This is a genomic window from Streptomyces olivaceus (genome assembly GCF_000721235.1).
GTDB lineage: Bacteria > Actinomycetota > Actinomycetes > Streptomycetales > Streptomycetaceae > Streptomyces > Streptomyces olivaceus.
Map to the genome: position 1 here is coordinate 1 of NZ_JOFH01000054.1, position 56006 is coordinate 56006.

General features: G+C 72.3%; 51 protein-coding genes and 2 pseudogenes (1 of these 53 running past the window's edge). 21 read left to right on the top strand and 32 right to left on the bottom strand.

The genetic code is table 11. The annotated features are described in order from the left end of the window. Positions 1-240: 240 nt before the first annotated feature. Positions 241-612: an ATP-binding protein gene (locus IG94_RS0135405; protein WP_052411021.1), complete on the top strand. Its 372-nt coding sequence runs from the start codon at positions 241-243 to the stop codon at positions 610-612. An 8-nt stretch (positions 613-620) separates the two neighbouring features. Here the strand turns inward: IG94_RS0135405 and IG94_RS0135410 are convergent, their stop codons facing one another. Both IG94_RS0135410 and IG94_RS0135415 read right to left on the bottom strand, forming a co-directional pair. After that, on the bottom strand, positions 621-1130 hold the full coding sequence (locus IG94_RS0135410; RefSeq protein WP_224219859.1) for a hypothetical protein: 510 nt from the start codon (positions 1128-1130) through the stop codon (positions 621-623). 172 nt (positions 1131-1302) lie between these two features. Further along, entirely contained in the window at positions 1303-2904 is a 1602-nt protein-coding gene (locus IG94_RS0135415) for an MDR family MFS transporter (protein ID WP_031047227.1), read from the bottom strand. Positions 2905-3116: 212 nt separating this feature from the next. On the opposite strand from IG94_RS0135415, the gene IG94_RS0135420 reads away from it, so the two are divergent. Further along, positions 3117-3704 (top strand): TetR/AcrR family transcriptional regulator, encoded by a 588-nt coding sequence (locus IG94_RS0135420; protein WP_031047230.1) that lies wholly within the window; start codon positions 3117-3119, stop codon positions 3702-3704. Positions 3705-3722: 18 nt separating this feature from the next. On the opposite strand, the gene IG94_RS0135425 is transcribed toward IG94_RS0135420, so the two are convergent. Continuing rightward, positions 3723-4391: a M23 family metallopeptidase gene (locus IG94_RS0135425; RefSeq protein WP_031047233.1), complete on the bottom strand. Its 669-nt coding sequence runs from the start codon at positions 4389-4391 to the stop codon at positions 3723-3725. Positions 4392-5018: 627 nt separating this feature from the next. Between IG94_RS0135425 and IG94_RS0135430 the strand changes: the two genes are divergently transcribed. Further along, a complete protein-coding gene (locus tag IG94_RS0135430; protein ID WP_031047235.1) occupies positions 5019-7988 on the top strand; it encodes an NACHT domain-containing protein in 2970 nt (989 codons plus the stop codon). 61 nt (positions 7989-8049) lie between these two features. Here IG94_RS0135430 and IG94_RS0135435 read toward each other — a convergent pair whose 3' ends face one another. Continuing rightward, a complete protein-coding gene (locus IG94_RS0135435) occupies positions 8050-10575 on the bottom strand; it encodes an ATP-dependent Clp protease ATP-binding subunit (RefSeq protein ID WP_031047238.1) in 2526 nt (841 codons plus the stop codon). A gap of 430 nt (positions 10576-11005) precedes the next feature. Here IG94_RS0135435 and IG94_RS0135440 point away from each other — a divergent pair, with 430 nt between their 5' ends. Beyond that, positions 11006-11671 (top strand): SCO3374 family protein, encoded by a 666-nt coding sequence (locus tag IG94_RS0135440; protein WP_043485537.1) that lies wholly within the window; start codon positions 11006-11008, stop codon positions 11669-11671. Between the two features lie 14 nt (positions 11672-11685). On the opposite strand, the gene IG94_RS0135445 is transcribed toward IG94_RS0135440, so the two are convergent. From IG94_RS0135445 to IG94_RS0135490, 10 genes are all read right to left on the bottom strand, one after another. Then, positions 11686-12021, bottom strand: coding sequence for a histone-like nucleoid-structuring protein Lsr2 (locus IG94_RS0135445; RefSeq protein WP_031047244.1), 336 nt, complete (start codon positions 12019-12021; stop codon positions 11686-11688). A 303-nt stretch (positions 12022-12324) separates the two neighbouring features. Continuing rightward, a complete protein-coding gene (locus IG94_RS0135450) occupies positions 12325-12834 on the bottom strand; it encodes an amino-acid N-acetyltransferase (RefSeq protein WP_031047246.1) in 510 nt (169 codons plus the stop codon). A gap of 9 nt (positions 12835-12843) precedes the next feature. Beyond that, the gene (locus IG94_RS0135455) at positions 12844-13266 is read right to left on the bottom strand and encodes a BlaI/MecI/CopY family transcriptional regulator (RefSeq protein WP_078535871.1); all 423 of its coding nucleotides are present in this window, start codon (positions 13264-13266) and stop codon (positions 12844-12846) included. A 115-nt stretch (positions 13267-13381) separates the two neighbouring features. Next, a complete protein-coding gene (locus IG94_RS0135460; RefSeq protein ID WP_031047252.1) occupies positions 13382-13561 on the bottom strand; it encodes a hypothetical protein in 180 nt (59 codons plus the stop codon). A gap of 23 nt (positions 13562-13584) precedes the next feature. After that, positions 13585-14247, bottom strand: a complete 663-nt coding sequence (locus tag IG94_RS0135465) for a hypothetical protein (RefSeq protein WP_031047254.1) — start codon at positions 14245-14247, stop codon at positions 13585-13587. A gap of 229 nt (positions 14248-14476) precedes the next feature. Next, positions 14477-15274, bottom strand: coding sequence for a type III pantothenate kinase (locus IG94_RS0135470; RefSeq protein ID WP_031047256.1), 798 nt, complete (start codon positions 15272-15274; stop codon positions 14477-14479). 5 nt (positions 15275-15279) lie between these two features. Further along, positions 15280-16311, bottom strand: a complete 1032-nt coding sequence (gene nadC / locus IG94_RS0135475) for a carboxylating nicotinate-nucleotide diphosphorylase (RefSeq protein WP_031047258.1) — start codon at positions 16309-16311, stop codon at positions 15280-15282. 5 nt (positions 16312-16316) lie between these two features. After that, positions 16317-18131, bottom strand: a complete 1815-nt coding sequence (locus IG94_RS0135480) for an L-aspartate oxidase (RefSeq protein ID WP_031047261.1) — start codon at positions 18129-18131, stop codon at positions 16317-16319. Then, positions 18128-19138 (bottom strand): pantoate--beta-alanine ligase, encoded by a 1011-nt coding sequence (gene panC / locus IG94_RS0135485; RefSeq protein WP_031047264.1) that lies wholly within the window; start codon positions 19136-19138, stop codon positions 18128-18130. The genes IG94_RS0135480 and panC overlap by 4 nt, the downstream gene beginning before the upstream one ends. Next, positions 19135-20412: a Rossmann-like and DUF2520 domain-containing protein gene (locus tag IG94_RS0135490; protein ID WP_031047269.1), complete on the bottom strand. Its 1278-nt coding sequence runs from the start codon at positions 20410-20412 to the stop codon at positions 19135-19137. Before IG94_RS0135490 ends, panC begins: the two co-directional genes overlap by 4 nt. A 152-nt stretch (positions 20413-20564) precedes the next feature. Between IG94_RS0135490 and IG94_RS0135495 the strand changes: the two genes are divergently transcribed. Together IG94_RS0135495 and IG94_RS0135500 are read left to right on the top strand one after the other, a co-directional pair. Beyond that, on the top strand, positions 20565-21911 hold the full coding sequence (locus IG94_RS0135495) for a threonine aldolase family protein (protein WP_372459482.1): 1347 nt from the start codon (positions 20565-20567) through the stop codon (positions 21909-21911). A 116-nt stretch (positions 21912-22027) separates the two neighbouring features. Further along, complete coding sequence (locus IG94_RS0135500) at positions 22028-23134, top strand: DUF5937 family protein (protein WP_031047274.1); 1107 nt, start codon at positions 22028-22030, stop codon at positions 23132-23134. A gap of 38 nt (positions 23135-23172) precedes the next feature. Here IG94_RS0135500 and IG94_RS39180 read toward each other — a convergent pair. From IG94_RS39180 to IG94_RS0135515, 3 genes and pseudogenes are all read right to left on the bottom strand, one after another. After that, a pseudogene (locus IG94_RS39180) lies at positions 23173-23804 on the bottom strand (AAA family ATPase). A 40-nt stretch (positions 23805-23844) separates the two neighbouring features. Further along, the gene (locus tag IG94_RS0135510; protein WP_031047277.1) at positions 23845-24522 is read right to left on the bottom strand and encodes a response regulator; all 678 of its coding nucleotides are present in this window, start codon (positions 24520-24522) and stop codon (positions 23845-23847) included. 191 nt (positions 24523-24713) lie between these two features. Further along, positions 24714-25919: a sensor histidine kinase gene (locus tag IG94_RS0135515; RefSeq protein WP_031047280.1), complete on the bottom strand. Its 1206-nt coding sequence runs from the start codon at positions 25917-25919 to the stop codon at positions 24714-24716. 328 nt (positions 25920-26247) lie between these two features. Between IG94_RS0135515 and IG94_RS0135520 the strand changes: the two genes are divergently transcribed. After that, positions 26248-27252 carry an SAM-dependent methyltransferase gene (locus tag IG94_RS0135520; RefSeq protein ID WP_224326486.1) on the top strand — a complete coding sequence of 335 codons (1005 nt, stop codon included), beginning with the start codon at positions 26248-26250 and terminating at the stop codon, positions 27250-27252. Here the strand turns inward: IG94_RS0135520 and IG94_RS0135525 are convergent. Beyond that, positions 27217-28368, bottom strand: a complete 1152-nt coding sequence (locus IG94_RS0135525; protein WP_031047285.1) for an NADH-quinone oxidoreductase subunit D — start codon at positions 28366-28368, stop codon at positions 27217-27219. The two genes, IG94_RS0135520 and IG94_RS0135525, sit on opposite strands and share 36 nt — an antisense overlap. 31 nt (positions 28369-28399) lie before the next feature. Here IG94_RS0135525 and IG94_RS0135530 point away from each other — a divergent pair, with 31 nt between their 5' ends. Continuing rightward, positions 28400-28921, top strand: coding sequence for a PH domain-containing protein (locus tag IG94_RS0135530; protein WP_031047287.1), 522 nt, complete (start codon positions 28400-28402; stop codon positions 28919-28921). Continuing rightward, on the top strand, positions 28918-30303 hold the full coding sequence (locus IG94_RS0135535; protein ID WP_031047290.1) for a PH domain-containing protein: 1386 nt from the start codon (positions 28918-28920) through the stop codon (positions 30301-30303). Before IG94_RS0135530 ends, IG94_RS0135535 begins: the two co-directional genes overlap by 4 nt. Before the next feature lie 19 nt (positions 30304-30322). Here IG94_RS0135535 and IG94_RS0135540 read toward each other — a convergent pair whose 3' ends face one another. Further along, the gene (locus IG94_RS0135540; RefSeq protein ID WP_078892547.1) at positions 30323-31756 is read right to left on the bottom strand and encodes a hypothetical protein; all 1434 of its coding nucleotides are present in this window, start codon (positions 31754-31756) and stop codon (positions 30323-30325) included. Positions 31757-32203: 447 nt separating this feature from the next. Here IG94_RS0135540 and IG94_RS0135545 point away from each other — a divergent pair, with 447 nt between their 5' ends. From IG94_RS0135545 to IG94_RS0135570, 6 genes are all read left to right on the top strand, one after another. Continuing rightward, entirely contained in the window at positions 32204-34027 is a 1824-nt protein-coding gene (locus tag IG94_RS0135545) for a phosphatidylglycerol lysyltransferase domain-containing protein (RefSeq protein ID WP_031047296.1), read from the top strand. Between the two features lie 325 nt (positions 34028-34352). Next, the gene (gene folP / locus IG94_RS0135550) at positions 34353-35081 is read left to right on the top strand and encodes a dihydropteroate synthase (RefSeq protein WP_248783107.1); all 729 of its coding nucleotides are present in this window, start codon (positions 34353-34355) and stop codon (positions 35079-35081) included. Next, on the top strand, positions 35078-35590 hold the full coding sequence (locus IG94_RS0135555) for a nuclear transport factor 2 family protein (protein ID WP_031047301.1): 513 nt from the start codon (positions 35078-35080) through the stop codon (positions 35588-35590). The genes folP and IG94_RS0135555 overlap by 4 nt, the downstream gene beginning before the upstream one ends. A 227-nt stretch (positions 35591-35817) precedes the next feature. Beyond that, the gene (folB, locus tag IG94_RS0135560) at positions 35818-36177 is read left to right on the top strand and encodes a dihydroneopterin aldolase (RefSeq protein ID WP_031047303.1); all 360 of its coding nucleotides are present in this window, start codon (positions 35818-35820) and stop codon (positions 36175-36177) included. Then, entirely contained in the window at positions 36174-36785 is a 612-nt protein-coding gene (folK, locus tag IG94_RS0135565) for a 2-amino-4-hydroxy-6-hydroxymethyldihydropteridine diphosphokinase (RefSeq protein ID WP_031047305.1), read from the top strand. Before folB ends, folK begins: the two co-directional genes overlap by 4 nt. A gap of 73 nt (positions 36786-36858) precedes the next feature. Continuing rightward, positions 36859-37347: a DUF3180 domain-containing protein gene (locus tag IG94_RS0135570; protein ID WP_031047308.1), complete on the top strand. Its 489-nt coding sequence runs from the start codon at positions 36859-36861 to the stop codon at positions 37345-37347. A 45-nt stretch (positions 37348-37392) separates the two neighbouring features. Here the strand turns inward: IG94_RS0135570 and folE are convergent, their stop codons facing one another. The 6 genes from folE to dacB form a co-directional block, all read right to left on the bottom strand. Continuing rightward, on the bottom strand, positions 37393-37998 hold the full coding sequence (folE, locus tag IG94_RS0135575; RefSeq protein ID WP_031047311.1) for a GTP cyclohydrolase I FolE: 606 nt from the start codon (positions 37996-37998) through the stop codon (positions 37393-37395). 123 nt (positions 37999-38121) lie between these two features. Continuing rightward, entirely contained in the window at positions 38122-40161 is a 2040-nt protein-coding gene (ftsH, locus tag IG94_RS0135580) for an ATP-dependent zinc metalloprotease FtsH (protein WP_031047314.1), read from the bottom strand. Positions 40162-40355: 194 nt separating this feature from the next. Beyond that, entirely contained in the window at positions 40356-40916 is a 561-nt protein-coding gene (gene hpt / locus IG94_RS0135585) for a hypoxanthine phosphoribosyltransferase (RefSeq protein WP_031047317.1), read from the bottom strand. A 72-nt stretch (positions 40917-40988) separates the two neighbouring features. Further along, positions 40989-42062, bottom strand: coding sequence for a tRNA lysidine(34) synthetase TilS (tilS, locus tag IG94_RS0135590; protein ID WP_031047320.1), 1074 nt, complete (start codon positions 42060-42062; stop codon positions 40989-40991). 191 nt (positions 42063-42253) lie between these two features. Further along, positions 42254-43381, bottom strand: a complete 1128-nt coding sequence (locus tag IG94_RS0135595; RefSeq protein ID WP_031047323.1) for a zinc-dependent metalloprotease — start codon at positions 43379-43381, stop codon at positions 42254-42256. A gap of 201 nt (positions 43382-43582) precedes the next feature. After that, positions 43583-45298, bottom strand: coding sequence for a D-alanyl-D-alanine carboxypeptidase/D-alanyl-D-alanine endopeptidase (dacB, locus tag IG94_RS0135600; RefSeq protein WP_224326484.1), 1716 nt, complete (start codon positions 45296-45298; stop codon positions 43583-43585). A gap of 79 nt (positions 45299-45377) precedes the next feature. On the opposite strand from dacB, the gene IG94_RS0135605 reads away from it, so the two are divergent. Together IG94_RS0135605 and IG94_RS0135610 are read left to right on the top strand one after the other, a co-directional pair. Then, complete coding sequence (locus tag IG94_RS0135605) at positions 45378-45869, top strand: inorganic diphosphatase (protein ID WP_007452023.1); 492 nt, start codon at positions 45378-45380, stop codon at positions 45867-45869. Positions 45870-45984: 115 nt separating this feature from the next. Next, the gene (locus IG94_RS0135610) at positions 45985-47691 is read left to right on the top strand and encodes a threonine/serine exporter family protein (RefSeq protein WP_031047328.1); all 1707 of its coding nucleotides are present in this window, start codon (positions 45985-45987) and stop codon (positions 47689-47691) included. 15 nt (positions 47692-47706) lie between these two features. Here the strand turns inward: IG94_RS0135610 and IG94_RS0135615 are convergent, their stop codons facing one another. Further along, positions 47707-48630 carry a DedA family protein gene (locus IG94_RS0135615; RefSeq protein WP_031047331.1) on the bottom strand — a complete coding sequence of 308 codons (924 nt, stop codon included), beginning with the start codon at positions 48628-48630 and terminating at the stop codon, positions 47707-47709. A 132-nt stretch (positions 48631-48762) separates the two neighbouring features. Here IG94_RS0135615 and IG94_RS0135620 point away from each other — a divergent pair, with 132 nt between their 5' ends. Continuing rightward, positions 48763-49128, top strand: a complete 366-nt coding sequence (locus tag IG94_RS0135620; protein WP_031047333.1) for a YbjQ family protein — start codon at positions 48763-48765, stop codon at positions 49126-49128. Between the two features lie 21 nt (positions 49129-49149). On the opposite strand, the gene IG94_RS0135625 is transcribed toward IG94_RS0135620, so the two are convergent. Continuing rightward, positions 49150-49911 (bottom strand): MerR family transcriptional regulator, encoded by a 762-nt coding sequence (locus IG94_RS0135625; protein WP_031047336.1) that lies wholly within the window; start codon positions 49909-49911, stop codon positions 49150-49152. Between the two features lie 116 nt (positions 49912-50027). Here IG94_RS0135625 and gad point away from each other — a divergent pair. Further along, a pseudogene (gene gad / locus IG94_RS39185) lies at positions 50028-51454 on the top strand (glutamate decarboxylase). 15 nt (positions 51455-51469) lie between these two features. Here the strand turns inward: gad and IG94_RS41125 are convergent. Both IG94_RS41125 and IG94_RS0135635 read right to left on the bottom strand, forming a co-directional pair. Further along, entirely contained in the window at positions 51470-51691 is a 222-nt protein-coding gene (locus tag IG94_RS41125) for a DUF397 domain-containing protein (protein WP_078892548.1), read from the bottom strand. Then, positions 51642-52478 carry a helix-turn-helix domain-containing protein gene (locus tag IG94_RS0135635; RefSeq protein WP_052411019.1) on the bottom strand — a complete coding sequence of 279 codons (837 nt, stop codon included), beginning with the start codon at positions 52476-52478 and terminating at the stop codon, positions 51642-51644. The genes IG94_RS41125 and IG94_RS0135635 overlap by 50 nt, the downstream gene beginning before the upstream one ends. A gap of 115 nt (positions 52479-52593) precedes the next feature. Between IG94_RS0135635 and IG94_RS0135640 the strand changes: the two genes are divergently transcribed. Beyond that, a complete protein-coding gene (locus tag IG94_RS0135640; RefSeq protein ID WP_031047343.1) occupies positions 52594-52893 on the top strand; it encodes a hypothetical protein in 300 nt (99 codons plus the stop codon). Here the strand turns inward: IG94_RS0135640 and IG94_RS0135645 are convergent. Beyond that, entirely contained in the window at positions 52890-53765 is an 876-nt protein-coding gene (locus tag IG94_RS0135645; RefSeq protein WP_031047344.1) for an alpha/beta fold hydrolase, read from the bottom strand. The genes IG94_RS0135640 and IG94_RS0135645 overlap by 4 nt on opposite strands. Before the next feature lie 83 nt (positions 53766-53848). Here IG94_RS0135645 and IG94_RS0135650 point away from each other — a divergent pair, with 83 nt between their 5' ends. Further along, the gene (locus IG94_RS0135650; RefSeq protein WP_031047345.1) at positions 53849-54328 is read left to right on the top strand and encodes a MarR family winged helix-turn-helix transcriptional regulator; all 480 of its coding nucleotides are present in this window, start codon (positions 53849-53851) and stop codon (positions 54326-54328) included. A gap of 25 nt (positions 54329-54353) precedes the next feature. Here IG94_RS0135650 and IG94_RS0135655 read toward each other — a convergent pair whose 3' ends face one another. Continuing rightward, positions 54354-55082 carry an ABC transporter permease gene (locus tag IG94_RS0135655; RefSeq protein ID WP_107060796.1) on the bottom strand — a complete coding sequence of 243 codons (729 nt, stop codon included), beginning with the start codon at positions 55080-55082 and terminating at the stop codon, positions 54354-54356. A gap of 38 nt (positions 55083-55120) precedes the next feature. Then, positions 55121-56006 carry the 3' portion of a daunorubicin resistance protein DrrA family ABC transporter ATP-binding protein gene (locus tag IG94_RS0135660; RefSeq protein ID WP_031047348.1) on the bottom strand. Its footprint extends 56 nt past the window's final position, so 886 of the gene's 942 nt are visible here — the last part of the coding sequence; the start codon falls outside the window, past its right edge — the gene reads right to left on this strand; the stop codon is at positions 55121-55123.

The window sequence follows — 56006 nt, forward strand, 5'->3', positions numbered from 1 at the left end:
GGCCTCGCGCTGGCGGCGCAGCTCCCAGCCGTAGTAGTCGAGCGGGGAAGCGGTCGGGTCGAGGGACTGGATGTTGGCCACTGCGGCACCTCACTCCGGGGACTACGGACGGCAACGCCGGACGGCGTTCGTTTCTCTGCGTAGTCGAGCGTACGCAGCGTGTTCCAGGATTGTGGCGTGAATCACGTAACTGGTCCGCAGGCGGCGGACGTCGAGAGCCAGTACCACGCCGAGTTCGCCATGGGCCCGCACTCGGCCCGCCACCTGCGCCGCGTGCTGCGGCTCTGCCTGGGCCGCTCGGGCCTGTCCCACGTGGCCGACGCCGCCGAGCTGGCGCTCACGGAGCTGGTCGCCAACGTCGTACGGCACGTGCCCGGCCGGCGTTGCCGCGTCTGCTTCCTGCTCCAGGCGGACGGCGTGCGGGTGGAGGTCGCCGACGGGTGCCCGCGGTTGCCGGTCGCGGCGGAGGCCGACGCGCTGGGCGAGGGCGGGCGGGGACTGGTGATCGTCGCCGCCGTGGCCGACCGGTGGGGTGTGACGCCGTACGCCGACGGGCGGGGCAAGACGGTGTGGTTCGAGTGCGGCGGCACGGCGGAGCCGCCGGGTTCGTGACCGGGCCCTCAGCCGGCCGCGTGCCGGGTGGCGACGGCGCGTACCTCCTGGGCGGCGCCCGCCGGTTCGAGCAGCATGGTGCCGGTCTCGCGGCCCTCGTGGTGGACGCGCAGGCGCGGGCCGTCGACGAGGACGCGCAGCTCCGGCCAGGGGTGGCGCCACAGCAGGGCGGAGCGCTCCCACAGTTGCAGGCCGCGGCTGGTCACGACGAGCTGGTACTGCGGGCCCTCGTGCGCGGCGGGCGGGGTGTGCTCGCGGTACGGGGGCCGGACGGTGTAGGTGCCGAGGACCTTCTCCCCGGGCTCCAGGACCTCGCGGCGCACCGCGCGGCGGCGGGCGATCCGTACGCCGGCCCAGCCCGCGAGCCCCGCCGTGAGCACGGCGGGCCCGGCCACCGCCCACCACGGCAGCGCGGCCTCCACGCCCGCCGCGACGACCGCGGCCACCGGGAGGAAGGCCGTCCCGGCGGCACCGACCAGCTCCGGCTTCCCGAGAGGTCTTCCGCCGTCTCCGTCCACGTCCGCCCCCACTCGTAGTGTGCTGCCCCCGTGTCCCGGCGATCAGCCTATCCGGGGTGCGGATCCTCGCCCCGGGCTCCCGGAGGGGCACGACGTCGCAGGAAGCGGGGATGCCCCCGGGCGGTGGCAGGAACCACCCGGAGGCATCCGAGCAACGCTCGCCGGACCGGCGTCAGACCGTCTCCGCCACCGGCGCCTTCGCCGCGGCCGTGTCGTCGTCGCCGTCGGCCGGGGCGTCGGACGTCTGCGGGCCCGCGCCCTTCAGCGGGACCTCCTTGACGAAGACCGCCGCGACCAGCGCGAGGACCGCCACGGCGGCGCCCAGCAGGAACGCCCCGTGGGTGCCGGAGGACACCGCGTGCTGATAGGCCTCGCGGGCCGCCTCCGGCAGCTTGGCCAGGCTGGCCGCGTCCAGCTGGGCCGACTGCTCCGTCACCTTGGAGCCCAGCGCCCCGGCCCGCTCGGTCATCTCGTGCTGGACGCGGCTGTTGAAGAGCGCGCCCATGATCGCGACGCCGAAGGAGGAGCCGAGGGTGCGGAAGAGGGTGGTGGAGGAGGACGCGACGCCCATGTCCTTCATCTCGACGCTGTTCTGCGCGACCAGCATGGTGATCTGCATCAGGCAGCCCATGCCGAGTCCGACCACGGCCATGTAGACGCCGGAGGTGAAGCGGGTGGTGTCGGTGTCCATGGTCGACAGCAGGAACAGGCCGACCGTCATCAGCGCGCCGCCCGCCACCGGGAAGATCTTGTAACGGCCGGTGTTGGTGGTGATGCGCCCCGCCACCATGGACGTGACGAGCATCGCGCTCAGCATCGGCAGGAGCAGCAGCCCGGAGTTGGTGGCGGACGCGCCCTGCACCGACTGCTGGTACAGCGGCAGGAAGAGGGTGGCGCCGAACATCACGAAGCCGGTGACGAAGCCGATGCCGGACATCAGCGTGAAGTTGCGGCTGCGGAAGATGTGCAGCGGCACGATCGGCTCGGCGGCCCTGGTCTGCCAGAACACGAACCCGACCAGCGCGGCGACGCCGATGCCGATCAGCTCCATGATCCGCGCGGAGCTCCACGCGTACTCGGTGCCGCCCCAGGTGGTGACGAGCACGATCGCCGTGATGCCGACGGTCAGCAGCGCGGCGCCCAGGTAGTCGATGCGTGCCTGGCTGCGCTTCTTCGGCAGGTGCAGTACGGCGCTGATGGCGACCAGCGCGACCGCGCCGAGCGGCAGGTTGATGTAGAAGGACCAGCGCCAGCCCCAGTGGTCGGTGATGGTGCCGCCGACCAGCGGTCCGCCGATCATGGCCAGCGCCATGACGCCGGCCATCATGCCCTGGTACTTGCCGCGCTCGCGGGGCGGTATCAGGTCGCCGATGATCGCCATGACGCCGACCATCAGACCGCCGGCGCCCAGGCCCTGGACGGCGCGGAAGCCGATGAGCTGGCCCATGTCCTGGGCCATGCCGCTGAGCGCCGAGCCGACCAGGAAGATAACGATCGACGCCATGAACGTGCCCTTGCGCCCGTACAGGTCGCCGAGCTTGCCCCACAGCGGGGTCGAGGCCGCGGTCGCCAGGGTGTAGGCGGTGACGACCCAGGAGAGGTGCTCCAGGCCGCCCAGTTCGCCCACGATCGTCGGCATCGCGGTGCCGATGATCATGTTGTCGAGCATCGCGAGCATCATCGCGATCATGAGGGCGAGCAGGACGACCCGCACGCTCCTCGGCTGCTTGCCGCCACCGGCTTCGCCGGTCGCCGCCTCCACTGTGTCCGCCATCGCTCCCACTCCCCCAGCCACCGCTGCGAGCCGTGCCACTTCCGTGGTCCACTTACTTGCCGCCCGGCAAGTTGCCTACACTGGGGAAGGTAGAGGCGTAACTAGCCGGGCGTCAAGTAAGTTTTTCGGAAAGTGCGCGGGGGCAGGAGTGCGCGAGGGCAGGGGGTGCGTAGGAAGATGGGCGGCACGATGAACAGCACCGGGCGGCAGCGATGAACGGCACCAGGCAGCAGCGACGCCGCGGGGACACCCGTCAGCGCATCCAGGACGTGGCGCTCGCGCTCTTCGCGGAGCAGGGGTACGAGAAGACCTCGCTGCGCGAGATCGCCGAGAGCCTGGACGTGACCAAGGCCGCGCTGTACTACCACTTCAAGACCAAGGAAGAGATCCTCGTCAGCATCTTCCAGGACCTGTCACGGCCGCTGGAGGACCTGATCGCGTGGGGCCGGGACCAGCCGCACTCCCTGGAGACGAAGCAGGAGATCATCCGCGGCTACAGCGCGGCGCTGGCCGGCGCGGCACCGCTGTTCCGCTTCATGCAGGAGAACCAGGCGACGGTGCGCGACCTGCGCATCGGCAACATGTTCAAGTCCCGCATGTTCGACCTGCGCGACATCCTCATCGACCCCGAGGCCGACATGGTCGACCAGGTCCGCTGCCTGACCGCGCTGTTCACGCTGCACGCCGGGATGTTCGTGCTGCGGGACCTCGAAGGCGACCCCGAGGAACAGCGTGCTGCCGTTCTCGAGGTCGCCACCGATCTGGTCACCCAGGCACACCGGGGAACCGCGGGCGCGTAGCGCCTGTACTCCGGACCGTCAGACGGTCACGCCCTTGTCGCGCAGGAAGGCGACCGGGTCGACGGCCGAGCCGTAGTTGGCCGTCGTGCGGATCTCGAAGTGCAGGTGCGGGCCGCTGGAGTTACCGGTGTTGCCCGACTTGGCGATGGACTGGCCGGTCTTCACGACCTGCCCGGCCTTCACGTTGATCTTGGACAGGTGCGCGTACTGGGAGTACGTGCCGTTGCCGTGCTTGACCACGATCGCGTTGCCGTAGGCGGGGCCGTCACCGGCACCGTTGCCGCCGGCCTTGACGACGGTGCCGCCGTGCGCGGCGACGACGTTGGTGCCGATCGGCACGGCGAAGTCCTGGCCGCTGTGCTTGCTGGCCCACATGCCGCCGTTCTGGGCGAAGCTGGCGCTCAGCTTGTACTTCTTGACCGGGTCCACCCAGGAGGCGGCCTTCTTCTTGGCGGTGGTGTGCTTCGTGCTCGCGTCGGCCTTCTCCGCCTTGGCGGCCTTGGCCTGCGCCGCGGCCTGGGCCTCGACGGCGCTCGCGGCGGTGGAGCTGTCAGCCGCCGCCGTGGTGCCGGTGGCGGCCGCGACCCCGGCTCCCAGTGCGGCCGAGGCACCGAGACCGGCGGCCATCACCGCGGCGCGGGTGCGGAGGGTCGTACGGGAAGGACGGGTCGTGACACGCGGAAACATTCGAACCTCATGGGGACGGGAACAGAGGATTGCCCCTGCGGCGGGACGCACAAGGCGCTCACCGGGCGGGCTCCACCTTGGTAACGCGGCGACCCCAAACCGCACAAAGGTGTGACCTACGACCCCATCTAGTACTTGAGTGTGAAACTTACCCATGTCCGACAGTGCCGTCATTGCGGACACGGCCAGACCAGAGGCGCGGGATTCGGGTGTCACCGCAGCGGAGCGTGTCCGGTTTGCCCACTCTTGCGACCACGACTATTCCCCGTAGTACCCCCCGGATGCCCTGTGCCCCATGTCACCGGCGGCCATGATCGAAGACCCGGTGAATGTGACGGGGGCTACTCCCGAAAGGGGGTCGTTCCGGTTAACCCACCCACTGCACAAGGGCGTTCACCTGGGCTCGGAGCATGGCCGACGTCACAGCACCCGCCCGGCTCGGCGAGATCGCCGTCGAGGGCCACGAGGCCGTGGGGCTCGGGCCGGAGCGCTCGGCCGGCCGGGACGGACGGCACGGGCGTCGTCGAGGCGCCCACCGGGTGGCAACCTGCGAGCCAGTTGTCCTGAGCGGCCCTGCCCGACGCCCGATAGGCTCCCGTGGACGACGACCGTCCACGGGGGTGGCGCATGGAACCGGCGGTTCTCGGCGGGAAGTTGGCGTCCAGTCTGGTCGCTCCGCTGGTGAAGAAGCTGTTCGTCGCTGACCAGCCCGGCGCCGGGCTGGTCGACCGACCGGTCCGGTTGACACGACTCGTCTCCTTCCGGGGTGAGCAGCGCACCCTCGGTGAGAAGGAGGTGCGCGGCCTCGCCGGCCGGCTGGTCTCGGACTCCCTCGACTCTCCCGGCGAACCGCCCTTCCCCCGCGACGAGGAGACGGCCGTCGCCGACGCCCTCGCCGCCCGGCTCCTCACCCTCGGCGACCTGGACATGGACGACGTGCAGGCGGTGCGGCTGGGGCACGGGGAGCTGGCCAGGCGGCTCCGCTGCGGGGCGCCCGCAGCCACCACGGGGCTGTCCTCGGACGCCCGCTACTTCCTCGACTCGGCGACCGAGTGGGCGTGCCTGCACATCCTGGAGTTCTTCACCCGGCGCTCCACCTTCGTCGCCCGCACCCTGGTCGCCCAGACCCGCGGCCAGGCCGAGCTGATCGCCAAGGTCGACGAGCTGATCACCCGAGTCCCCCGCCCGGACGCCCGTGACACGGACTTCGAGCGGCGGTACCTGCGGTACGTGGCCGAGCAGCACAACCGCATCACCATCTATGGCATCGACCTCCGCGACTCCCCCGACAGATGGCCCCTGGAAGTCGCCTACCTGAGCCTGGAGGCGACCGCGGAGGAGGACCGCACGGCCCTCCCGGGGGAGCACGCCGAACCGGAGCGCACCGTCCGGCTCCCCGCCGAGGACGCCCTGCTCACCCACGACCGGGTGCTGCTGCGCGGCGACGCGGGGTCCGGGAAGACGACGCTGGTGCAGTGGCTGGCGGTGACCACGTCCCGGGACGGCGACCGGATCCCGTACGTCCTGCCGCTGCGCACCCTCGTGCGCGCGGAGGCCCTCCCGGCGCCCGCGGCCTTCCTGACCGCGGTGGGCTGCCCGCTCGCCCCTCCGGAGGGCTGGGCGGAACGGGTGCTGGGCGCCGGCCGGGGCCTGGTCCTCGTCGACGGCCTGGACGAGATCCCGGCCGCCGACCGGCACCGCGCCCGCGACTGGCTCCTCGCCCTGGTGCGCGCCTTCCCCGGCAACCGCTGGCTGCTCACCTCCCGTCCCACCGCCGTACGCCCCGACTGGCTGGCCGCCGAGGGCTTCCGGGAGCTGGCCCTCACCCCGATGCGCCGGGCCGACGTCACGACCTTCGTACGGCGCTGGCACGCCGCCGCGCGGGCGCCCGAGTACGAGGCGGACCTGCTGGACGCCCTGCGCACCAAGCGCGACCTGGCCCGACTCGCCACCAACCCCCTGATGTGCGGCCTGATCTGCGCCCTGCACCGCGAACGCCGCGGATACCTCCCGACGGGCCGCAAGGAGTTGTACGACGCCGCCCTGACGATGCTCCTCGCCCGCCGGGACCGGGAGCGCGGCATGGCGGCGGTGGAGCTGAGCGAGGAGGCCCAACTGGAGCTGCTCCAGCGGCTGGCGTACGCGCTGGTGCTGAGCGGGCGCACGGAGATGGAGGCGGGGACGGCCGAGGGCATCGTGGAGCGCGCGCTGCCCTCGGTCGCCTCGGCGGCGGGTCAGGGCGACGCGTCGACCGTCCTGCGGGCGCTGCTCCTGCGCAGCGGGCTGCTCCGGCAACCCGCCGAGGGGGTGCTGGACTTCGTCCACCGCACCTTCCAGGACTACCTGGGCGCCCGGTACGCGGTCGAGGAGGGCCACCTCGACGTCCTCGCGGGCCGCGCGGGCGACACCCAGTGGGAGGACGTCATCCGCATGGCCGTGGCCCACGCCCGCCCCGGGGAGCGGGCGACGCTGCTGCGCGCGCTGCTCGCGGAGGACACCCCGCGGCTGACGCTGCTCGCGCTCGCCTGCCTGGAACACGCGACCGCGCTCGATCCGGCGGTACGGGCTGAGGTGGAGGCGCGGGCGGGGGCGCTGATCCCGCCGACATCGACAGAGGACGCGAAGGCCCTGGCAGAGGCGGGCCCCCTGGTCCTGGAGCTACTGCCGGGCCCGGAGGGACTGACGGACGCGGAGGCCCACGGCGTCACGGTGACGGCCTCGCTGCTGGCCGAGCACGAGCAGGACGGAGCGCTCGCCGTGCTGCGCAGGTTCCGTGAGCACGCGGATCTCGACGTGCGGCGGCAGTTGGTGGGGACGTGGGAGCGGTTCGACGCGCGGGGCTACGCGGTGGAGGTGCTGGATCATCTCGATCGCAGCGGTCTCCATCTGACGTGCCGCACGAGCGAGCAGCGTGCAGCGGTCTCCGCGATGCGCCCCTGGAGGGACCTGTTGTTCGACGGACCGCACAGTGCGGCCGACATCCTCGGTTGCACGGCGGAGCCAGATGCCGTCGAACGCCTGAGGATCAGGAACAGCAGCGCACTCGTCCGATTGGACGAACTGTCCGCCTTCACGGCCTTGCGGAGCCTCTCCCTGGTCTTCTGTCCGTCGCCACTCGACCTCAGCGTGCTCCCCAGGACGATCGAACATCTGTCGGTCAGGCGTTGCGCGGAGCTGACTGGCCTGAGGGACATGGGGTCACTACAGAGCCTGGACCTGGCCTGGCAGCAGATTTCCGGCACTCGACTGACCGACTCCCTGCCCCCAGCCGCACCCCTGGAGGCGCTGTGGCTCGGTCGGGGAACCACCGGCACCACCGGTCTTCGGGGTTTGTCCACATGGAGCACGCTGACGCTGCTCGATGTGGAAGTCACCGCGTCGCTCGACGCGGCGGACCGGGCCGAGATCGCTCGGTTGCCCAGGCTGGCGCACCTGGGACTCACCGGCTTCCGGGGCGACGAGCCCTTCTTCTCCCAGCCGGTCGCCCTGCCCAATGTCGGCAACGTCCTGCTCCACGCCGCCCCCGACGCACACGTCGACCTCGTCTGCCTGGCCTCGCTTTTCAGCGACACCAACGTGATACTGCCGAAGCCCTGACCACACGAAAGGGGCCGGTGCCCAACGGCACCGGCCCCTTTCCAGGCTCACCCCCGGAGGGCTACGCCTCCTTGCTCAGGTTCGGGCCGGCGCCGCCGGCTGCCTGCTCGATCGGCGGGGCGTCGGGGAGGGCCGACTTCTCCTCGCCGCGGAAGGTGAAGGTCGCGGTGTCGCCCTCGCCCTCCGTGTCCACGACCACGATGTGGCCGGGGCGCAGCTCGCCGAAGAGGATCTTCTCCGACAGCGAGTCCTCGACCTCGCGCTGGATCGTGCGGCGCAGCGGACGCGCACCCAGCACCGGGTCGTAACCCCGCTTCGACAGCAGCTCCTTCGCGGACTGGGAGAGCTCGAGGCCCATGTCCCGGTCCTTGAGGCGCTCGTCGACCTTGTCGATCATCAGGTCGACGATCCGCAGGATGTCCTCCTGGCTCAGCTGCGGGAAGACGACCACGTCGTCGACGCGGTTGAGGAACTCGGGCCGGAAGTGCTGCTTCAGCTCGTCCTGGACCTTGTTCTTCATGCGGTCGTAGTTCGACTTGGTGTCGCCCGCGGCGGCGAAGCCGAGGTTGAAGCCCTTGGAGATGTCCCGGGTGCCGAGGTTGGTCGTCATGATGATGACCGTGTTCTTGAAGTCCACGACCCGGCCCTGGGAGTCGGTCAGGCGACCGTCCTCCAGGATCTGCAGCAGCGAGTTGAAGATGTCCGGGTGGGCCTTCTCGACCTCGTCGAAGAGGACGACCGAGAACGGCTTGCGGCGCACCTTCTCCGTCAGCTGACCGCCCTCCTCGTAGCCCACGTAACCGGGGGGCGAACCGAAGAGGCGGGAGACCGTGTGCTTCTCGCTGAACTCCGACATGTCGAGGGAGATCAGCGCCTCCTCGTCACCGAAGAGGAACTCGGCGAGCGCCTTGGACAGCTCGGTCTTACCGACACCGGACGGGCCGGCGAAGATGAACGAGCCACCGGGACGCTTCGGGTCCTTCAGGCCGGCCCGGGTACGGCGGATCGCCTTGGACAGCGCCTTGACGGCGTCGACCTGGCCGATGACCCGCTTGTGGAGCTCGTCCTCCATGCGCAGCAGGCGGGACGACTCCTCCTCGGTCAGCTTGAAGACCGGGATGCCCGTCGCCGTGGCGAGGACCTCGGCGATCAGCTCGCCGTCGACCTCGGCGACGACGTCCATGTCGCCGGCCTTCCACTCCTTCTCCCGCTTGGCCTTGGCGGCCAGGAGCTGCTTCTCCTTGTCGCGGAGGGAGGCGGCCTTCTCGAAGTCCTGGGAGTCGATGGCCGACTCCTTGTCCCGGCGCACGCCGGCGATCTTCTCGTCGAACTCGCGCAGGTCCGGCGGCGCGGTCATCCGGCGGATGCGCATCCGGGAACCGGCCTCGTCGATCAGGTCGATCGCCTTGTCCGGCAGGAAGCGGTCCGAGATGTAGCGGTCGGCGAGCGTCGCCGCCTGGACGAGGGCCTCGTCCGTGATGGAGACGCGGTGGTGCGCCTCGTAGCGGTCGCGCAGACCCTTGAGGATCTCGATCGTGTGCGGCAGCGACGGCTCCGCGACCTGGATCGGCTGGAAGCGGCGCTCCAGGGCCGCGTCCTTCTCCAGGTGCTTGCGGTACTCGTCCAGCGTGGTCGCACCGATGGTCTGCAGCTCGCCACGGGCCAGCATCGGCTTGAGGATGCTCGCGGCGTCGATGGCGCCCTCGGCGGCACCCGCACCGACCAGCGTGTGCAGCTCGTCGATGAAGAGGATGATGTCGCCGCGGGTGCGGATCTCCTTGAGCACCTTCTTCAGGCGCTCCTCGAAGTCACCGCGGTAGCGGGAGCCGGCCACCAGCGCGCCGAGGTCCAGGGTGTAGAGGTGCTTGTCCTTGAGGGTCTCGGGCACCTCGCCCTTGACGATGGCCTGCGCGAGGCCCTCGACGACGGCGGTCTTGCCGACGCCGGGCTCACCGATGAGCACCGGGTTGTTCTTGGTACGGCGGGACAGCACCTGCATGACCCGCTCGATCTCCTTCTCGCGCCCGATGACCGGGTCGAGCTTGGACTCACGAGCGGCCTGGGTGAGGTTCCGGCCGAACTGGTCGAGGACCAGGGACGTGGAGGGCGTGCCCTCCGCAGGACCGCCGGCGGTGGCGGTCTCCTTGCCCTGGTAACCGGAGAGCAGCTGGATGACCTGCTGCCGCACCCGGTTGAGATCGGCGCCCAGCTTGACCAGGACCTGGGCGGCGACACCCTCGCCCTCACGGATCAGGCCGAGCAGGATGTGCTCCGTGCCGATGTAGTTGTGACCCAGCTGGAGGGCCTCGCGGAGCGACAGCTCCAGAACCTTCTTGGCACGGGGGGTGAAGGGGATGTGACCCGACGGGGCCTGCTGGCCCTGCCCGATGATCTCCTCCACCTGCTGGCGGACCGCCTCGAGCGAAATCCCGAGGCTCTCAAGGGCCTTGGCGGCGACACCCTCACCCTCGTGGATCAGGCCCAGGAGGATGTGCTCGGTGCCGATGTAGTTGTGGTTGAGCATCCGGGCTTCTTCCTGAGCCAGGACGACAACCCGCCGCGCGCGGTCGGTGAACCTCTCGAACATCGTTAATCGCTCCTCAGAGCGGTCAGGCAGTGGGGGGAACTTCCCCTCCCTGTCCTTCCGCAGCTTAGTCCCGCAAGCGGGGACCGCTCATTCCAACTGCCGACACCGTCGATGGCCTCCTGACCCCTGACGCCGACATCTGCCACAACCCGATGGTGCGAGACGATGTTCCCGCAGGCCAAGCACTTACCCCACTCGCCAATACGCCGATGGCGAACGCGAGACGGCCCGGACTGCGTGTCGCCCCCTCCCACTAGGGATGTCTTACCCGCGGGGACTGGCACTCCATGCCGCGCACACCCGTTCCCTCCGCTACGGGCGAACAACCTTGTGCCTCCCCTCACCCCCGCACGCCCCCGATTACGGCACGCTGCGCATCCGTCGCACCACTCAGCGTAACTCGGGAGCCCTTTCGGCGGTTGCCCTTGGCATGTCCGGACCCCAGGCCCCGGCACCCGTCACTCCGGTGTCCGCCGCCCCCGCCGTGCCGCCGCCCCGCCGACCGCCCGGAGCACGGGGTCCGGGCACCACGCCGTCGGAGCGGCTGCGGCGGTGGTACGAGGAGACCCTCGGCTGGCCGACGGAGCCCGGGGCTCCGCTGCGGCTGCGCGTGGGCGTCCGCTTCGACGTCCTGGACGTCCCGGCCGACGCCGGCCGGGCGGCGCTGGAGCGGCTCGGCCGGTCCGGTCCGGCGGCCACGCGGTGGGCGCGGGTGCCGGTGGCCGTGCGGGGCGCGCGGATGCAGCTGCTCGTGGCGGCGGGCGGCGCGGAGGAACTGCCCGGACTGCTGGAGTGGCTGGAGTGGGGATCGCTGCCGATCGGTCTCTCGGCGGTCGGCACGGGGGGCCTCATGGAGGCGCCGCCACCGCCCGGCGACGAGGACGAGGGGGCGGCTGCGGCGGCGTCCGAGGGGGCAGGGGCGCGCGGGGCCGCCTGCTGGCTGCGCCCCCCGGAACCGGGGGGCGAGGCAGCGGGCCGGCTGCCGGCGCTGACGGCCCTCGGAGGCACCGAGGGCGCCCCGGACCTCGCACGGCTCGTCCACACACTGGCCACGCAGTGCCACCGGGTCCGGCTCGGGGCCGGCACCGGTCCGTGACGGGGGCCCGCTGATCAGCCGTTGGCCTTCTCGTACGCCTCGCGGATGATCGCGGGAACACGGCCGCGGTCGTTGACCTCGTAGCCGTTCTCCTTCGCCCAGGCGCGGATCGCCGCGGTGTCCTGGCTGCCGCCGGAAGCGGCGCGCGCCTTGCCCCGGCCGCCCGAGGCACGGCCGCCGGTGCGACGGCCGCCCTTCAGGTAGGGCTCGAGAAGTCCACGGAGCTTGTCCGCGTTGGAGGTGGTGAGGTCGATCTCGTACGTCTTCCCGTCGAGCGCGAACGTCACGGTCTCGTCTGCCTCGCCGCCGTCGAGGTCATCGACAAGAAGGACCTGAACCTTCTGTGCCACCGGATTTCCTTTCATCGATAACGTGAGGGCCGGAGCTCCGTCGGCGTCCGCCGTATCGCCGTCCCTTGTTATATGCAGTACAGCAGTACGCCGGAAAGCAAACCGCTTTTGCCGGGAAAACACAAACCCCCGGCGGAGACCGGGGCCGGATCGCGGCCGAAAACATGCGCGTTTCGGACATAGGGAACCCGCGAACGCGTCGTGGGCGCAATAAACCTGGCGAAGGTCTGCGAAGTTCGCCCGCGAAGAGGGCCTGCGAAGTCGGGCACGCATGGGCGGCGCTCGCCCACTGCTCTCATCCGATCACAGATGCAGAAGCATCCGGCTGTTGCCCAAGGTGTTCGGTTTCACTCGTTCGAGACCCAGGAACTCCGCAACACCCTCGTCATAGGAACGCATCAGCTCCGCGTAGACATCGGTGTCCACGGGCGTCTCCCCGATCTCCACGAAGCCGTGCTTGCCGAAGAAGTCCACTTCGAAGGTCAGGCAGAATACGCGGCGAACGCCGAGCCAGCGGGCGGTGTCCAGCAACTTCTCCAGCAACTGATGTCCGACGCCCGCACCCTTCAGGCCGGGCTTCACCGCGAGAGTGCGCACTTCCGCGAGGTCTTCCCACATCACGTGCAGCGCGCCGCAGCCGACGACCTCGGCGTTGTCGTCCCGTTCCGCGACCCAGAACTCCTGGAGGCTCTCGTAAAGCGTCACCATCGCTTTGTCGAGCAGGATGCGGTCGGAGACGTACGTGTCGAGGAGCCGGCGTACGTCCGGCACATCCCGGGTACGTGCCCGCCGGACGCTGATGGCATTTGACATGGGGGGACGCTATCGCCCGCCGCCCTCCGGTACCGAGCCGGGGCCCGGTGCGGCCGTTTCCGGCCCCTGCACGATGCGGATCGCGTCTCTGAGTGCCTGGCGCTGTTCCTCGCTCATCATGCCGAAGAAGGCGATGAGGGCGGCGGCGGGGTTGTCGCTCTGGGACCAGGCGTCGTTCATCAGCGCGGCCGCGTAGGCGGCACGGGTGGAGACCGCCTCATATCGATAGGCCCGGCCTTCGGACTCCCGGCGCACCCAGCCCTTCTGATGGAGATTGTCCAGGACGGTCATCACGGTGGTGTACGCGATGGACCGTTCCTGTTGCAGGTCTTCCAGGACTTCTCGAACGGTCACGGGGCGGTTCCACTTCCACACCCTCGTCATGACCGCGTCTTCGAGTTCTCCCAATGGGCGAGGCACGCTTCGAACCATACGGGCAGTACCGGTCGATCGCGCCCCGGACGTGCCCGTTCACGGGCGTACGTGAACAAAAGGGGCGTACGGCTCACCGGTCGCCGGGGAGCCGTACGCCACCGGGTCCGGCCGGTCAGGCCTCGGGGTGCGGGGACGTCTGACGGGCGCCCTCCGCCCGGGCGAGGGCGGCGTCGACCACCGCGTCCTCCTTGGCCTTGTTGGCGCCGCCCTGGGTCTTCACGATCACCCTGATCACGCCGATGAAGAACACGGCCATCACGGCCGGGGGCAGGAGCGCGGAGACGTAGTCCATGGCTCCAGGGTAGCCAGGCCCGCTCAGCCGGCCGCGAGGTGGTGCCGGGAGCCCTGACGCTCCCGGGAGTCCCGGCAGTCCCGGGAGTCCGGGGCGGGCGGGGCGGGCGGGGCCGGCTTGCGGCGCGGGAAGACCTCGCCCGGGGTGGGGACGGGGCGCTTGGGCGTCGCCGGGGCGGGGCGGGGCGCCGGTTTCTGCGCGGGCTTCTGCGGGGGCTTCTGGTCGGGCTGCTCCTCGGACCGCCGGCCGCCGGGGACGGCGTGCAGGCGGGTACGGGCGCGGATGCGGGTGCGGGCGGCGGGAAGCGTGACCGTGGGCCCCGAGGGGGCGCAGCGGGCGCGCAGGGCGGCCGCCACGGGATTGCCGCGCAGGGCGCCGAGGGCGGCGAGGTCGTCCGCCTCCGGGCGGTGTCCGGCGTCGAGCGCCTCGTCCAGGAGCGCGAGGTAGCCGGTGGCGGTGCCGGGGAGGGCGGCGCGGTACCGGGCCAGGTCGGCCACCAGGAAGGCGCGCAGCCGGGCGCTCTCCCGCATCGCCTCGTCGAGCGACTCTGCGAGGCGGAGGCAGTCCTGCGCCTCCTGCGCCGTGACGGGGCTGGGGTTCAGGGCGAGGGCGAGGGCACGCCGGAGCACACGCAGCTCCTGAGCACCGAACGCCATGCCGCCGCGGGGTCCGTAGGGCGTGGGCATGCGGCGACGATACGCGCTAATCAGACAAACTCGGCATAGGGGACGCGGGTGTGGCGGCGCGCCCTCACCCGGCCGGGGGCAGGGAGACCCCGCCCCCACTGCGGGCAGTCGTGCCGCTGGGGCGGCACGGGTGGGCGCGGCGGCACCCGGCAACGCCGGGCCCGCGCCACCCGCCTCTGGCCGACACGCACCCCGGGAGTCAGGGCATCCCGGTCCGGTGAACCCCTGCCTACATGCGGGACATGTTGCGCTCGTACACCAGCCGCAGCCCCATCAGCGTCAGCCACGGCTCGTGCTCGTCGATGACCGACGCCTCCCCCAGCACCATCGGCGCCAGCCCGCCCGTCGCGATGACCGTCACGTCGTCCGGGTCCTTGGCCAGTTCCCTCGCCATGCGGTTGACGACGCCGTCGACCTGCCCGGCGAAGCCGTACACGATGCCCGACTGCATCGCCTCGACCGTGTTCTTGCCGATCACGCTCCGCGGCCGGGCCACCTCGATCTTGCGCAGCTGCGCGCCCTTGACGCCCAGCGCCTCGACCGAGATCTCGATGCCGGGCGCGATGACCCCGCCGATGTACTCCCCGCGCGCGCTGACCGCGTCGAACGTCGTCGCCGTGCCGAAGTCCACGACGATCGCCGGGCCGCCGTACAGCTCCACGGCCGCGACGGCGTTGATGATGCGGTCCGCGCCGACCTCCTTGGGGTGGTCGGTGAGGATCGGGACGCCGGTCTTGACGCCCGGTTCGACCAGGACCGCGGGGACGTCGCCGTAGTACCGGCGGGTGACCTCGCGCAGTTCGTGGAGGACGGAGGGGACCGTCGCGCAGATGGCGATGCCGTCGATGCCGTCGCCCAGTTCGTCGCCGAGCAGCGGGTGCATGCCCATCAGACCCTGGAGGAGGACCGCCAGCTCGTCGGCCGTGCGGCGCGGGTCGGTGGAGATGCGCCAGTGCTCGACGATGTCCTCGCCGTCGAAGAGGCCGAGGACGGTGTGCGTGTTGCCTACGTCGATCGTCAGCAGCATGGGTTCTACTCCGCCGCTCGCAGGTCCAGGCCGATGTCCAGGATCGGGGAGCTGTGGGTGAGCGCGCCCACGGCGAGGTAGTCGACGCCCGTGTCGGCGTACTCCTTGGCGTTGTCCAGGGTCAGCCGGCCCGAGGCCTCCAGCGCGGCGCGGCCGGCGACCAGGGCCACCGCCTCTCCGCACTCGTCGGGGGTGAAGTTGTCCAGCAGGATGAGGTCGGCGCCCGCGTCCACGACCTCGCGCAGCTGGTGCAGGGTGTCGACCTCGACCTCGATGGGCAGGTCGGGGAAGCGCTCGCGCACGGCGGTGAAGGCCTCGGCGACGCCGCCCGCGGCGACCACGTGGTTGTCCTTGACCAGGGCCGCGTCCGAGAGGGACATCCGGTGGTTGACGCCGCTGCCGCAGCGGACCGCGAACTTCTCCAGGCTGCGCAGGCCCGGCGTGGTCTTGCGGGTGTCGCGGACCTGGGTCCTCGTGCCGTCCAGGGCGTCCGCCCACGCGCGCGTGGCCGTCGCGATGCCCGACATGCGGCACAGCAGGTTCAGCGCGCTGCGTTCGGCGGTGAGCAGGTCGCGGGTGCGGGTGGTCACGGAGAGGAGCTTCTGGCCCGCCTCCACGCGCTCGCCGTCCTCGACGTGGCGCTCCACCTCGAACTCGTCCGTGCAGACGATCGACAGCACCGCCTCGGCGACCCTCAGGCCCGCCACGACACCCGCCTCGCGCGCGGCGAAGTCGGCCGTGGCCACGGCCTCCTCGGGGATGGTGGCGACCGTCGTGACGTCCACGCCGCCCGCCAGGTCCTCCTGGATGGCGACGTTCGCGATGTCCTCGACCTCGACCGGGTCGAGGCCGGAGTCCAGCAGGAGTGCCGCGAGGGAGGGGTCGAGACCGCACTCCAGGTAGGCGTCCTCGTCGGTTTCCGCCGCTTCGAGGTCCGCTGCTCCGGTGTCCGCGCCGCAGGCACAGCCGTCGCCGCAGCCTCCGGTGGGGGCGAGGGGGAGTTCGGTGGGGTCGGAGGGGTGCTCGGAGGGGCTCACTGCTGTCACTGCTCCTGGGGACGGTGCGTCGGCTGGGCGCCGTGGACGGACGGGGCGGGTGTCGGGGCGGGCTCCGGGTCCGACGCCGGGTCCGGCGCCGGCTCCGATGTCGGGGGGAATTCTGGCGTGTCGGTGGTGTGCACGGCGAGCGCGCGGTCCGGGTTCAGACGTACGACGATGTGGCGGCGCCACGCGGTGTCGTCGCGCTCCGCGCGGTCCTCGCGCCAGTGGCAGCCGCGGGTCTCCTCGCGCCGGGCCGCGGCGGCCACCAGGACGCGGGCCACGGACAGGAGGTTGGTGGTCTCCCAGGTGTCCACGCCCGGTTCGGCGGTCTTGCCGTCTTCGCGCAGCGCCACGCGGGCCTCGGTGTGCAGACGGTCCAGCCGGTCGGCCGCGCGCGTGAGGGAACTCGCCGAGCGCAGCACGCCGGCGCCCTCGGTCATGATCCGCTGGATGGCGAGGCGGGCCTCGGGCGGAAGCAGGGGGTGCGCCGGGTGGCCGGGGTGCGGGAGCGGCGCCGGCACGCGCGCCCGGAGGGTGCCCTCCTCGTGGCTGTCCGCGATGTCGGCGGCGATGCGCTCGGCGTAGACCAGCCCTTCGAGGAGCGAGTTGGAGGCCAGGCGGTTGGCGCCGTGCACGCCGGTGCAGGCGACCTCTCCGCACGCGTACAGCCCGGGGACCGTGGTGCGGCCCGAGGCGTCGGTGCGGACGCCTCCGGAGGCGTAGTGGGCGGCCGGGGCGACCGGGACCGGCTCGGTGACCGGGTCGATGCCGTGGGCGCGGCAGGCGGCGAGGATCGTGGGGAAGCGCTGTTCCCACATCGCGGCGCCGAAGTGGCGCGCGTCCAGGTACATGTGCTCGGCGCCCTGCTCCTGCATGCGGCGCGTGATGCCCTTGGCGACGATGTCCCGCGGGGCGAGTTCGCCCAGTTCGTGCTGCCCCTGCATGAAGCGGACGCCGTCCGCGTCCACCAGGTGGGCGCCCTCGCCCCGTACCGCCTCCGAGACCAGGGGCTGCTGGCCCTCGGCGTCCGCGCCGAGGAAGAGGACGGTGGGGTGGAACTGGACGAACTCGAGGTCGCTCACCTCGGCGCCCGCGCGCAGCGCGAGTGCCACGCCGTCGCCGGTGGAGACGGACGGGTTGGTCGTCGCCGAGAAGACCTGGCCCATGCCGCCGGTGGCCAGGACCACCGCGGGGGCGTGGACGGCCCCGACGCCGTCGTGCCGGCCCTCGCCCATGACGTGCAGGGTCACGCCCGCGGTACGGCCCGCGGCGTCCGTGAGGAGGTCCAGGACGAGGGCGTTCTCGACGGTGCGGATGCCCCGCGCGCGTACCGCCCCGACCAGGGCGCGGGAGATCTCGGCGCCCGTGGCGTCGCCGCCCGCGTGGGCGATGCGGCGGCGGTGGTGGCCGCCCTCGCGGGTGAGGGCCAGGCCGCCCCCCTCCGACTCGTCGAAGTGCGCGCCGGTCGCTATGAGGCGGCGTACGGCGTCGGGGCCCTCGGTGACCAGGGTGCGGACCGCTGCCTCGTCGCACAGGCCGACGCCGGCGACCAGGGTGTCGTCCAGGTGCTGCTCCGGGGTGTCGCCGTCGCCGAGGGCCGCGGCGATGCCGCCCTGCGCCCAGCGCGTCGAACCGTCGTCGAGGCGGGCCTTGGTGACGACGACCGTCCGCAGGCCGGCGGCCTCGCAGCGCAGGGCCGCGGTGAGCCCCGCGACGCCGGAGCCGACGACGACCACGTCCGCGTCCAAGGCCCAGCCGGGGGCGGGCGCGTGCAGGCGTATGCCCGTGCCGGTCGGTCGTGTGCCTGTGCTCGTCACGAGGCGGCTCCGCGGGTTCCGAGGGTGAGGAGGACGTTGTCGATCAGCCGGGTCGCGCCGACCCGGGCGGCGACGGCGAGGACGGCCTCGCCGGTGTGGTCGTCGCCGATCTCGGTGAAGTCGGCCGGGTCCACCAGGGCCAGGTAGTCCAGCTCGAGCGGCGGGGTGGCGCGGGCCGCGTCGTCCAGCACCAGGCGGGCGGCGGCCCGGACGGCCGTGGCGCTGCCGGGGGCGGACGTGGCCACCGCGTGCGCGTCGGCCGCCGCGCGGGACTCGCCCAGGGCGCTGAGCGCCTCGGCGCGCGCCCGGGTGGCGGGCACTTCGCGGGCCCGGGCGCACAGGGCCGCCTGGGCGGCGTGCCGGTCAAGGCCCGCGAAGAGCGCCTGGGAGAGGGCGAGGGCGGTACGGCGTTCGGCCGCGGAGAGGTACCGGTTGCGGCTGGACAGGGCCAGGCCGTCCTCCTCGCGCACCGTGGGGACGCCGACGATCTCCACGCCGAAGTTCAGGTCGCGCACCATGCGGCGGATCAGCGCGAGCTGCTGGGCGTCCTTCTGGCCGTAGAGGGCCAGGTCGGGGCGGGTGAGGTGGAGCAGCTTGGCGACGACGGTGAGCATGCCGTCGAAGTGGCCGGGGCGTGAGGCGCCCTCCAGACGCTCGCCCATGGGGCCCGCGGCGACGCGCACCTGGGGCTCGCCGCCCGGGTAGACCTCGTCGGCGGAGGGTGCGAAGACGGCGTCGGCGCCCGCCCTGCCGGCGATCTCCAGGTCGGCGTCCAGGGTGCGCGGGTAGCGGTCCAGGTCCTCGCCGGCGCCGAACTGCAGGGGGTTCACGAAGACGGTGGCGACGACCTCGCCGTCGGGGCCCGCCAGGTCGCGGGCCGCGCGGATCAGGGTGGCGTGGCCCTCGTGCAGGGCGCCCATGGTCATCACGACGGCCCGGCGGCCGTGCCGCACACGCGCGTGCAGTTCGCCGGCGGTGCGCAGCAGGACGGGTGCAGTGGTGGTCATCGGGCGTCTCCCTCGGGACCAGCGGTGCCTTCGGGGCCGTGGGGACCGTCCGGGTCTTCGGGATCGGCGGGACCGGCGGGACCGGCGGGACCGGCGGGACCGGCGGGACCGGCGGGACCGGCGGGACCGGCGGGACCGGCGGGACCGGCGGGGCCACTGAGGCGTCCGGGACCGCCGGGGCTTCCGGGGGCATCGGAGCCTGTGGGGTCTTCTGCGCTCTCGGGGCTGCTCTCGGGGCTGTCGTTGCTGTCGCTGCTGCCGTCGGTGTCGGCCGCGCCGCCGGTCCCGCGGGCACCGTTCGTACGGCCGGTCCCGCGAGCACCGTTCGCACCGCCGGTCCCGCGGGCACCGGTCGTACCGCCGGTCGCCGTGGCTTCCTCGGCGAGTACGCCCAGCAGGTCCTCGGCCAGCTCCGGCTTCAGCAGGCCGTGCGCCAGCGCGCGGTCGGCGGTCGTCCGCGCCATCGCCAGGTAGCCCGCGACGGCCTGCGGGGCGTGCTCGCGCAGTTCCGCGACGTGTGCGGCGACCGTGCCCGCGTCCCCCCGCGCGACGGGCCCGGTGAGGGCCGCGTCGCCGGAACGCAGGGCGTTGTCGAGGGAGGCGCCCAGCAGCGGGCCCAGCATCCGGTCCGGGGCCGACACGCCGGAGGCGCGCAGCAGTTCCAAGGACTGGGCGACCAGGGTGACCAGGTGGTTGGAGCCCAGGGCGAGCGCCGCGTGGTAGAGCGGGCGCCGGTCCTCGGCGATCCACTCCGGTTCGCCGCCCATCTCGATGACCAGGGCCTCGGCGGCCAGCCGCAGTTCCTCGGGCGCGGTGACGCCGAAGGAGCAGCCGGCCAGGCGCTGGACGTCCACCGGGGTGCCGGTGAAGGTCATCGCCGGGTGCAGGGCGAGCGGCAGGGCGCCCGCGCGCAGGGCGGGGTCCAGAACCCGCGCGCCGTACCGCCCCGAGGTGTGGACGATCAGCTGCCCCGGCCGCACGGCGCCGGTCTCGGCGAGCCCGCTCACGAGCCCCGGCAGGGCGTCGTCCGGAACGGTGAGCAGGACCAGCTCGGCACGCCCGAGGACCTCGGCGGGCGTCATGAGCGGCACGTCGGGCAACAGTGCGGCGGCACGCCGCCTGGAGGCGTCGGAGACCCCGGAGACGGCCACCGGGCGATGCCCGGCGAGCTGGAGGGACGCGGCCAGCGCGGGGCCCACGCGTCCGGCGCCGACAACGCCTACGGTGAGCCGCGCGGGGCGGTCCCTGGGGTCTGGCTGTGGGGTTGTGTTCACGCTGCGGCGGCCTTCCCGTTCCAGTCCGCTCGGGGTACCGGACGATTTCTCGTCATGTTAACGCGATCGGTCCGGGCACCGTCCGGTTGTCCACAGGCTGTGCACGGGAAACCCGGGTGCCCGGCACGGGGTGCACGCGGCATCATCCCGGCATGAGCGATACGGCGGAACAAGCGGAACCAGCGGAGCAGGCGGAACGACCGACGAGGCGGACAGCGGGGCGGACGACGGAACGAACGGCCGCGCGAGGGGCCACGGAGGCAGCACGGCGGGGACGGGCCGAGGAGCAGTCGGAACCCGCCGGGGACCGGGAGGAACCGGCGGGTGAACGGGCGAATCCGGCGGGAGAACGGGCGGAACCGGCCGACGTGACGCGCCGGCGCCTTCGCGAACGGCGCGTGGCCGTCCACCGCGACGCGCGGCGCGTCCTCGCCCGCCCGGGGTTCATCACGACCCTGCGGGAGCGCATCGCCCTGCTGCAGGACGCCGACGGACTGTACGACCTCGACGAGCCCTCCGACATGTACGGCAACGGCATCGTGGCGGCCCTGGAGGACCGGACCGCCGCCCTGCTCGGCACCGAGGCCGCCGCCTTCTTCCCGACCGGCACCATGGCCCAGCAGGTGGCCCTGCGCTGCTGGGCGGGCCGCACCGGCAACCCGACCGTGGCGCTGCACGGGCTCAGCCACCCCGAGGTGCACGAACGCCACGCCTTCGACCGGCTCAGCGGCCTGCGCCCCGTACGGCTGACGGACGAGCCCCGGCCGCCGACCGCCGACGAGGTGCGCGGCTTCGAGGAGCCGTTCGGCGCGCTGATGCTGGAGCTGCCGCTCAGGGAGCCCGGTTACCTGCTGCCCACCTGGGAGGAGCTGACCGAGGTCGTCGACGCCGCGCGGGAGCGCGACGCGGTGGTCCACTTCGACGGGGCCCGCCTGTGGGAGTGCACCACCCACTTCGGGCGTCCCCTCGCCGAGATCGCGGGCCTGGCGGACAGCGTGTACGTCTCGTTCTACAAGTCCCTCAAGGGCTACGGAGGCGCCGCCCTGGCCGGGCCCCGGACGCTGATCGAGGAGGCGAAGGCCTGGCGGCACCGGTACGGCGGCCAGGTGTTCCAGCAGTTCCCCACGGCGCTGTCCGCCCTGGCGGGGCTGGAGCGCGAGCTGCCCCGGCTGCCGGAGTACGTGGCCCACGCGCGCGTGGTGGCCGCCGCGCTGCGCGAGGGCTTCGCGGCGGCCGGGCTCCCGTGGGCGCGAGTGCATCCCGAGGTCCCGCACACCCACGAGTTCCAGGTCTGGCTGCCCTGCGACGCCGACGACGCGGGCGAGGCCGCCCTCCGGCAGGGCGAGGAGACCGGGACGATGCTCTTCTCCCGGCCGTGGGACCCGGTCGGTCCGGGCATCGCCTTCACCGAGGTCGGTGTGGAGGCGGCGGGCCTGGAGTGGACGGCCGAGGACGTGCGGGCGGCGGCGGCCGACTTCGCGACCCGCCTGACGGCCTGACCGCCGCGGGGCGGCCGCCCCGGCCCCCGCTCCCCCTCCCCGCCGCGGAGCGCGTCGATTGACGGTGGCGGTCAATCGGCGGCGGCGTTGTCAGTGGGGGTGTGCACCATGGGGACATGAGCGTGCGCATCGACATCACGGGGCTGCGGCCGGAGCGGGTCGCCGTCGTGCCCTCGCCCCTGGGCGAGCTGTGCATGGCGCTGCACGCGCTGTCCGAGCCGGGGCACCACCCGGGGCTGCAGGGCTGGGCGACGGGCGTGACCGCCCGGCTGGACTCCCACCTGGCCGACCGGATGTGCGAGGCGGACTTCCTGTGGCGGACGACCTTCTCGGACCTGTTCATGCCGTTCGCCGGCATGCCCGGACGCTGCACCCTGCCCGGCGCCGCCCTCGCCGACGACCTGGACCTGCTCGACAAGCTGTCCGACGAGCAGTTCGTGGACGCGGCCCTGGAGTTCACCTGCGCGCTGCCGTACAGCACCGGCGGTGCCACGGCGCTCGACGACCCCGGGGCGCGCCGCCGCGCGCTGGATCTGGCCGCCGCGCGCGGCCCGCAGCAGCTGCGTTTCAGCGAGCGGCTGCTGTCCGACCCGCCCCGCATCCGGGCCTGGCTGCGCCAGTTCCTGCGCGACTGCGACGAGGCGTTCTTCGCGGACGCCTGGTCCCGGCTGCGCCACCAGCTGGCGGCCGACGCCCGTCACAAGACCGAGCTGCTGCGGCATCGGGGGCTGGCCGGGGCGCTGGCCGCGGTGTCCCCGGCGGTGGCGCTGGACGAGGCGGCAGGTGTGATCACGATCGACAAGCTGGGCGACGGCCGTACGGCGACCGGGGACGGTGGCCTGCTGCTCCTGCCCACCAGCTTCGGCTGGCCCCACCTGTCGGTCCTGCACCGGTACGGCTGGCAGCCCGTCCTGCACTACCCCGTCGGCGCCGCCGAGCCCGCCTCCCCGCCGTCGGTCGAGCAGCTCACGAAGCGGATGACCGCGCTGTCCCACCCGGTCCGGATGCGGATCTGCCGGTTTCTCGCCCGCAGCGCGTACACCACGGGCGAGCTGGCCCAGGTGCACGGCATGACGGCTCCCGAGATATCCCGGCACCTCGCCGTGCTGAAGCAGGCGGGGCTGATCACCACCCGCCGCCGCGGCCGGTACGTGCTGCACCAGCTGGACGTGACGGTGGTGGCCCGGCTGGGCAGCGACTTCCTGGAGGGCATACTCCGCTGACGCCACCGCCGTGGGGGCGGGCCCGGGGAGGGCGCCGGTCAGTCGGCCCGGATGTGCCGGACGCCGACCCCGCCTGCCTGACACGGGTGCGCAGCGCGCCCTCGTTGTTGGGCTTCAGGGTGAGTTTCGCCAGTACGGCGATCCGGTCGGCGGTCTTCGGGACGGTCGTGTGGTCCGTCCACAGGTGCTCGGCGAACTCCGGTTCGGCCAGCCGCTCCAGGCAGTGGTCGAGCCGCCGTACCGCCCAGCTCTCCCGGCGCGGCCCGGACTCCTTGCCGCCGACGCGGCGCAGGAAGCGGCCCACACCGCGTTCGCGCAGCCGGCGCAGGACCGTCTCCCGTTCCGCGAGGAGGGTGAAGTGGTGGACGTCGTGGCCCAGTTCGCGCAGGCGGCCGACGGTCTCGGCGAAGTGGCCGGAGTCTGTGACCGTCATCGGCGCGATCACCACGCCGTCGTGCCGGGTGAGGGCGAGGTCCAGCACCTCGACGACCCCCTGCCGCCAGGAGGCCAGGTCCTGGAAGTCTCCCCTGAGCCCCGGCGGCGTCATGCGGTGCAGGCCGAAACCGACGTGCTCGGGGTCGCAGACGACGCTGCCCGGAAGCCGGCGCCGTATCTCGTGCGCGGTCTGCGTCTTGCCGCCCCCGAAGGGGCCGTTGATCCACAGGAGCATGCGCAGACCCTACCGACGCGGGGCCGCCGGCGTGGCCCCGTCAGCCCGGCCCGCCCCCGGCCCGCACGAGCCCGGTCTCGTAGGCCAGCACGACCACCTGGACCCGGTCCCGCAGGTTCAGCTTGGTCAGGATGCGGCCCACGTGCGTCTTCACGGTGGCCTCCGACAGCACGAGCCGCGCCGCGATCTCGCCGTTGGACATGCCCTGGGCGACCAGCACCATCACCTCGCGCTCCCGCTCGGTGAGCCGCTGGAGCCCCTGGTGCCGGGGCTCCTCCTGCCCGGCGGCCGGCAGCATCGGGGCGAACCGGTCCAGGAGCCGCCGGGTGGTGGAGGGGGCGACCACCGCGTCGCCGCTGTGCACGGAGCGGATCGCGGCGAGCAGCTCGCCGGGCGGCACGTCCTTGAGCATGAATCCGGAGGCGCCCGCCTTGAGCGCCGAGAAGGCGTACTCGTCGAGGTCGAAGGTGGTCAGGATCAGCACCTTCGGCGCGTCCGGGTCCACACAGATCCGGGCGGTGGTCTCGACGCCGTCCAGCTTGGGCATGCGTACGTCCATCAGAACGACGTCCACGGCGGTCGAGCGCAGCACCTGGAGGGCCTCGACGCCGTCCCCGGCCTCCGCGACGACTTCCATGTCCGGCTGGGCCGCCAGCACCATCCGGAACCCGGTGCGCAGCAGCACCTGGTCGTCGACGAGCATCACGCGGATCGCCATCGGAGCCTCTTCCGTTCTCCGGCAGTCCAGTCGTGCCGGGTCGATCTGGCGGTTGCGGCAGGCGCCGTCGTGGCGGTCTGCCGGTCGGGACGGTTCGCCGGTCGGCACAGTCTGCCGGTCCCGGCGACCGCCTCGCGACAGCGGCCGGTCGTGACAGGTGTCAACGCCGGACGTGCGTGCGGGCTCGGTCGTCAGTTCGCGGGTTTGAGCGGCAGCAGGGCACTGATGCGGAATCCTCCGCCCGGGCGCGGTCCCGCGTCCAGGGTTCCGCCGACCATGCCGACCCGTTCCCGCATGCCGATCATGCCGTGGCCCTGTCCGTCGAAGCCGCCCTCCTCGTACAGCTCGTGCGGGGCGCCCTTGCCGTCGTCCTCGATGAGCAGCCCGAGGCCGTCGTCGAAGTAGACGAGGCGCACGCTCGCGCCCGCGTTGGGCCCGCCGTGCTTGCGCGTGTTGGTCAGCGCCTCCTGCACGATGCGGTACGCGGTCAGCTCGACGCCGCTGGGCAGTTGCCGAGGGGTGCCCTCGACCTTGAAGTCGACGGGCAGCCCGGAGGTGCGGCACTGCTCGACGAGGTCCTCGATCTGCTGGACGTCGGGCTGCGGAACGTACTCGCCGGCCTCCTTGTGCTCGCCGGTGCGCAGCACACCGAGCAGGCGGCGCATCTCCGCGAGTGCCTGGCGGCCGGTGGAGGAGATGGTCTCCAGGGCGTTCTTCGCCTGGTCGGGGGCGGTGTCCAGGACGTAGGCGGCGCCGTCGGCCTGCACCACCATGACGGAGACGTTGTGCGCGACGACGTCGTGCAGCTCGCGCGCGATCCGGGCGCGCTCGGCGGCGACCGCGACCTTGGCCTGCGCCTCGCGCTCCTTCTCCAGCCGGGCGTTGCGCTCCTCCAGCTGCGCGAAGTAGGCGCGGCGGGTGCGGACGGAGTCCCCCATCACCCAGGCGAGCGCGAAGGGCACCGTCTGGAAGACCGTCACCGCGATGAGCGTGCCCATGCTCAGCTCGCCGTCGGCCCAGCGCAGCTGGGCGAGGGGGGCGGCGCTCAGGCCCGTGATCAGCGCGGTCCTGGAGGCCCAGCGGGCGCCGGTCGCGGCGACCGTGTAGATGATCACCAGGAAGGCGAAGTCGGCCGGCGTCGTCGAGACGTCCAGCGCCAGTTGTGCCACGCCGAGGGCGACGGCGAGCAGCAGCATCTTCTCCGGCGCCCGCCGCCGCAGCGCGATCACGCCGCAGAGCAGGACCACCACGGGCAGGATCAGCGCCAGGTTGTCCGTGCCGTTGACCCGGGTCCCCGGGTTCTTGTCGGACACGATGGAAACACCGAGCACGACGAGGGCCCAGAAACAGTCGACCCCGGCCGGGTGTCTGCGGAGGAAATCGTAGAGGCGCTGCACGTGACCCAGCGTAGGGAAGCGGAATAGGTGCAGGGGTCAACCGGAGGGCCGATCCGCATCGGCCGCGCATACTCCGCAAGGTGGAGGCCCCGATCTTCTGTGCCCCTAGCCTGGCCCTGTGACACCGGAAAGACCAGGCACACCCGGAACCCCGAACACACCCCACATACCCTCCGCACCCTCCACACCACCAGCACCTCCCGCACCACCGGAACCATCTGCACCACCCGCACCGGAGACAACGGGAGCCCCGGAAGCCCCTGAAGCTCCGGAAGCCGCAGCCGCGCCGGAGGAGTGGCGGGGCTGGCGGGAGGCCGCGCAGGAGGCGCTGTACGGCCCGTCGGGGTTCTACCGCGGCGGGGGCGAGGGCCCGGCCGGGCACTTCCGGACGTCCGTGCACGCCTCTCCGCTCTTCGCCCGCGCCGTGGCACGGCTGCTGTGCCGGGTCGACGCGGCGCTGGGACGGCCCCCGGTCCTGGACTTCGTGGACATGGCGGCCGGCCGGGGCGAGCTGGCCGGCGGCGTGCTGGCCGCGCTGCCCGACGACGTGGCCGCCCGCACCCGCGTGTACGCCGTCGAGGTCGACGGCCGCCCCGAGGGCCTCGACCCCCGCGTCCGGTGGCTGGCCGAGCCGCCCGGCGGCCTCACCGGCCTGCTGTTCGCCAACGAGTGGCTGGACAACGTGCCGGTGGACGTGGCGGAGGTGGACGCCGCCGGTGTGGCCCGGCGGGTACTCGTCCGCGGGGACGGCGCGCAGCGGCTCGGGGAGCCGGTGACGGGGGCGGCGGCCGCGTGGCTGGAGCGGTGGTGGCCGCTGCCCGGCGAGGAGGGCCTGCGGGCGGAGATCGGGCTGCCCCGCGACGAGGCGTGGACGTCGGCCGTGGGGGCCCTGGACGCCGGGCTGGCGGTGGCCGCCGACTACGCGCACACCGCCGCGGCCCGCCCGCCCTTCGGAACGCTCACCGGCTTCCGGGCGGGCCGGGAGACGCCGCCCGTGCCGGACGGTTCCTGCGACATCACCGCACATGTCGCCCTGGACGCGTGCGCGGCGGCCCACGCCACGAGGTGCGCTCCGGAGTGCGCGCCCCCGGATGCCCTGATGCGCCCCCAGCGGGAAGCCCTGCATGCCCTCGGCGTCACCGGCGTACGCCCCCCGCTCGCACTGGCCCGCACGGACCCGGCGGCGTACGTGCGGGCCCTCGCGAGCGCGTCGCAGGCCGCCGAGCTGACCGCACCGGGCGGGCTGGGCGACTTCCTGTGGCTGCTCCAGCCGGTCGGGGCCGTGGACGCCGCCGCGCTACTTGTCGATGTCGCCGACGACGAAGAACAGTGACCCGAGGATCGCCACCATGTCCGCGATCAGCGTCCCGGGCAGCAGCTCGGTGAGCGCCTGGATGTTGTTGTACGACGCCGAGCGCAGCTTCAGCCGGTACGGGGTCTTCTCGCCCTTGCTGACCAGGTAGTAGCCGTTGATGCCGAGCGGGTTCTCGGTCCACGCGTACGTGTGGCCCTCGGGTGCCTTCAGCACCTTCGGCAGCCGCTGGTTGACCGGCCCGGGCGCCAGCTCGGCGAGGCGGTCCAGGCAGGCGTCGGCGAGGGCGAGGGCGTTGTGCGTCTGCTCCAGGAGGCACTCGAAGCGGGCCAGGCAGTCGCCCTCGGCACGGGTGACGACCTTGAGGGTGTCCTGGAGTTCGCCGTAGGCGAGGTAGGGCTCGTCGCGCCGCAGGTCGAAGTCGACGCCGGAGGCGCGGGCGATGGGGCCGCTGACCCCGTAGGCGTGCACGGCCTCGGGCGACAGCGCGCCCACGCCCCGCGTACGCCCCCGGAAGATCTCGTTGCCGAGCACCAGGTCGTCGAAGACGCCCATGCGCGAGCGCACGGCGGAAACGGCGGCACGCGCGCGTGCGGTCCAGCCCGCGGGCAGGTCCTCCTTGAGGCCGCCGACGCGGTTGAACATGTAGTGCATGCGCCCGCCGGAGACCTCCTCCATCACGTTCTGGAGGACCTCCCGCTCCCGGAAGGCGTAGAAGACCGGCGTGATCCCGCCCAGCTCCAGCGGGTACGAACCCAGGAACATCAGGTGGTTGAGCACCCGGTTCAGCTCGGCGAGCAGCGTCCGCGTCCACACCGCGCGCGTGGGGACCTCCATGCCGAGCATCCGCTCGACGGCGAGGACGACGCCCAGCTCGTTGGAGAACGCCGACAGCCAGTCGTGGCGGTTGGCGAGGACGATGATCTGACGGTAGTCACGGGCTTCGAAGAGCTTCTCCGCCCCTCGGTGCATGTAGCCGATCACGGGCTCCGCGCTCGTGATGCGCTCGCCGTCCAGCACCAGCTTCAGCCGCAGCACGCCGTGCGTCGACGGATGCTGGGGCCCGATGTTGAGCACCATGTCGGTGCTCTCCGCGGCGCCGCCGATCCCGACCATGGTCTCCGTCGTAGGAGTCATGGACACAGTCTCCCCTACGTACGCTGACCCCATGGAAACGGGGAGCCCGGACGACACGGGCGCGGCGGACACGACGGACGCGGCGCGGACCGAACCGGTGTGGACCGGGTTGCCGCCGGGACTGCTGCGCATGCGACGGCTGCTCCTCGTGGTGTGGCTGGGCCTGCTGACCGTCGCCGCCGCTCTGCTGCCCGGCCTGTTCCTGGGCCCGCTCTGGGCAGCGCTGGCCCTGCCGCCGCTGGCCCTGCTGGTCTGGGGCTGGGTGATGCTGGAGCGCAACTGGCGTTCGTGGCGGTACGCCGAGCGCGCCGACGACCTGCTGATCAGCCGGGGCGTGCTGTGGCGGGAGGAGACCGTCGTGCCGTACGGCCGGATGCAGCTGGTCGAGGTGACGTCCGGGCCGGTCGAGCGGCACTTCGGCCTGGCCAGCGTGCAACTGCACACGGCCGCCGCCGCGACCGACGCGACCATCCCGGGCCTCGACCCGGCCGAGGCGGAACGCCTCCGCGACCGCCTGACCGAGCTGGGCGAGGCCCGATCGGCGGGGCTGTGACCACGCCCGGGCCCGAGGACGGCACGACGCGGGCACCCGCGGATACCCCACCCCCGGAGCCCGCCCCCGACACGCCCCCACCCGCGCGCGAGGTCGTCGAGCGGCGCCTGCACCCCGTCACCCCCCTGCGCCGGGCCTGGGCGCCGGTCGCCGTCCTCGTCGGCTGGGCCCTGCACGACCCCGACCAGGCGCAGCGCCAGCTGACCCGGCTGACCACGACCCACCTGCTGATCGGCCTCGCCGTACTGATCCCGGCCGCCGCCCTGTACGGCTTCCTGACCTGGTGGTTCACCCACTACGCGGTGACCGGGACCGAGCTGCGCATCCGCACCGGGCTGCTCTTCCGGCGCACCGCCCACATCCGCCTCGAACGCATCCAGGCCATCGACGTCACCCAGCCGTTGCTGGCCCGCGTGGCGGGAGTCGCCAAGCTCAAGCTCGACGTCATAGGCACCGGCAAGAAAGACGAACTGGCCTTCCTGGGCGCCGGCGAAGCCCGTGCGCTGCGGGCCGAACTGCTCGCCCGCGCGGCCGGCTTCGCGCCCGAGACCGCGCACGAGGTCGGCGAGGCCCCCGCGCGGCAGCTGCTCAGAGTGCCGCCCCGCGTCCTGGCCGTCTCGCTGCTGCTGACCGGCGCGACCTGGGGCACGCTGCTCGCCGCACTCGCCGTCCCGACGCTGCTGTGGCTGGCCACCCACAACCTGTGGACGGTGCTGGCGACCGCCCTGCCCCTGCTGGGTGCCGCGGGCGCGAGCAGCGCGGGCCGGTTCGTCGGAGAGTACGACTGGACGGTGGCCGAGTCGCAGGACGGCCTCCGCCTGGACCACGGGCTGCTCGACCGCGCCCACGAGACGGTGCCGCCGGGTCGTGTGCAGACCGTGCGGATCGTGGAGCCCCTGCTGTGGCGACGGCGCGGCTGGGTGCGCGTGGAGCTGAACGTGGCCGGTTCCTCGAACTCCGTGCTGCTGCCGGTCGCCCCGCGCGAGATCGCCGAATCGGTCGTCGCGCGCGTGCTGCCCGGGGTGAGCGTCCCGGCGGGCCCGGCACTGTCGCGCCCGCCGCGCCGCGCCGGGTGGCGCAGGCCGCTGTGGTGGCGCGGCTACGGCCTCGCCGTCACCGACGCGGTCTTCGCCGCCCGGTACGGGCTGCTGCGCCGCAGGCTGGCCCTGGTGCCGCACGCCAAGGTGCAGAGCGTCCGCCTGTCCCAGGGCCCCTGGCAGCGGGCGCTGCGACTGGCCGACGTCCACGTGGACACGGGGGCGAACAAGACCGTCACCGCGCGCCTGCGCGGCGCCGACGAGGCGGCGGCCCTGCTCAGGGCCCAGGCCGAACGCTCCCGCACCGGCCGCCGGGACGCACCGCCGGACCGGTGGATGGCCTGACGGACCCGGCCGGCCGCGCTCAGGAGACGGCGCTGCGCAGTCCGTCCATGTCGATCCGCTCGGTCTCGTCGTGGGCCGTCAGGTCGATCACCTGACTCACGTCCCGGGACTCCTCGCCCGCGGGCTTGAAGGCGGTCTCGGACTCGGCCTTGTGCACGGCGAGCGCCTCCTGGCCGACCACGTCGGCGAGGTCCTCGTTCTGGACGGTCTCCGGGACGGCGCCGGACGAGCCCGGCGCGTCCCCCGCGTCCATGTCCTCGACGGGCTTGGTGCCGAAGAAGTCGAACTCGCCCTCGACCGGACGCCGCGCCGGAGCCGCCGGTACGACGGCCACCGCGGTCGGCACCGTGAAGTGCCCGTGGGCCTTACGGGTGGGCTGGGTGGGCTGCGCGGACCGTTCGTCGGACGGGGTCGCGGGGGAGGCGGCGGTGCGCTCGTGGCCGTCGGCCGCCTCGGACTGCCCCTGCGCCTCGTCCTCCTGCCCGGCCTCGGCCGGGGTGGGCCCACCGCCTCCGTCGCCGCCGTCGTCCCCGTCGTCGCGGGGCTCGGCGGAGTCGTCCCGGCTGCCGCCGTCACCGCGGGAGCCGGCCTCACCGCCACCGTGGGCGTCACCGCCGCCCCGGTCACCCGCGTCAGGCTCGTCCGCGCCCCCGTCGTCCCCGTCGCCCCCGTCCCGGTCACCACGGTCCGAGTCGGCGGGAGCGTCTTCCGCGAAGCGGGCCAGGGCCGCGCTCGCCCGCAGGAACAGCCGGGAGCCCTCGGGCGAGAAGACGTCCGAAGCCCCTTCGTCGGCGACGCCTCCCACGGCATCACCCTCCTCGCTCTCCTCGCCCTGCTCGGAGCCGGCCACCGCCCCGCCCGCTCCAGCCGCCCCGGCGCCCGGGACACCACCCTCGGCCGGTGCATCACCCTCGTCGGAACCCCGGCCGTCCCCTTCCGGAGTCTGACCCTCCCCTTCCGGAGCCGGCCGGGCCGCCGGCAGCGCGGGCGCCTGCGGCACGGCCTCTATCTCCAGCAGGCGGCGCCCCTCCAGCGCACTGGCACGCTCGGTCTCCGCCGTGGCGTAGCGCCGCAGCAGCGAGGCGTGCTCGTTGCGCAGGCCGGCCAGCTCCGTGCGTTTCGCCCGCAGCCGGTGCTCCAGCTTCTGCCGCAGCTCGCGCGACTCCTCCAGGTCGGACTCCAGTTCGGCGACCCGTTCCTCGAAGCGCCACTCGTCGCTCGCGCGCACGCGTGTGAGGTCGGCGACCTGACGACCGGCCTGCACGTCCCAGTGCCGCATGACGACCGCGCCGACCACGGCCGTCACCGCGGCGGCCGCGGCCAGTACGCGCAGGATCAGGGTCTCGCTGAACAACCAGGGCCCGAGGGCGCAGACGATCGAAACGCCTGCGATCGCCGACGGAGGAAGCAGCCTGTGCAGAGGCGGTGAATGGCGGTGACGTCCACGTGGCATGGCCAGAAACTTACCGCGCGTAGGCGAATCTTGGCGCCCTGCCCCGGAAAAACGCTGCCGTCACCCACGTGTTCACACGCAACGGGGAATCCACACCCTCAACAAGGGCCGAATTACTTCAAGATCATTCATGTGTCCCGCCGGGCGAGGCCGCTCACCGAGCCCCCGCAAGGCCGGAAGCGCCTCCGCCACTTTCCGGAATGACCAACAAGATCCGCGCGGCCGCCGGTCACTCCGCCTTCGCCCCGCCCATTCCCGAACCACCAACACAGAGCGGCCGGTTATCGGGTATTGAGCACCTTGCCGCCACGGAAGAGATCATCACCCCCTCGGGCTCTTTCACCGGGAGTGAACCTGTCCACCCGGGACACCGTCCTAGAGGGTGCAATGTCGCCGGATGCCCGAAACGGCCCCGGACCCACGATCACTCGCAGAACTACAGGTGCGATGTCTGCCAGGACAGATGAGGAAACCTCGGGCGGGGTTCCGACCGGACCCACCCGCGTACGCCGATGGCCGCGCGGCCCTCGTCCGGAGAACGTGCCGCTCCTCGTCGGCCGCGCCTGCTCGCTCGTCGGACTGCTGGACATCGCCGCCGGCTCCTTCCCGCGCTTCCGCCGCAGCCGCATGCACGCCCTGGCGGAGGTCCTCCCCGGCTCCTTCGGCCCGTTCGCCGCCGCCCTCTCCCTCAGCGCCGGCGTCCTGCTCCTGCTCCTCGCCCACGGCCTCAAACGCCGCAAGCGCCGGGCCTGGCGGGCGGCGGTCGCCCTCCTCCCGGTGGGCGCGCTCGCCCAGTTCGGCTACCGGCACTCCCTCCTCGGCGTCCTGCTCTCCCTGGCCCTGCTCGCGCTCCTGCTGCGCCACCGGGACCAGTTCGCGGCCCTGCCCGACCCGCGCAGCCGCTGGCGCGCGCTCGCCAACTTCGTCCTGATGAGCGCCGGTTCCGTCGTCCTGGGCCTGCTGGTCGTCAACGCCCACCCGCACCGCATGGTCGGCGATCCGAGCGTGGCGGACCGCCTCGCCCAGGTCCTGTACGGCCTGGTCGGCGTGCAGGGCCCGATCGACTACCGGGGCACCGCCTCGTGGACGGTCGCCTTCTCGCTCGGCGCCCTGGGCCTGATCACCGCCCTCACGACCAGCTACCTGGCCTTCCGCCCCGAACACCCGGCCGCGCGTCTGACCGAGGACGACGAGAGGCGCCTGCGGGCCCTGCTCGCCGGGCACGGCGCCCGCGACTCCCTCGGCCACTTCGCGCTGCGGCGCGACAAGGCGGTGGTCTTCTCCCCCAGCGGCAAGGCGGCCGTCACCTACCGGGTCGTCTCCGGGGTGATGCTGGCCAGCGGCGACCCGATAGGCGACGTCGAGGCCTGGCCGGGCGCGATCGAACGCTTCATGGACGAGGCCCGCGCCCACTCCTGGACCCCGGCCGTCATGGGCTGCTCCGAAACCGGCGGTGAGGTGTGGACCCGGGAGACCGGACTCGACGCCCTCGAACTGGGCGACGAGGCGGTGGTGGACGCCGCGGATTTCTCCCTCACCGGCCGTGCGATGCGCAATGTGCGCCAGATGGTCAAGCGCATCGAGCGCGCCGGTTACGAGACCCGGGTCCGGCGCGTGGCTGACCTCGGCGACGCCGAACTGGACCGCGTACGCCGCGCCGCCGACGCCTGGCGCGGCACGGACACCGAGCGCGGCTTCTCCATGGCCCTGGGCCGCATGGGTGACCCGGCCGACGGCGACTGCCTGCTCGCGACGGCGCACAAGCAGGACGCCGAGCCGGGCGAGTACGGCGACCTGAAGGCGGTCCTCCACTTCGTGCCGTGGGGCCCGGACGGAGTCTCCCTGGACCTCATGCGGCGCGACCGGTCGGCCGACCCCGGCATGAACGAACTGCTGATCGTGGCCGCGCTCCAGGCGGCCCCGAGGCTCGGCATCACGCGGGTGTCCCTCAACTTCGCGATGTTCCGCGCGGCACTCGCGCGCGGCGAGAAGATCGGCGCGGGCCCGGTCCTCCGGGCCTGGCGGGGGCTGCTGGTCTTCCTCTCCCGCTGGTTCCAGATCGAGTCCCTCTACAAGTTCAACGCGAAGTTCCGTCCGCGCTGGGAGCCGCGCTTCGTCGTCTACCGCACCTCCGCGGACCTCCCCCGCATCGGCTTCGCCGCGATGCAGGCGGAGGGCTTCCTCACCCTCGCGCCGCCGCTGCCGCGGGTACTGCGGCGGCGCAGGGCGGTACGGCGACCGTGCGCCCACGGAGACGCTGCGCGGGCCTGAGCCGACGCGGGTCGTGCGGGCCGGCGCTTCCCCGGCACCGGCGCGGATGCTGGCCGGGAGTGGGGTGCGCGGCCCGGCGCTTGCGGGGTGCCGCTGCGCCCACCCGTGCCGCCCCAGCGGCACGACTGCCCGCAGCTCGGGCGGGTCAGCCGCGTACGGCGGGGAGGGGACGTGTCGGGGGGTGTCCGCCCGCAGCGGTTGGCGCGTCAACGGAGCCGGCTTCCCTGTCCAAGCGATTCCGCGCCGTTCCGAGGACGGACACCCCCCGGCGCGGCCCCGCACCACCCCACAACCCAACGCGCTACCCGCACCCCCACCGAAACACGTGGGCGGCGAGTCCACCCGCCCCGGCGCCACCCGCGTCGACGAGGACGAGGAGCTGAGGCGCGTCGTCCCGGTCGTGCGCGGCCTCGCCTCCGAGGGCGTCACGGTCTCCGTCGACACCATGCGCGCCTCCGTCGCCGAGCGGGCCCTCGCCGCCGGTGCAGCCCTGGTCAACGACGTCAGCGGCGGCCTGGCGGACGCGAGGATGATCCCGGTCGTCGCCGACGCCGGCGCCCCCTTCGTCGTCATGCACTGGCGCGGCCTCCTGGAGGGCGGCAACGTCAGGGGCACCTACGACGACGTCGTCACCGAGGTCGTCGACGAACTCCGCACCCGCGTGGAGGCCGTACTCGACGGCGGCATCGCCCCCGACCGCGTCGTCGTCGACCCCGGCCTCGGCTTCTCGAAGAACGCCGAGCACGACCTCGTCCTCCTCGCCCACCTGGACCGCCTCCTCGCCCTCGGCCACCCCCTCCTCGTCGCCGCCTCCCGCAAACGCTTCCTCGGCCGGGTCCTCGCCGGCCCGCAGGCGGCCCCGCCCCCCGCGCGGGAGCGCGACGCGGCCACCGCGGCCGTCTCCGCGCTCGCGGCGCACGCCGGCGCCTGGGCCGTGCGCGTCCACGAAGTCCGCGCCACGGCCGACGCCGTACGCGTCGCCCGCGCCGTCGAAGGAGCCCGCACCGTCGAAGGCACGGTCGAAGGAGCCCACCCCGACGAAGGAGCCCGGTGAACGCGCCGCACATCGACGTCGAACAGGTCGAGGCCGCCAACGCCGCCTTCTACGAGGCACTGGAGGAGGGCGATTTCGAGAAGGTCTCCGAGTTCTGGCTCACCCCCTCCGACCTGGGCGTCGACGAGTCGTACCACGACCACGCCGACGTCGGCGTGGTCTCCTGCGTGCACCCCGGCTGGCCGGTGCTCACCGGCCGCGGGGAGGTCCTGCGCTCGTACGCCCTGATCATGGCGAACACGGACTACATCCAGTTCTTCCTCACCGACACGCACGTCTCCGTCACCGGCGACACCGCCCTGGTGACCTGCACGGAGAACATTCTCAGCGGCGGTCCGGCCCCCGACGGCGACGACGAAGAGCTCGGCCCCCTCGTAGGCCAGCTCGTGGTCGCCACGAACACGTTCCGGCGCACGCCGGCCGGCTGGAAGCTCTGGTCGCACCACGCCTCCCCGGTCCTCGCCGGAACCGAGGACGCCGACGGTGACGGCGACGAGACCCCTCCCTGATCCCTGACCCGCCAGGACGTGGTTGGAATCACGGACCACCGGGTATGGGCGGCTACCTACCCGCGGCCCCACCCCCGCTCCACTCCCGCCCCGCTCCCGCCCCACCCCCGTCCCGCACCCCCCGCGGCCCGGCCCTGTCAGTGCCCGCGGGTAGATTCGACCGGGCCCGTCGTACCTCCCGCACGTGGTACGACCGGCCGAGACCGACGACTGCAGGAGTGATTCGCGTGGATCGTGTCGCGCTGCGCGGCCTGAAGGCCCGCGGGCACCACGGTGTGTTTCCCAAGGAACGCGAGGACGGCCAGACCTTCCTCGTGGACATCGTCCTGGGCCTGGACACCCGCCCGGCCGCGGCCGACGACGACCTGGCGAAGACCGTGCACTACGGCATCGTGGCCGAGGAGGTCGTGGCCGTCGTCGAGGGCGAGCCCGTCAACCTCGTCGAGACGCTCGCCGACCGCATCGCCCAGGTCTGTCTGAAGCACGAAGGGGTCGAGGAGGTCGAGGTCTGCGTCCACAAGCCCGACGCGCCGATCACCGTGCCCTTCGACGACGTGACCGTCACCATCATCCGGAGCCGTGTATGAGCGCCCCCTTCGCCAAGGGTCCCAGCGACCCGACCGTACAGCCCGTGCCAGCCGCCGTCATCGAGCAGGTGGACGCCGCGGACACCACCCTGTCCAACCCGAAGCGCGCGGTGATCGCCCTCGGCGCCAACCTGGGCAACCGCCTGGAGACGCTCCAGGGCGCGATCGACGCCCTGGAGGACACGCCGGGCGTGCGCGTCAAGGGCGTCTCGCCGGTGTACGAGACGGAGCCGTGGGGCGTCGACCCCGGCAGCCAGCCCACGTACTTCAACGCGGTCGTGGTCGTGAAGACCACCCTGCCCCCGTCGTCGCTCCTGGAGCGGGCGCACGCGGTCGAGGAGGCCTTCCACCGCGTCCGCGACGAGCACTGGGGCCCGCGCACCCTGGACGTGGACATCGTCGCCTACGCCGAGGTCGTCTCCGACGACCCGCTCCTCACCCTCCCCCACCCCCGCGCCCACGAACGCGCCTTCGTGCTCGCCCCCTGGCTGGACGTGGACCCCGAGGCCCTGCTGCCCGGACGGGGCACGGTCGCCGTCCTCCTGGAGTCCGTCACCCGCGAAGGCGTCGCGCCCCGCGCCGACCTGGAACTCCGGCTGCCCGAGTAGTCGTTAAGGTCAACGAGGTCAGGCCGACCGCGCTGGGGAACCGGCTGGGGAACCGAAGGGACACCGGGACACCGTGAAAGAGCTGCGCATCAGGGTGCTGGCCGGCGTGTTCGCCGTCGCCGGAGTCCTGTCCTGGGCCGGTGCCCGCCTGTGGAACTCGGTGGGGACCCTCCCCAGCGTCCCCCTGGCCGCCCCCGTCGTCCTCGCCCTGATCGCGGTGATCCTGCTGGCCACGGCCCTCTCGATCCGCGCCCGCCTGAAGGCCCAGCGGGACCGCGTCCCCGGAGCCAAGGGCGTCGACCCGATGATGGCGGCCCGCGCGGTCGTCTTCGGCCAGGCCAGCGCACTGGTGGCCGCCCTGGTCGCCGGCATGTACGGCGGCACGGGCGTCTTCCTCCTGGAGTACCTCGACATCCCGGCCCGCCGCGACCAGGCCATCTACGCCGGCCTCTCGGTCGTGGCGGGCATCGCCGTCATAGCGGCCGCGGTCTTCATGGAACGCGTCTGCAAGCTCCCCGAGGACGAGGACGACGACCACCCGGGCGCGGCCACCGCCGCCTGACGCGGCTCAGCGCGCCGCGCCGGCACGATCAGCGCGCCGGCACGCTCAGCGCGCCAGTATCAGGCTCATCGCCTCGGCCCGGGTCGTGGCGTCGCGAAGCTGACCCCGTACCGCCGACGTCGTGGTTTTGGCGCCCGGCTTGCGGACCCCGCGCACCGACATGCACATGTGCTCGGCCTCGATCACGACGATCACACCGCGGGCTTCGAGGATCTTCACGAGAGAGTCGGCGACCTGCGTGGTGAGACGTTCCTGCACCTGCAGACGGCGGGCGAACACCTCAACCAGCCGGGCGAGCTTGGACAGGCCCGTGATCTTGCCGCTCTCAGCCGGGATGTATCCGATGTGGGCCACACCGTGGAACGGGAGCATGTGGTGCTCGCACAGGCTGACGATTTCGATGTCCTTCACCAGGACCATCTCGTCGTGTCCGATGTCGAACGTCGTCGTCAGTACGTCCTCGGGCTCCTGCGTGTTGCCCGCCAGAAGCTCCCGGTACGCCCGCGCCACCCGCGCCGGGGTCTCGCGCAGGCCCTCGCGGTCCGGGTCCTCTCCGACCGCGATGAGCAGCTCGCGTACGGCGTTCTCGGCGCGCTTCTCGTCGAACTCGCCGATCTGGCCCTCGCCGTCCAGCGTCACGGGGTCGGTCATGTGGTGCCTCGTTCCTGATCCGTCCTGCGGTGGGCATACGGAAATGCCGCGCCCCCCAAGGCTAGAACCTGGGGGGCGCGGCATACATTCCGGGCCTGGTGAGGCGGTCGGAAGCGGCCGGGGTCAGCTCTCGGGCCGGTCCTCCGGGGACCGCTCCGGTGCCGGGGCCGGCTCCGGTGCGGGGCTCTTGACGGTGGAGATCGCCGCGGGCGCGCCGTTCGCTCCGTTCGTCAGGGCCAGCTCCTTCGGGGAGAGGACCGGCGGACGGGTCGACGGCGTACGCCGCGAGGAACCGGTCCAGGCGGGCCGGGCGGGGCGCTTGACGATCTGGGAGAAGACCTCGGCGATCTCCTCCTTGCCCAGCGTCTCCTTCTCAAGCAGCGCGAGGACGAGGTTGTCGAGGACGTCGCGGTTCTCGACCAGGATCTCCCAGGCCTCGTTGTGCGCCGTCTCGATGAGCTTCTTGACCTCCTCGTCGACCAGCGCGGCGACCTCTTCCGAGTAGTCGCGCTGGTGGGCCATCTCGCGCCCGAGGAACGGCTCGCTGTTGTCGCCGCCGAACTTGATGGCACCGAGGCGCTCGGTCATGCCGTACTGCGTGACCATCGCGCGGGCCACGCTGGTGGCCTTCTCGATGTCGTTGGCGGCGCCCGTCGTCGGATCGTGGAAGACCAGTTCCTCGGCCGCGCGGCCGCCCAGCATGTAGGCCAGCTGGTCGAGCATCTCGTTGCGCGTGGTCGAGTACTTGTCCTCGTCCGGGAGCACCATCGTGTAACCGAGGGCCCGGCCTCTGGAGAGGATCGTGATCTTGTGGACGGGGTCGGAGTTCGGTGAGGCCGCCGCGACCAGGGCGTGTCCGCCCTCGTGGTACGCGGTGATCTTCTTCTCCTTGTCCGACATGATCCGGGTCCGCTTCTGCGGGCCCGCGACCACCCGGTCGATCGCCTCGTCCAGCATGTGGTTGTCGACCAGCTTCTGGTCGCTGCGGGCCGTCAGCAGGGCGGCCTCGTTCAGCACGTTGGCCAGGTCGGCACCGGTCATGCCGGGCGTACGGCGGGCGACGGCCGACAGGTCGACGTCCGGGGCGACCGGCTTGCCCTTCTGGTGGACCTTGAGGATCTCCAGGCGGCCCTGCATGTCCGGCCGGTCGACGGCGATCTGCCGGTCGAAACGACCGGGACGCAGCAGCGCCGGGTCCAGGATGTCGGGCCGGTTCGTCGCGGCGATGAGGATCACGCCGCCCTTGACGTCGAAGCCGTCCATCTCGACGAGCAGCTGGTTCAGCGTCTGCTCGCGCTCGTCGTGGCCGCCGCCGAGGCCGGCGCCGCGGTGGCGGCCGACCGCGTCGATCTCGTCGACGAAGACGATGGCCGGGGCGTTCGCCTTGGCCTGCTCGAACAGGTCGCGGACCCGGGAGGCGCCGACACCGACGAACATCTCGACGAAGTCGGAACCGGAGATCGAGTAGAACGGCACGCCCGCCTCGCCCGCGACGGCGCGCGCGAGCAGGGTCTTGCCGGTGCCGGGCGGGCCGTACAGCAGCACGCCCTTGGGGATCTTGGCGCCGACGGCCTGGAACTTGGCCGGCTCCTGGAGGAACTCCTTGATCTCGTGGAGCTCCTCGACCGCCTCGTCCGAACCGGCGACGTCCGAGAACGTCGTCTTGGGCGTGTCCTTGGTGATGAGCTTGGCCTTGGACTTGCCGAAGTTCATGACCCGGGAGCCGCCGCCCTGCATCTGATTCATCAGGAACAGGAAGACGACCACGATCAGGACGAACGGAAGCAGCGAGAGCAGGATCCCGACGAACGGGTTCTGCTTCGACGGCGAGACGGTGTAGCCGTCGGGGATCTGCTTGTCCTGGTACTTGTTCTGCAGCGTGTTGGCGAGGGTCACACCCTGGTCGCCGATGTAACTCGCCTGGATCTTCGAGTCGCCCTCGACCTTTTCGCCGTCCTTGAGCTGGACCTTGATGGTCTGCTCGTCACCGGTGGTCAGCTTGGCCGACTCGACCTTGTTGTCGTTGATCGCCTGGACGACCTGGCCCGTGTCCACCGTCTTGTAGCCGCCGGACGAGCCCACGACTTGCATCAACACGACCACGGCAAGGACGGCCAGCACGATCCACATGATTGGCCCACGGAAGTATCGCTTCACGTCCATCCACACGGAGCGGTGTCGCCCCGTCCCTCCTGCCATAGTGAGTTTGATAAGACAGTTCTTCCGACGGTACCCCAGCGCGGTGGCCCTCAGGCGCACGGGAGGGCTGGCGTCCCGTCTGCATGCTCCAACGGCGCGACGGCCTCAGGGGTTCCCGTCCGCCCGCCGAAAGGCCGTGCGACCCGTCACGGGCCGCGTCAGCCGCCGTACACGTGGGGCGCGAGCGTACCCACGAACGGGAGGTTGCGGTACTTCTCGGCGTAGTCGAGGCCGTAGCCGACGACGAACTCGTTGGGAATGTCGAAGCCGGCCCACTCGACGTCGATGGCGACCTTCGCCGCGTCGGGCTTGCGCAGCAGCGTGCACACCTTGAGGGAGGCGGGCTCGCGCGAGCCGAGGTTGGAGATCAGCCAGGACAGGGTCAGGCCGGAGTCGATGATGTCCTCGACGATCAGGACGTGCCGGCCCTTGATGTCGGTGTCGAGGTCCTTGAGGATCCGCACCACGCCGGAGGACTGGGTGCCCGCGCCGTAGGACGACACCGCCATCCAGTCCATGGTGACGGGGGTGGACAGCGACCGGGCGAGGTCGGCCATGACCATCACGGCGCCCTTGAGCACACCGACGATGAGCAGGTCCTTGCCCGCGTACTCCGCGTCGATCTTCGCGGCCAGCTCGGCCAGCTTCGCGTCGATCTCTTCCTTCGTGATGAGTACCTTCTCGAGGTCGGCACCCATGTCGTTCGCGTCCACCCGCATCACTTTCGGTCGTCCCACCGGCCCTCCGGAGCGTCCCGGCGATCCGTGTGCGGATCGGCGGAGGGTCCGGATTCAGCCTTGCCGAATCACCAGTCTGCCACCCTGCCTGCGGGCGACGACTTTGCCCGGGAGGTTGATGGCTCCCTGGCCGCGCCAGCCGGTGATCAGCCGGTCGACTTCCTCGAGGTGGCGGGCGAACAGCGCACCGGCCGGAGCACCGGCCTCGATGGCGGCGCGGCGCAGGATCCGGCGGCGTACGGCGGGCGGCAGGGCGTAGAGCCCGGCGCACTCCAGGCCGCCGGTGGCGTCGCGCACGCCGGCCTCGGCCTGGCGGGCCCAGGTGTCGAGGGCGTCGGCGTCGTCGCGGGAGAGCTGGGCCGTACGGGCGAGGGCCTCGACGACGCCCTTGCCGAGGGCCTTCTCCAGGGCGGGCAGGCCCTCGTGGCGCAGTCGGGAGCGGGTGTAGGCGGGGTCGGCGTTGTGGGGGTCGTCCCAGACGGGCAGGGACTGGACCATGCAGGCCTTGCGGGCGGTCTGCCGGTCCACCTGGAGGAAGGGGCGCCGGTAACGGCCGCCGGCCCCCGAGACCGCGGCCATGCCCGACAGGGAGCGGATGCCGGAGCCGCGGGCGAGGCCCAGCAGGACGGTTTCGGCCTGGTCGTCGCGGGTGTGGCCGAGCAGGACGGCGGCGGCGCCGTGGCGGGTGGCGGCGGTGTCCAGGGCGGCGTAGCGGGCGTCGCGGGCGGCGGCTTCGGGGCCTCCCGCGCGGCCGACGCTGACGGCGGTGGACTCCACGGGGTCGAGGCCGAGTTCGCGCAGGCGCAGGACGACCTCTTCGGCGCGCAGGTCGGAACCGGTCTGCAGGCCGTGATCGACGGTGACGCCGCCGGCGCGGACGCCGAGGCGGGGTGCCTCGAAGGCGAGGGCGGAGGCGAGCGCCATGGAGTCGGCGCCTCCGGAGCAGGCCACGAGCACGAGCGGGGACGGCGGGCGCTCGGGCTTTCGTTCCGGCGTTCGTTCGACGGGTGTCGCGGCGGCGGCCGCGGTGGCGGGGATGCCGGCCGGGGTGTTCAGTTCGGTGAGGATGTCGTGGAGGACGCGGCGGACCGCCAGGCGTATCGCCGCGACCGCAGGATGGGGACCCATGTCCGGTGCCCTTCATGAAGTTGTCGGGGGGTGAGCCCGAGATTCGGTCACGCAGAGTGTGTAGATGGTGACAGAAACGGGGCGTTCCCCGAGCATCGCACGCCTTCCGGAGGCTCACGGTCCCTCGGACGGGTGATTGAGGGGTCGTTCGACTGCCGTCGGCCGGAAACGTTCACGCCCGCCCGCGGGGCTCACGCCTCCGGCTTGCGGTGCACCCGCGCGATCCAGTCCGCCGGTTTGGCGATCTCCGACTTGGTGGGGAGGGTGTTCGGGGAGGTCCAGACGCGGTTGAAGCCGTCCATGCCGCACTCGTCGACGACGGCCCGCACGAAGCGCTCCCCGTCGCGGTACTGCCGGAGTTTGGCGTCCAGGCCGAGCAGCCTGCGCAGCGCCATGTCGAGGCGGGAGGCGCCCTTGGCGCGGCGCTGCTGGAACTTCTCGCGGATCTCGCCGACGCTCGGCACCACCGCCGGGCCGACGCCGTCCATCACGTAGTCGGCGTGGCCCTCCAGCAGCGACATCACGGCGGTGAGGCGGCCGAGGACCTCGCGCTGGGCCGGGGTCTGCACCAGCTCGACCAGCGACCGGCCGCCGTCGTCCTCCTCCGCCTCGGGGCGGCCCCCTGCGAGGGTCTGGGCGGCCTCGCGCACCCGTTCGAGCACGGTCATCGGATCGACGTCGGTCTCGGCCAGGAACGACTGGATTTCGCCCTCCAGGTGATCGCGCAGCCAGGGCACCGCGGTGAACTGGGTGCGGTGCGTCTCCTCGTGCAGGGTCACCCACAGGCGGAAGTCGTGCGGCTGGACGTCGAGTTCGCGTTCGACGTGGACGATGTTGGGGGCGACGAGGAGCAGCCGGCCGCCGCCGTTGGCGCCGGCGGGCAGTTCGCGGGTGGCGGGGGCGAAGGTCTCGTACTGGCCCAGTACGCGGGAGGACAGGAACGACAGCAGCATGCCCAGCTCCACGCCGGTGACCTTGCCGCCGACGGCGCCGAGGACCGCGTTGCCCGCGCTGCCGCCGCGCCGCTCCTCCATCTTCTCCAGGAGGGGTTTGAGGATCTCCCGGAAGCCGGCGACGTTCGCCCGGATCCAGCCGGGGCGGTCGACGACCAGGACGGGGGTGTCGTGGGCCTCGTCGGTGGTCATGCGGGTGAAGCCCCGGACGTGTTCCTCCGAGGACTTGGCATGGCGCCGGAGCTCCGCGACGACGGCCCTGGCCTCGTCGCGGCTCACCTCGGGGCCGGGTCGTACGAGCCGGGTCGCGGTCGCCACCGCGAGGTTCCAGTCGACCATGCCGGTAGATGCGCCGATGCTCGTCATGTGTCAACGGTACGGGAGCGCTGCCGCTGGGGGCAGGCTGTGCGGGCCGGGGTGGCATCGGGCGCCCGGCGTCGGTGCGGGCAGGGGCGGGTGCGCAGCCCGGCGCCGGCGGGGTGCCGCTGCGCCCACCCGTGCCGCCCTGGGGGTACCTCCCAGGCCGTTCAGGCACTGGGGGAGGCACGACTGCCCGCAGCTACGCGGCTACGACGTCAGGCTTGTTGCTGCCTTGTCCAGGGTGTACTGGGCTGTCCAGGGGTCGGTTGTCTCGTTGGCCAGGAAGGCGAAGGCCAGGACGTGGCCGTCGGGGGTGGTGGCCGTGCCGGCGAGGGTGTTGACGCCGGTCAGGGTGCCCGTCTTGGCGCGGACGAGGCCCGCTGCGCCGTCCGTGTAGCGGCCGGCCAGCGTGCCGGTGAAGCCGGCGACGGGCAGACCGGTGAGGACCGGGCGGAGCTGGGGGCGGGCCGGGTCGGCGGCCTCGGCCAGCAGCGCGGTGAGCAGGTCGGCGGTGACCAGGTCGGCGCGGTCCAGGCCGCTGCCGTCGTGGAAGCGTGCGCCGCCCACCGGCAGGCCGAGCCGCTTCAGCGTCTCCCCGACGGCGGCGGACGCGCCGTCGAAGTCGGCGGGCCGGCCGCTCGCCGCGGCGGTGTGGCGGGCCAGGGCCTCGGCGAGGTCGTTGTCGCTGTTGGTCAGCATCCGCTCGACCAGGGCCGACAGCGGGGGCGAGGAGACGGTGGCGAGGGTGTCGGACCGGTCCGTGGCCTTGGAGGGGCCGGGGGCGGACGCGGTGATGCCGTGCTGCTTCAGAAAACCGGCGAAGGCCCGGGCGGCGGCGTCGGCCGGGTCGCCCTCGCGCGGGGCGGGACCGCTGGTGGAGTCGTCGGTTCGGGCCTCGTCCGCCATGAGGGCGGTGACGGGGGCGAGGTTCTCGTTGACCCCTATCGGGTGCATTTCCGCACCGGCGTAGAGCGTCGTGTCGTACGACAGCGTCACCTTGCGCACGTCCCTCTTCTCGAGGGCGGCGGCGGTCTTCTCGGCGAGGGTGCGCAGACTGGCGAGGCCCCGGGCGTCCTCGCGGGCGGTGAGGGTGGGGTCGCCGCCGCCGACCAGGACGAGTTCGCCGGTGTCGGCCTCCAGGGCGGCGCGAGTGGTGAGGCGGTGGTCGGGGCCGAGGGCGGTGAGGGCGGCGACGGCGGTGGCGATCTTCGTGGTGGAGGCGGGCGTGAGGGGCACGTCGCCGCCGAGGCCGTACAGCCGCTTGCCGGTGGTCAGGTCGACGACGGACGCCGCGCGGTGGGTGCCGAGCGCCGGGTCCTCCAGGAGGGGGTCCAGGACGTCGGCGACGGCCGTCCCGTCGGCCGGGGCCGCCTTGGTGCCGCCGCCCGGCGCGGTGGTGCCGCCGAGGGCGGCGAGGACGGCCCCCGCGGAGGGCGCGGGGCGGGGGCTGCCCGCGGCTCCGGATCCGCGGCCGTGATCTGCGCCACCCGTGTGTTCCCGTGCGACGACCCGGTCCCGCTCGGCCGTACGCTGACCCGTGGAGTCCCAGGGGCCGGCGGCGGTCACCACACCGGCGGCGAGTGCCAGTCCGGCGGTGGCGGCACCGGCGCTGTACTGCCAGGTCCTCGGCTTCGTGATCCGCGCGAGCTGCGGTCCCGTGGCCCGTACGGCTCGGGCGAGCTGCGGTTTCGTGGCGCGCGCGACTCGCGTGAGCTGCGGTTTCGTGGCGAGTGCGACCCGCGTGAGCTGCGGTTTCGTGGCGAGTGCGACCCGCGCGAGCTGCGGCTTCGTGGACCGTGCCGCCCGCGTGATCCGCGGCGTGACGGTCCGCGCGGCGTGCGTGAGACGCGGTCGTACGGCGCGCGCGGCACGCGCCGCGCGCTCTTTCGCGACCCGCCAAGGCATCGGCTCCGGCACGACCACCAGCCCCTTTCGCGATCACACACCGGCGTGAGGGACACTTAACCACCAGAACTATGTGCTGATCATGGAGGAGCGTCCGGTGGAGTTCGACGTCACGATCGAGATCCCGAAGGGTTCGCGGAACAAGTACGAGGTGGACCACGAGACCGGTCGTATCCGCCTGGACCGCCGACTGTTCACCTCGACCGCCTACCCGACCGACTACGGCTTCGTCGAGAACACCCTCGGCGAGGACGGCGACCCGTTGGACGCGCTGGTCATCCTGGACGAGCCGACCTTCCCGGGCTGCCTCATCCGCTGCCGCGCGATCGGCATGTTCCGGATGACGGACGAGGCCGGCGGCGACGACAAGCTGCTGTGCGTCCCGTCGACCGACCCGCGTGTGGAGCACCTGCGTGACATCCACCACGTGTCGGAGTTCGACCGCCTGGAGATCCAGCACTTCTTCGAGGTCTACAAGGACCTGGAGCCCGGCAAGTCCGTCGAGGGCGCCGACTGGGTGGGCCGCACCGACGCCGAGGCCGAGATCGAGCGGTCCTACAAGCGTTTCAAGGACCAGGGCGGCCACTGAGCACGCCGGCAGCGAACGGGCCGCACGCACACGCGTGCGGCCCGTTCGCGTTTGGGTGACCATACTGAGGTCAACAGGAGGGTGAGTTCGGACCAGGGAGCGGAGCGTTGCGCAGGTGACGGAGGCGGAGGACCACAAGCCGCAGTCGGACGAGGCCCGCAGTGCCTTCCGGCAGCCCAGCGGGTTCGCGGCGTCGCTCGACGGGGAGTCGTCGACGACGTCCGAGTTCGAGATCCCGCAGGGGCTGGCCGTCCAGCGGCACACGGACACGGAGTCCGAGACGACCTCGGAGTTCTCGCTGCCCGACGGGCTGGAGGCGCCGCCGGCCGCGCCCGCGGACGCCGAGGGCTCGGCCTTCACGCTGCCGAGCACCCACAGCGCCTGGACCGCCCCCACCGCCTTCACCCCGGCGAGCGGGTTCCCGGCGGTCAACCTGACGGACGTGCCGTGGCAGGACCGGATGCGGGCCATGCTGCGCATGCCGGTGGCCGAGCGGCCCGCGCCCGAGCCGTCGCAGAAGCACGACGACGAGACCGGCCCCGCGGTGCCGCGCGTGCTCGACCTGACGCTGCGTATCGGGGAGCTGCTGCTGGCGGGCGGCGAGGGTGCCGAGGACGTGGAAGCGGCGATGTTCGCCGTCTGCCGGTCCTACGGCCTGGACCGCTGCGAACCGACCGTCACGTTCACCCTGCTGTCCATCTCCTACCAGCCGTCCCTGGTCGACGACCCGGTGACGGCGTCGCGGACGGTACGCCGCCGCGGCACCGACTACACCCGGCTGGCGGCCGTCTTCCAGCTGGTGGACGACCTCAGCGACCCCGACACGAACATCTCCCTGGAGGAGGCCTACCGGCGCCTGGCGGAGATGCGCCGCAACCGGCACCCGTACCCCACCTGGGTGCTGACCACGGCGAGCGGTCTGCTCGCGGGGGCGGCCTCGGTCCTGGTGGGCGGCGGGCCCACGGTGTTCGTCGCGGCGATGCTCGGGTCGATGCTCGGCGACCGGCTGGCCTGGCTGTGCGCGGGGCGCGGGCTGCCGGAGTTCTACCAGTTCGCGGTGGCCGCGATGCCGCCCGCCGCGATCGGTATCGCGCTCACCCTCACCGACGTCCACGTGGCGGCGTCCGCGGTCATCACCGGTGGGCTGTTCGCCCTGCTGCCGGGGCGGGCGCTGGTGGCGGGGGTGCAGGACGGCCTGACCGGCTTCTACATCACCGCCGCGGCGCGCCTGCTGGAGGTCATGTACTTCTTCGTCAGCATCGTCGCCGGGGTGCTGCTGGTGCTGTACTTCGGCGTGCAGCTCGGCGCCGAGCTGAATCCGGACGCGGCGCTGGGCCAGGGCGACGAACCACTGGTCCAGATCGGCGCGTCGATGCTGCTCTCGCTCGCCTTCGCGATCCTGCTCCAGCAGGAACGATCCACCGTCCTCGCGGTGACCCTGAACGGCGGCATCGCCTGGACCGTGTACGGCGCCATGCACATCGTCGGGGACATCTCGCCGGTGGCCTCCACGGCCGCCGCGGCCGGGCTCGTGGGCCTGTTCGGGCAGCTGATGTCCCGGTACCGGTTCGCGTCGGCGCTGCCGTACATGACCGCGGCGATCGGTCCGCTGCTGCCCGGTTCGGCGACGTACTTCGGGCTGCTGGCCATCGCGCAGAGCGAAGTGGACAGGGGGCTGGTGTCCCTGTCCACGGCGGTGGCGCTGGCGATGGCCATCGCGATCGGGGTGAACCTCGGTGGCGAGATCTCGCGGCTGTTCCTGCGTGTGCCGGGCGCGGACGCCGCGGGCCGCCGGGCGGCCAAGCGGACCCGGGGTTTCTAGGGCCCGGGCCCTACGTCAGCGGCCCTGGTTGTAGGGGTACTGCCCGCCCTGCTGGTCGCCGTAGGGCTGCTGTCCTCCGTAGCCCTGCGGGTACTGCTGGGCGTACGGCTGCTGCCGGCCGTAGCCCTGGTCGGGCTGGTTGCCGTAGCCCTGGTCGTACTGCTGCTGGTGCTGCTGCGGTTGCTGGTGCTGCGGTGACTGCTGCTGCGGCTGCGGCTGCTGGTACGGGTCCACGCGGCGGAGCTGGGTCGTGGCGTCGTCCATGACCGGGTACGGGGACGGGGGCTGCTGCCGGTCCGCCGGTGCCGCCTCCGCCGCGCGCTGCTTCTTCTTGCGCTCCCGCAGGTACTCGATGGCGATCGGCACCACGGAGACGACGACGATCAGGACGAGGATGGCCTCGACGTTGGTCCGGATGAGCTCGATCTGGCCGAGCCAGTAGCCCGCGAGCGTGACGCCGGTGCCCCAGGCCACACCGCCGATGACGTTGTACGTGAGGAAGGTGCGGTACTTCATGCGGCCGGCGCCCGCCACGATGGGGGCGAAGGTGCGCACGATCGGCACGAAGCGGGCCAGGACGATCGCCTTGGGTCCGTACCGCTCCATGAACTCGTGCGCCTTCTCCAGATTCTCCTGTTTGAAGAGTTTGGAGTTGGGGCGGCTGAAGAGCTTCGGTCCGAAGAACTTGCCGATCATGTAGCCGACTTGGTCGCCGAGGACGGCGGCGGCCACGATCAGCGTGCACACCAGCCACAGCGGCTGGCTGATGTACTCGCCCTGGGCGACGAAGAGACCCGCCGTGAACAGCAGCGAGTCGCCGGGCAGGAACGCGAAGAGTCCGGACTCGGCGAAGACGATGAGCAGGATGCCCGGGAGACTGAACGTCTCGATCAGATAGTCCGGGCTGATCCACTCGGGACCGAGCGCAAGGGTGGTCACGGGATTGTGGCTCCTGCTGCTGGGGGAGGCGGGCTGGACCTGGCTGCCCAAACGTACAACGCAGCCGCGGTGCCCCGGGTTCCACGGGGCTTCGGGGGTGCACTGTGACGTTCCCGGGGAAGCCTGGGAATCATGGGTATTGAAGAATACGGCGGCGGCCAGGGCCCGCAGCCCGAGGTGCTGGTCGTGACCACGAACGAACTGCCGGGATACCGCGTGCAGGAGGTGCTCGGCGAGGTCTTCGGACTGACCGTGCGCTCCCGGCACCTGGGGAGCCAGATCGGTGCCGGGCTGAAGTCGATGATCGGCGGTGAGCTGCGCGGACTCACGAAGACGCTGGTGGAGACCCGCAACGAGGCGATGGAGCGGCTCGTCGAGCAGGCACGCACGCGGGGCGCCAACGCGGTCCTCGCGTTCCGCTTCGACGTGACGGAGGCCGCGGACGTGGGAACCGAGGTGTGCGCGTACGGGACGGCGGTGGTCGTGGCCCGGGAGTGAGACCCGGGCCACGACCACCGCTCAGGGGGTGTGCCGGGCCGCGTTCGCGAGGATCGCGTCGCGCATGTAGGCGGCGAGGCCCTCCCGGGCGGCGTCGATGTTCCGCGTGAACCGCTCGTCCGAGACGTACATCTCGCCCAGGCAGGTGTGCATCTCGTACCCGCAGTCGTAGTGGTTGCGGGCGATCCCCTGCCGGTGGTCCTCGGCGGCGTCCATGGCCGCCTCGGAGCCGGCGGGCTCACCGGCGTCCAGCAGGGCGACGAAGCGCCGGGTGAGCTCGTCGGCCTCGTCCTGGACGCGCTGCCAGTCCTCCTTGGTGTACGAGGCGGTCCTCTCCTTCGACTGGCGGTAGGCGTCGGTGCCGCCCCAGCGCTCCTGGACCTCCTCCTCGTACTGGTCGGGGTCGAAGTCGCCGAAGACCTCGAACTTCTCCTCGGGCGTGAGGTTGATGCCCATACTGCGTGCCTCCATGGCCTGCTCCACGGCCGCCGCCATCCTCTCCAGCTTCTCGATCCGGGCGGTCAGCAGCTCGTGCTGGCGGCGCAGGTGCGCACGCGGGTCCGCGGCCGGGTCGTCGAGCAGGGCGGCGACCTCGTCGAGCGGGAAGCCGAGCTCGCGGTAGAACAGGATCTGCTGCAGCCGGTCGAGATCGGCGTCGTTGTAGCGCCGGTGCCCCGCGTGGCTGCGCCCGCCGGGTACGAGCAGGCCGATCTCGTCGTAGTGGTGCAGGGTGCGCACCGTCACCGCGGCGAACCCCGCGACCTGTCCCACGGAGTAGCTCACTTCCGCGCTCCTTCCTCTGACGCCCTCCACGCTGCCGCCTCACGCGACGTGAGGTGCAAGCCGTGGCCGCGCCCGCCCGGGTGCGGGGTACGGGGGCCCGGCCTACCGTCGGTCGTATGCCACTGCACCACGGGCCCCACCCGCCGCGGGACGACGACCGGGACCGGCGCCGGCTCGCCGTGAACCCGTTCTACGCGACGGCCGACCCTCTGGGCGGTATGACCGAGGCCCCGCCCACGCACCGCATGCCCGCCACTCCCCTGCCGCCGCAGACCGCGTACCGGCTGGTCCACGACGAGCTGATGCTGGACGGCAACGCGCGGCTGAACCTGGCCACCTTCGTCACCACCTGGATGGAGCCGCAGGCCGGGGTGCTGATGAGCGAGTGCCGGGACAAGAACATGATCGACAAGGACGAGTACCCGCGCACCGCCGAGCTGGAGCGGCGCTGCGTGGCGATGCTCGCCGACCTGTGGCACGCGCCCGATCCCTCGACCGCCGTGGGCTGCTCCACCACCGGATCGAGCGAGGCGTGCATGCTGGCCGGGATGGCGCTCAAACGGCGCTGGGCCCTGCGCAACGCCGACCGGTATCCCGCGAAGGACGTGCGGCCCAACCTCGTCATGGGCGTGAACGTCCAGGTCTGCTGGGAGAAGTTCTGCAACTTCTGGGAGGTCGAGGCCCGGCAGGTCCCCATGGAGGGCAACCGCTTCCACCTCGATCCGCAGCCGCCGCCGAGCTGTGCGACGAGAACACCATCGGCGTCGTCGGCATCCTCGGCTCCACCTTCGACGGCTCCTACGAACCGGTCGCCGACCTCTGCGCCGCCCTGGACGCCCTCCAGGAGCGCACCGGACTCGACATCCCGGTGCACGTCGACGGGGCTTCGGGCGGCATGGTCGCGCCCTTCCTGGACGAGGAGCTGGTCTGGGACTTCCGGCTCCCGCGGGTCGCCTCGATCAACACCTCGGGGCACAAGTACGGGCTGGTCTACCCGGGCGTCGGCTGGGCACTGTGGCGGGACGCGGAGGCCCTTCCGGAGGAGCTGGTGTTCCGCGTGAACTACCTGGGCGGCGACATGCCGACCTTCGCGCTGAACTTCTCCCGGCCCGGCGCGCAGGTGGCCGCGCAGTACTACACGTTCCTGCGGCTGGGCCGGGAGGGCTACCGGGCCGTGCAGCAGTCCGCCCGGGACATCGCGGGATCGCTCGCCGCGCGGGTGTCGGCGCTGGGCGACTTCCGGCTGCTGACGCACGGCGACCAACTGCCGGTGTTCGCCTTCACGACGGCCGACGACGTGACGGCGTACGACGTCTTCGACGTGGCCCGGCGACTGCGGGAGGGCGGCTGGCTGGTCCCGGCGTACACCTTCCCGCCGCACCGCGAGGACCTGTCGGTACTCCGCGTGGTGTGCCGCAACGGCTTCTCCGCCGACATGGCGGACCTGCTCCTGGCCGACCTGGAACGCCTGCTGCCGGAACTCCGCCGCCAGCCGGGCCCGGTGACCCGGGACAAGGGGGCGGCGACGGGGTTCCACCACTGACGGCTCCGCCGACGGTCAGGACGGGAGGCCGCCGTTCCCGACCGCCGCGACGAACGCCGCCCAGGCCCTGCCGGGGACGATCACCGCGGGGCCATGGGGGCTCTTCGAGTCCCGCACGGGGACGCCCCGACGGTGACCGTCGAGGACTTCGAGGCAGCTGCCGCCCTGATCATTGCTGTAGGAGGACCTACGCCACCCCGCCAGTACCCCCGCGCTCGGTATGACTCGGTCGGTCATGGTGTTCGCAGTCCCTTGCTGTCGCCCTGAGCAGAGCCAGGGATTCTTTCAGTGGCAGGGCGTTGCCCAGCGCGAAATCGTAGCGATGCTGGATGTCCTGGACGACGGACGGGGAGTCGTGGACCTTGCCCATCCACAGGCCCTCGCCGTAGGCCACCGGCGGCTGGTCCTCGAACCACATCAGCGTGACCATATTGCTCAGAAGCGGGTGGCCCCCCAGTGAGAACGGCAGCACGTGCACCTGAATCCGGCCGGTCTCGGCCAGACGTACCAGGTGGTTCAACTGTTCCGCCATCACACCCGGTCCGCCGATCCGGCGCCGCAGCACGGCCTCGTCGAGCAGCGCCCACACCACGGGCGTCACCGGATCATTCAGGATTTTCGCCCGCTCAAGGCGCGTGACGACGAGCCTGTCACGCTCGTCCTCACTCACCGGCGGGAACGACGTGCCCAAGACCGCGCGTGCGTAGCCTTGCGTCTGAAGAATTCCCGGAATGTACGACAAGGCGAACTCCCGGATCATCACCGCTTGTTGTTCGAGCAGTCGCGCCGATTCGAAGTAGTCGGCGACCGCCGCGTCGTCACCCGGCAGAAACCGGCTCAGCACATTCCCCGTGTTCAGCGCGTTGTCCAGGCGCCGGGCGTCCTCTTTCGACGGTACCCGGCGGCCCGCCTCGATGTGGGCGATGTGCGTCCGGGTCATGATCGCCGCGTCGGCCAGTTGCTGCTGCGTCAGGCCGGCCACTTCGCGCTGTTCCTTGAGCCAGTCACCGTAAGTCGTGCCCACTGGATCGACCCCTCCGTGACACCTGCGCCGTCACCCTTGTCCCTCTGGCGAGCCTAGAACGGCGCCGTTCACTCTGTGTGTCGTTCTCGTCCACACCACCCAGGGGAATGACCGCATGACCCACCACGCCCCCACACCCGCCCGCCTGCTGCCCTGGGGAAGTCCCGAGGGCAAGCCCTGCTACCTGCTGACCGACGGCAGCGGACCGCTCTCCCGGGTCGCGGACATCGTCGAGAGCGCCCAACTCGGCATGGTCGGCGACCTTATGGGCCATGCCGCCGACCTGCTCGACGACCCGCGCGCGACCTCCGATCAGCTCCGCTACCTCCTCGCCCGCATGGGCGAGGCGCTGACCGACGTATGCCGGATCGCGGAGAGCCGAGGTGCCCGGCTCCTCGATCGGGCGGACGGTTAGAGGGAGTCGACGTTCGCGGCGAAATCGAGGACGGCCCGCGCCAGTTCCGCGGGGGCCTCCAGCGCGACGTAGTGCCCCACGCCGTCGAGGGACACCGAGGTCACCTCCGCTCCGGCGGCGGCCCGGGACATGGTGTCCGCCGTGAAGGGGCCGCCGCCCGCGTCGACCGCGAGTACGGGCACCGTCAGCGCGTGCGTTCCGGCGAGGGCCTTGATCTCGGCGCCCTCCCGCAGCATCGACCGGTACAGGCCGCTCGCGCCTCGCCAACCGTCGGGACGGGCGTAGGTGCGGGCGAACTCCTCGACGTCGGCGTCGGTGACGGCTCCCGGCGTCGCGATCATGGTGCCGAAGGCGAAGTCCGCCAGATACTCCCGCTCGCGTCCGGTCAGGAGCAGTTCGGGGACGCCGGGGGCGGCGAGGAGGCCGATGTGCCAGGCGCCGCCGCGGGTGACGTCGGCCAGCGCTTCGAGGCCGAAGCCGGGCAGGCCCATCTCGATCGCGGTGAGGCTGAGCACGTCTTCCGGATGGGTGGCAGCCACCCGGAAGACGGTCGCCCCGCTGATGTCCTGGCCGGTCAGGTGGACCGGGCCGACGCCGAGCCGTTCGATGAGCAGGTGCAGGTCCTCGGCGAAGGTCGCGCTGTCGTACTGGCCGGGCCCGTTGCCGGAGTCTCCGAAGCCGCGCAGGTCGACGGCGAAGACCCGGTGCGACCGGGCAAGCAGCGGGATGAGCTTGTGGAAGGTCCACCAGGTTTCCGGGAAACCGTGGACCAGCAGGATCGGTGATCCGTCGGTTCCCGCCGCCGCGTAGTGCAGCCGGGTGCCGTTGACGTCTGCGTGGTGGTGCGTGACGCCCGGGAGGGTGGCGTTCATGATTCTCCCCAATTAGACAACCTTGTTGTCCATCAACATAGACAACGAGGTTGTCCTTGTCCAACGGTCGTAGCCTTCTCCCCATGTCACGATCCGGCGCTGATCTCGCACTGCTGCTGCTCGGAGGGTTCCGCTCGCTGGCGGACGCCGCGACCGCCGAGCTGGCCCGGCGCGGCCACGAGGACGTACGCCCCGTCCACGACTTCGCCATGCGGGCGATCGCCGCCGGCGCGGACAACGCCTCGGAGCTCGGACGACGCCTGTCGGTCTCCAAGCAGGCGGCGGCGAAGACCGTCGCGGTACTGCAGGAACGCGGACACGTGACCCGGGAGGCCGATCCACTCGACGGCCGCCGCAAACGCCTGCGCGTCACCCCGCTCGGCCACGAGGTGCTGCGGCAGGGAGAGGCGATCTTCGACGAGTTGCGCGAAGAGTGGGAACAGCGCATCGGCCCCGAGGCGCTGGCGACCCTCGAAACACATCTGACGACCCTGGTCGGCAGCCGGCCCGTACGCCTCGACGCACCGGGCCTGCCCCTGAGAGACCTCGACGAACCGCTCTGACGCGTGGCTGCGCGACCGGGCCTCCCTAGCGGCTGAGGCGGGCGAACCTCGCCACCGCGAGCGGGAAGAACACCGCGAGCAGGGCCAGCGGCCAGGCGAGGGCCGCCCACACGTGGCCGGACTCGCCGCCCGGGCCGCCGAAGAGGTCGCGGGCGGCGGTGGCGGTCTGGGACATCGGGTTCCACTGGACGACCGTGCCCAGCCAGCCCGGCATGGAGTCGGGTGTGGCGAAGGCGTTGGAGAGGAAGCCGACCGGCCAGACCAGGATCTGCACCGCCTGCACGAGCTCGGGCCTTCCGGCGACCAGGGCCAGGAAGATGCCGATCCAGAGCATGGCGAACCGGAAGAGCAGGAGCAGGCCCACCGCGCCGAGGAAGGCGCCGGGGCCGCCGTTCGCCCGCCAGCCGAGCGCGTAACCGACGCCGATCAGCACGGCGAGGCCGATCGCCGACTGGAGCATGTCGGCGGCGGACCGGCCGACCAGGACCGCACCGTTGGCCATCGGCAGGGAGCGGAAACGGTCGACGACGCCCTTGTTGAGGTCCTGGGTGACGGCGATCATGGTGCCCTCCAGGCCGAAGGCCATGGTGAGCGCGAGCATGCCGGGGACGAGGTAGTCGACGTACTCGCCGCTCACGCCCCGGCCGCCGCCGACCAGGTAGCCGAACATCAGCAGCAGCATGACCGGGAAGACCAGGCCGACGAGGACCGTGACCGGCTGCCGCCCCCAGCGGGCCAGCTCGCGGCGGGTCATGGTCCAGGAGTCGGACAGGGCGTACGCAACGGGGGTGCTCACGCGGCCTCCTTGGTGCGGTCGGTGAGGTGCAGGAACACCTCGTCCAGGGTCGGGCGGCGCAGAACGACGTCCTCCGCCTCGATGCCGGCCTCCTCCAGCGCCCGTACGACGCCGGAGAGCGCCGCCATCCGGTCGGTGACCGGGGCGCTGAGCAGCCGGCGGTCGGGGTCGACGCGGACGCCGGCGAGGGGCAGCAGGGCCGCCGCGGCGCCCAGGTGGCCGGCGTCGCGCAGGACGACGTCGATGCGGTCGCCGCCGGTGGCGGCCTTGAGTTCGTCGGGGGTGCCGTCGGCGACGACCCGGCCCGCATCGACGACCGAGATGCGGCCGGCGAGCTGATCGGCCTCCTCCAGGTACTGGGTGGTGAGCAGGACGGTCGTACCGGCGCCGGTCAGGGCGCGGACCGACTCCCATACCTCGGCGCGGCCGCGCGGGTCGAGGCCGGTGGTCGGTTCGTCCAGGAAGAGCACCTCGGGTTCCGTGACGAGGGACGCGGCCAGGTCCAGGCGGCGCCGCATGCCGCCGCTGTAGGCGGCGACCGGTTTGCGTCCGGTGTCGGCGAGACCGAAGCGCGTGAGCAGTTCACCGGCACGCGCGCGTGCCCGGCGGGCGCCCAAGTGGTGCAGGCGGCCGAACATCTCCAGGTTCTGCCGGCCGCCCAGCTCCTCGTCGAGCGCCGCGTGCTGGCCGAGCAGGCCGATGCGCAGCCGGACCTCGTACGCCTGCGTGACGACGTCGCGCCCTGCCACCTCGACGCGGCCCGCGTCGGGGCGCAGGAGCGTGGACAGGATGCGGACCAGGGTGGTCTTGCCCGCACCGTTCGGGCCCAGTACGCCGTGGACCGTGCCTCGCGCGACGGTGAGGTCGAGCCCGTCCAGCGCG

Bases quoted from the DNA above. Each gene is read 5' to 3' on its own strand.
- IG94_RS0135405 (WP_052411021.1), top strand. From the start codon at position 241: ATGGGCCCGCACTCGGCCCGCCACCTGCGCCGCGTGCTGCGGCTCTGC.
- IG94_RS0135415 (WP_031047227.1), bottom strand. From the start codon at position 2,904: ATGGCGGACACAGTGGAGGCGGCGACCGGCGAAGCCGGTGGCGGCAAG.
- IG94_RS0135420 (WP_031047230.1), top strand. From the start codon at position 3,117: ATGAACGGCACCAGGCAGCAGCGACGCCGCGGGGACACCCGTCAGCGC.
- IG94_RS0135425 (WP_031047233.1), bottom strand. From the start codon at position 4,391: ATGTTTCCGCGTGTCACGACCCGTCCTTCCCGTACGACCCTCCGCACC.
- IG94_RS0135430 (WP_031047235.1), top strand. From the start codon at position 5,019: ATGGAACCGGCGGTTCTCGGCGGGAAGTTGGCGTCCAGTCTGGTCGCT.
- IG94_RS0135435 (WP_031047238.1), bottom strand. From the start codon at position 10,575: ATGTTCGAGAGGTTCACCGACCGCGCGCGGCGGGTTGTCGTCCTGGCT.
- IG94_RS0135440 (WP_043485537.1), top strand. From the start codon at position 11,006: ATGTCCGGACCCCAGGCCCCGGCACCCGTCACTCCGGTGTCCGCCGCC.
- IG94_RS0135450 (WP_031047246.1), bottom strand. From the start codon at position 12,834: ATGTCAAATGCCATCAGCGTCCGGCGGGCACGTACCCGGGATGTGCCG.
- IG94_RS0135455 (WP_078535871.1), bottom strand. From the start codon at position 13,266: ATGGTTCGAAGCGTGCCTCGCCCATTGGGAGAACTCGAAGACGCGGTC.
- IG94_RS0135460 (WP_031047252.1), bottom strand. From the start codon at position 13,561: ATGGACTACGTCTCCGCGCTCCTGCCCCCGGCCGTGATGGCCGTGTTC.
- IG94_RS0135465 (WP_031047254.1), bottom strand. From the start codon at position 14,247: ATGCCCACGCCCTACGGACCCCGCGGCGGCATGGCGTTCGGTGCTCAG.
- IG94_RS0135470 (WP_031047256.1), bottom strand. From the start codon at position 15,274: ATGCTGCTGACGATCGACGTAGGCAACACGCACACCGTCCTCGGCCTC.
- panC (WP_031047264.1), bottom strand. From the start codon at position 19,138: ATGACCACCACTGCACCCGTCCTGCTGCGCACCGCCGGCGAACTGCAC.
- IG94_RS0135495 (WP_372459482.1), top strand. From the start codon at position 20,565: ATGAGCGATACGGCGGAACAAGCGGAACCAGCGGAGCAGGCGGAACGA.
- IG94_RS0135500 (WP_031047274.1), top strand. From the start codon at position 22,028: ATGAGCGTGCGCATCGACATCACGGGGCTGCGGCCGGAGCGGGTCGCC.
- IG94_RS0135510 (WP_031047277.1), bottom strand. From the start codon at position 24,522: ATGGCGATCCGCGTGATGCTCGTCGACGACCAGGTGCTGCTGCGCACC.
- IG94_RS0135525 (WP_031047285.1), bottom strand. From the start codon at position 28,368: ATGACTCCTACGACGGAGACCATGGTCGGGATCGGCGGCGCCGCGGAG.
- IG94_RS0135530 (WP_031047287.1), top strand. From the start codon at position 28,400: ATGGAAACGGGGAGCCCGGACGACACGGGCGCGGCGGACACGACGGAC.
- IG94_RS0135540 (WP_078892547.1), bottom strand. From the start codon at position 31,756: ATGCCACGTGGACGTCACCGCCATTCACCGCCTCTGCACAGGCTGCTT.
- IG94_RS0135545 (WP_031047296.1), top strand. From the start codon at position 32,204: ATGTCTGCCAGGACAGATGAGGAAACCTCGGGCGGGGTTCCGACCGGA.
- folK (WP_031047305.1), top strand. From the start codon at position 36,174: ATGAGCGCCCCCTTCGCCAAGGGTCCCAGCGACCCGACCGTACAGCCC.
- folE (WP_031047311.1), bottom strand. From the start codon at position 37,998: ATGACCGACCCCGTGACGCTGGACGGCGAGGGCCAGATCGGCGAGTTC.
- ftsH (WP_031047314.1), bottom strand. From the start codon at position 40,161: ATGGACGTGAAGCGATACTTCCGTGGGCCAATCATGTGGATCGTGCTG.
- hpt (WP_031047317.1), bottom strand. From the start codon at position 40,916: ATGCGGGTGGACGCGAACGACATGGGTGCCGACCTCGAGAAGGTACTC.
- tilS (WP_031047320.1), bottom strand. From the start codon at position 42,062: ATGGGTCCCCATCCTGCGGTCGCGGCGATACGCCTGGCGGTCCGCCGC.
- IG94_RS0135595 (WP_031047323.1), bottom strand. From the start codon at position 43,381: ATGACGAGCATCGGCGCATCTACCGGCATGGTCGACTGGAACCTCGCG.
- IG94_RS0135620 (WP_031047333.1), top strand. From the start codon at position 48,763: ATGGGTATTGAAGAATACGGCGGCGGCCAGGGCCCGCAGCCCGAGGTG.
- IG94_RS41125 (WP_078892548.1), bottom strand. From the start codon at position 51,691: ATGACCGACCGAGTCATACCGAGCGCGGGGGTACTGGCGGGGTGGCGT.
- IG94_RS0135640 (WP_031047343.1), top strand. From the start codon at position 52,594: ATGACCCACCACGCCCCCACACCCGCCCGCCTGCTGCCCTGGGGAAGT.
- IG94_RS0135645 (WP_031047344.1), bottom strand. From the start codon at position 53,765: ATGAACGCCACCCTCCCGGGCGTCACGCACCACCACGCAGACGTCAAC.
- IG94_RS0135650 (WP_031047345.1), top strand. From the start codon at position 53,849: ATGTCACGATCCGGCGCTGATCTCGCACTGCTGCTGCTCGGAGGGTTC.
- IG94_RS0135655 (WP_107060796.1), bottom strand. From the start codon at position 55,082: ATGACCCGCCGCGAGCTGGCCCGCTGGGGGCGGCAGCCGGTCACGGTC.